Origin of the sequence: Vandammella animalimorsus, from assembly GCF_002288875.1 — a bacterium.
Classification (GTDB): Bacteria; Pseudomonadota; Gammaproteobacteria; order Burkholderiales; family Burkholderiaceae_C; genus Lampropedia; species Lampropedia animalimorsus.
Genome location: NZ_NTBH01000004.1, coordinates 112922 through 168765, shown reverse-complemented (window position 1 = coordinate 168765; position 55844 = coordinate 112922). Strand labels below are relative to the sequence as shown.

The following is a 55844-nucleotide window of genomic DNA, read 5'->3' as shown; positions in this document are numbered from 1 at the left end:
TTTGACCGCATCCATGCCGTCAATGCCCACACGCTGGAACACTGCGCCACCGGGGCCGTGGATTCGTTGCCCGCCTTGCTGGAGCTCGACGAGCGTGCGCGGCGCCTGGCCCAGGCCAGCGTGGCGCGCCTGGGTTAAAGCCATGGCGCACATCCGACAAGCGCTGCCATGCTGACCTTGTTGGCTTTTCTCGTCACCATCGGCCTGTTGGTGACCATCCACGAATATGGCCACTACCGCATGGCGCGCGCTTGCGGCGTGAAGGTGCTGCGCTTTTCCATCGGTATGGGGCGGCCGCTGCTGCGCTGGCAACGCCCGGGCAATGAGACCGAGTTCGTGCTCTCGGCCCTGCCGCTGGGCGGCTATGTACGCATGCTCGATGAGCGCGAAGGCCCTGTGCCGCCAGAGGAGCTGGCGCGCGCCTTCAACCGGCGCCCATTGTTGCAGCGCGTGGCCATCGTGCTGGCCGGGCCGCTGGCCAATCTGCTGCTGGCCGTGCTGTGCTTTTCGGCCGTCAACTGGTGGGGGGTGCAGGCCCCGCAGGCGCTGCTGGCCACGCCCGAGGCCGATTCGTTGGCGGCTCAGGCGGGCTTGCGGCAGGGCGATCGGGTTCTGCAGTTGCGCGTAGGGCAGGGCAGCCGACCCCAGATCATTCAGTCTTTCGACGAGTTGAGCTGGGCGCTGCAGCGCGCCGCCTTGTTGCAGCAGGACGTGTGGCTGCAGGTGCAGCGTGGCGACGATCAGCAGGAGCTGCGCCTGCCCCTGTCGGTTCTACAGCTGCAGGATTTGGATGCCCAGGCGCTGCGTCGCATTGGGCTGCTCGCGCCAATGGCGCCGCCGCAGCTCGGCAGCATCCAGCCAGGCAGCCCGGCGGCGCAGGCCGGGCTGCAACCGGGCGACATCGTGCAGGCCGTGGACGGCGTGCCCATGGGCGATGTGCAGCAGCTGATCGCCCTGCTGCATGCGCTGCCCAGCCGGGTGGCCGATGGCCCGCCCGGCGTGGCCGCGACCGCCATGCCCGTGCAGCGCTGGACGGTGCAGCGCAATGGCCAGCCGCTGCAGCTGCAGGTGCAGCCGCGCCTGCGGCAGGAGGGCGCGCGGCGCTGGGCGGAAGTGGGCGCTTACCTGGGTCCCGGCCCTGCAGCAGCCCTGGTGCGGGTGCGTTATGGCGCCTGGGATGGGCTGGTGCGTGGGGTGCAGCTCAGTGGCGAGATGGCTGCGCTCACACTGCGCATGTTTGGCCGCATGGTACTGGGGCAGGCATCGCTGCAAAACCTCAGCGGCCCTGTCAGCATTGCCCAATATGCCGGCCAATCGGCGCGCCTGGGCATGGTGCAATTCCTGCAATTTCTGGCCGTGGTCAGCCTCAGCCTGGGGGTGTTGAATTTGCTGCCGCTGCCGATACTCGATGGCGGGCACCTGATATATTATCTTTGGGAGGCGGTCACTGGCAGGCCAGTGTCCGTGCTCTGGTTGGAGCGGCTGCAAGCCTTGGGCATTGCAGCCCTTTTCATGTTGATGGCGTTGGCCCTGTTCAATGATTTGGCGCGGCTGCTGTCCTAGTTGGCTCGTCCGGCCCAGGCGCTGTGGCGCGCGATTGATGCAATCCATGAACCACTTGTTAAAACGTTTTTCCATGCGCGCGGCAGCGGCCGTGACCGCTTGCGCCTGCAGCCTGCCGCTTTGGGCCATCGAGCCCTTCACGGTGCGCGACATCCGCGTCGAGGGGCTGCAGCGCGTCGAGCCGGGCACAGTCTTTGCCTCGCTGCCGATCCGGGTGGGCGATCAGTACACGGACGACAAGGCCTCTGATTCAATCCGCGCGCTGTTTGCGCTGGGTCTGTTCAATGATGTGCGCATTGAGGCCGATGGCAATGTGCTGGTGGTCGTGGTGCAGGAGCGCCCGGTGATTGGCAGCGTGGAGTTTGCCGGCACGCGCGAATTTGACCGCGAGGCCCTGGTCAACGCCATGCGCGACGTGGGCCTGGCAGAAGGGCGGCCCTTTGATCGATCGCTGGCCGACCGCGCCGAGCAGGAGCTGGTGCGTCAATACCTCTCGCGCAGTTACTACGGCGCGCAGGTCGTGACCACCGTCACGCCGGTGGATCGCAACCGCGTCAACCTGGTGTTCACCGTCACCGAGGGCGGCGTGGCCAAGATCGGCGACATCCGTTTCACCGGCAACAAAGCCTTCAGCGAATCCACTCTCAAGGGTCTGATGGATCAGGACACCGGAGGCTGGCTGAGCTGGTATACCAAGTCCAACCGCTACTCGCGCGCCAAGCTCAATGCCGATCTGGAAAGTGTGCGCTCGCATTACCTGCAGCGCGGCTACCTGGATTTCCGCATCGACTCCACGCAGGTGGCGATCTCGCCCGACAAGCAAAGTATCTCCATCACCATCAACGTGCACGAGGGCGAGCGCTTTGCCGTCTCTGGCGTGCGCCTGGAGGGCGATTACCTGGGGCGTGACGACGAATTCAAGTCGCTGGTGCAGATCCGCCCCGGACAGCCCTTCAACGAGGAGGAGGTGACCAACACCCGCGAGGCCTTCACCGAGCACTTCGGCAACTATGGCTACGCCTTCGCCCGTGTGCAGGCTCAGCCCGAGGTGGACCGCGAGCGCAATACCGTGGCCATCGTGCTGCGCTCGGAGCCGCAGGCGCGCGTGTACGTGCGGCGCATCAACGTCACCGGCAATACACGCACGCGCGATGAGGTCATCCGCCGCGAGTTCCGCCAGTACGAGGCCTCCTGGTACGACGGCGAGAAGATTCGCCTCTCGCGCGACCGCGTCGACCGGCTGGGCTACTTCACCCAGGTCGAAGTCGAGACCCAGGAGGTGCCGGGCGTGCCCGATCAGGTTGATCTGCAGATCACCGTGGCGGAGAAGCCCACCGGCTCGGTGCAGATTGGCGCAGGCTTTTCCAGCGCCGACAAGCTCTCGTTCTCCTTCGCGCTCAAGCAGGAGAATTTCATGGGCTCAGGCCATTATCTGGGTGTGGACCTGAACACCAGCAAATACAACCGCACGTTGGTGTTCAGCACCACTAATCCCTACTTCACCCAGTCGGGCGTGTCGCGCACGCTCGATGCCTACTACCGCACCGACAAGCCTTACGACCGCATGGGCGGCAATTATTCGCTGGTCACCTACGGCGGCGCGCTGCGCTTTGGCGTGCCCTTCAGCGAGATCGACACCGTTTACTTCGGCCTGGGGGTGGAGCGCAACCGCATCAAGCCCGGCACCGCCATTCCTGCGGCCTATCTGCACTACGCCGACACCTTTGGCTACAGCAGCACCTCGGTGCCCTTTACCATCGGCTGGTCGCGTGACAGCCGTGACAGCGCCTTGGCGCCCAACGAAGGGCGTTACCAGCGCTTTAACAGCGAATGGTCCTTCGCGGGCGATACGCGCTACCTGAAGAGCAACTACCAGTACCAGCAATACCTGCCGTTGAGCAAGCGCTACACGCTGGCCTTCAATGGCGAGCTGGGCTGGGGCAAGGGCTTCAGCGGCCAGCCCTTCCCGGTGTTCAAGAATTTCTATTCGGGCGGCTTGGGGTCGGTGCGTGGCTTTGAGCAAGGCACCTTGGGCCCGCGCGACCTGATCGGGGCATCGCTGGGCGGCGCCAAGAAGGTCAACATGAACGTCGAGTTCATCACGCCCTTCCCAGGCGCTGGCAACGACCGCACGCTGCGCGTGTTTGCCTTCGTCGATGCCGGCAATGTGTTTGGCGAGCATGAGAAAGTCAGCTTCTCCGACCTGCGCGCCTCCACCGGCCTGGGCCTGAGCTGGATTTCTCCCGTGGGCCCGCTGCGCATTGCCTACGCCCATCCGATCCGCAAGAAAGCTGGCGATAGAATCGAAGAAATTCAGTTCCAGATCGGGACTTCCTTTTAACCCTTTGTCCTCAAAGCGTCTGTCATGAAAGCATTGACCTCCAAACTCTCTTCCGCTGTCGTTCTGGCTGCGGCTCTGGCCTGTGCGCCTGCCATGGCGCAAAGCTTCAAGGCCGGCTTCGTCAATACCGACCGCATCCTGCGCGACGCCAACATGGCCAAGAGCGCTCAGCAACGCCTGGAGCAGGAGTTCTCGCGCCGCGAGAAGGAAATCGTCAACCTGGGCAACAGCCTGCAGGCCGCATCCGAGCGTTTCGAACGTGAGGCCGCAACCCTCTCGGAAAGCCAGCGCACCCAGCGCCAGCGCCAGCTGATGGATCAGGATCGCGAATTCCAGCGCAAGCGCCGCGAATTCCAGGAAGATCTGGCCGCCCGCAAGACTGAGGAGCTGGCCAAGGTGCTTGAGCGCGCCAATGCTGTGGTGCAGCAAGTGGCCGAAAGCGAGAAGTACGACGTGATCCTGCAGGAGGCCGTCTGGGTCAGCCCGCAGCACGATATCACCGACAAGGTCATCCGCGCGCTCAACGGCAGCCGCTGAGATTGCGGCCAGCTCTGAGGCTAAGGTGGCTGCGCTGGACATGATTCAGCGTAGCCACCTGATATTTGAAGGGCTTTTCTGTGCGCTGATTGGGTGCGCAGCCCATGCCCACTGCCGAAGCTGAATGGGAAAAGTAGAGACACATTGCAAGGTTTCAGAACATTGCATTGATCAATTGCGGCTTTGGGCCTGACTCATCTTGGTCATAGCTGATTGGGCATGGTTGGCAAGGGGCTTGTCTCTACATCGCGATAAGCGCTCAGGTTGCTGGTGGCTTTAGAGCCTGTTCGAGGGTTCGGTGTGGGCGGGCAAAAAGTGGTGTGGAATGGGTCTGCAAGGCGCAAAGCGCAGCCATAGCCCAAGCTACAGCGAGGCCGCGCAACGCCCGCGCAGACCTCTCAAAATCCACTTTTTTGCCAGCCGTGCAGTGGCCTTAGCAGGGGCTTTGAGCAGGCTCTTAAAGCCATTGTCCCCGCGCCAGGCCAGTCCCGGCAGTGGCGTACCAAGTGTTTTCCCGTCTGCTGGTAGGGCACCGCAGGAATGCAGTTTTTTGAGCCTGTGCTTCCCCCAGCACAAGCCTGATTGGTGTGCTTGAAGGGTAGGGCGGGACTTTTTACAGGAACGACATGTGACAGCGGCAACGCTTGGAGAAATTTGCGCGGCACTGGGCGGACAGCTGCATGGCGATGCTGCGACTGCAGTCACGGCCATTGCGGCGCTGGAGTCTGCCGGCCCAACGCAGATCAGCTTTTTGAGCAATCCACGCATGCTCCCCCTGCTGCAGGCCAGCCAGGCAGCCTGCGTGATCGTGTCGGCAACCCATGCCGAGCAGGCCCAGGCGCGCGGCGCCTGCATCGTGGCCGATGACCCCTATCTGTATTTCGCACAGCTGACGCAGTGGTGGCGGCAGCGGCAGGGCGATCTGCCCTCGCCGGGCATCCACCCCAGCGCGGTGGTTGACCCCTCGGCGCAGATCGATGCCACAGCCAGTATTGGGCCATTGACGGTGATTGGCCCGGGCGTGCGCATCGGCGCGCACAGCCGCATTGGCGCGCGCGTGACGATCGAGCGCAACTGTGAGATCGGCGCACGGTGCATTGTGCAGTCCGGCGCGGTGATTGGCGGCGATGGCTTTGGCTTTGCACAAGCCCCTGCTCCTGGCGGCAAGGTCTGGGTCAAGATCGAGCAATTGGGCGCGGTGCGCATTGGCGATGACGTGGAAATCGGCGCCAATACCTGTATCGACCGTGGCGCTCTGGGCGACACCGTGATCGCCAACGGCGTCAAGCTCGACAACCTGATCCAGATCGCGCACAACGTGCAGGTTGGGGAAAACACGGCCATGGCCGCCTGCGTGGGCATTTCGGGCAGCACCAAGATTGGAGCCAATTGCACCCTGGCCGGTGGCGTGGGGGTAGTGGGCCATATCGAGCTGGCCGACAACACCCATGTCTCGGGGGCGACCGTCATTTCGCGCTCGCTGACTGAGCCGGGGCGCTATACAGGGGTTTATCCGTTCGAGCCTCACGCAAAATGGGAACAAAATGCAGCCCTGTTGCGCCAGCTCAAGAAAATGCGTGAACGCATCAAGGCGCTGGAAAAAGAATTGGCGGCTCTGCAAGGCGTGCAGCCGCCACACACATCGGCATGACGACCATCATGAACATTCACAAGATCTTCGAACTTCTGCCGCACCGCTATCCTTTTTTGCTGGTGGATCGGGTGACGGAAATTCACTTGGGCGAGCGCATCGTTGCTTACAAGAACGTGACCGTCAACGAGCCCTTCTTCAACGGGCACTTTCCGAAGAATCCCGTCATGCCCGGGGTGCTGGTGCTCGAAGCTCTGGCTCAGGCCGCTGGGCTGTTGTCCTTTGAGACCTATGGCGAGGCGCCGGGCGAAGACAAGGTGTTTTATTTTGTCGGCATTGACAATGCGCGGTTCAAGCGCCCTGTGGTGCCGGGCGATCAGCTCGTGCTGGAAGCCAGCATCGACCGCGTGCGTGGCGGCATCTACAAGTACAAGGGCGTGGCCAAGGTCGATGGTCAGGTTGTGGCCGAGGCCGACCTGATGTGTACCATGCGCCCGGTCGAGCGCGGCTGATTCATGGCCGATGGCAGAGCGCGGTGTAGCCTTGTGCTTGGCCCGGCGAGGCTTTTCGGCCTCGCATACTGCCCCGATCCGCGGATGATCCGACCCGGCACAAAGCGCGAACAGGTGGTTTTCAAGACACCCGCGCCGTGCATTTTGTCTGCCCGCAACGCGAATCCCCTATGGCTGATCCCTTGATCCATCCCAGCGCCATCGTGCATCCGGGCGCCCAGCTGCACCCCAGCGTGCGCATCGGCCCCTATGCCGTGGTCGGCGAGCATGTGTCGATCGGTGCCGACACGCACATTGGGGCGCACTGCGTCATCGACGGCCGCACCCGTATCGGTGCGCGCAACACCATCCATGTGCACGCCAGCATCGGCGGCCCCCCACAGGACAAAAAATACGCGGGCGAGCCTACTGAGCTGCACATTGGCGATGGCAACACCATTCGCGAGTTCACCACCATCAATACCGGCACGGTGCAGGGCGGCGGCGTCACCCGTTTGGGCGATGAGAATTGGATCATGGCCTATGCGCACATCGCGCACGACTGCCAGGTCGGCAGCCACACCGTCATGGCCAACAGCGTGGCGTTGGCTGGCCATGTGCATGTGGGCGACTGGGCCATTCTGGGCGGCCTGACGGGCGTGCACCAGTTCACGCGCATCGGGGCGCACGCCATGATTGGCTTTTCCAGCCATGTCTCGCAGGACGTGCCGCCTTACGTGCTTGCTGGCGGTAACCCTTTTGCCGTGCGTGGTCTGAACATCGAGGGTCTGCGCCGGCGCCAGTTCAATGCCAACCAGATTGCGACGCTCAAAACCGCTTATCGCATCGTCTTCCGCGAGGGCCGTACCCTGCAGGATGCCTGCGCGCAACTGCAGGACTTGCAAACCCGCGCCGTGCAAGGCGATGGCTGGGAAGAGCTGCTGGGCATGCTGATGTTCCTGCAGCAGGCCGAGCGAGGCATCGCGCGTTGAGCCCCAAACCTGCCGCAGCACCGCTGCGCCTGGCCATGGTGGCTGGCGAGGCTTCGGGCGACTTGCTGGCGTCTCTGCTGCTGAAAGGCATGCAGGAGCATGTGCCGGCGCTGTGGCCTGCCCTGCGCAGCTGGGGCATTGGCGGGCCGCACATGCAGGCGCAGGGCTTTGAAGCGCAATGGCCGGCCGAGCGGCTGGCCGTGCATGGCTACAGTTGGGAAGTGTTCAAGCGCGTGGCAGGCTTGTTGCGCATTCGCCGCCAACTGGGCGACAGCCTGCTGGCGCAGCGCCCGGATGTGTTCGTGGGCGTGGACGCGCCGGATTTCAATCTGGGCTTGGAGCAGCGCCTGCGCGCGGCAGGCGTCCCGACCGTGCATTTCGTCTGCCCGTCGATCTGGGCCTGGCGCCCCGAGCGCGTGCACGCCATCCGCCGCGCTGCCAGCCATGTGCTGTGCCTGTTCCCCTTCGAGCCTGCGCTGCTGCGCCAGCATGGCATCGCGGCCACCTTCGTCGGCCACCCGCTGGCCCAGGCCATTGCCCTGCAATCGCCGCAGCAGGCCGAGCAGGCCACCACAGCGGCGCGCCAGCAGCTGCAACTGGAGCCGGGCGACCCAGTGCTGGCGCTGCTGCCGGGCAGCCGCAGCAAGGAAATCGACTACCTGCTGCCGCGCTTTCTTGCCGCCGCGCAGCGCTTGCTGGCCGAGCAGCCCAGGCTACAGCTGATCCTGCCCTGTGTGCCGGCGCAGCTGGCGCGGGTGCAGGCCATCGTGCAAAGCCAGAGTCAGTTGCAGGGGCGGCTGCGGGTGCTCGGCGGCCAATCGCACCTGGCGCTGCAGGCCTGCGACGTGACGCTGATTGCCAGTGGCACGGCCACGCTGGAAGCCGCGCTGTTCAAAAAGCCCATGGTCATCAGCTATGCCATGCACCCGGTGAGCGCAATGCTGATGCGGCGCAAGCAACTGCAGCCTTGGGTCGGGCTGCCTAACATCTTGTGGCAGCAGCAGCTGGTGCCCGAGCTTTTGCAAGAAGCGGCCACCCCGGCCGCGTTGGCCCAGGCCTGCGCCCAATGGCTGCACGCCAGCCTGCAGCGCAGTGCCGATTGGCAGCAGTTGCAGCAGGCCTTGACGGCACTGCATCAGTCGCTGCAGGCCGACACCGCTACCCTGAGCGCCCATGTCCTCAAAAAACTGCTGCAAGCCTGAGGCTGCCCAGAGCCAGGCCGAGCTGCTGTTGCAGCCCGAAGGGCCTGCGCTGCAGGCCGGGGTGGACGAGGCCGGCCGCGGGCCGCTGGCCGGCCCTGTCTTTGCGGCGGCGGTGATCCTTGATGCGGCCCGGCCCATTGCCGGGTTGGCCGATTCCAAACGCTTGAGCGCGCGCCGGCGCGAGCAACTGGCCCAGGCCATCGAGGCCCAGGCCCTGGCGTGCTGCGTGGCCCAGGCCAGCGTGGAGGAAATCGAGCGCCTCAACATCCTGCAGGCCACCATGCTGGCCATGCAACGCGCCGTGGCTGGCCTGACCATCGCGCCGCAGCTGGTGCTGATCGATGGCAACCGCACGCCGGCCCTGCCAATGACTGCCGTGGCCGTGGTGGGGGGCGATGCCAAGGTGCAGGCCATCTCGGCCGCCTCCATCCTGGCCAAGGTTTATCGCGATGCCTGGTGCATGCAGGCGCACCGGCAGTGGCCGCAGTACGGCTTTGCGCAACACAAGGGCTATGGCACGGCCTTGCACCTGGCAGCTTTGCAGCAGCATGGCCCTTGCAGCGTGCATCGCATGGGCTTTGCCCCAGTGCGCAGGGCTGTGCTCAGCGCTGGCAGCGCAGGCAGTGATAGGTGCTGCGCTGACCCTGTGTGCTGAGCCGGATGGCCGCGCCGCAGCGCGGGCAGGGCTGGCCCTGGCGGCCGTACACGCGGGCGGTCAATTGGAAGTGGCCGTGGCTGCCGTCACTGGCTACGAAGTCGCGCAGGCTGCTGCCGCCGCGCTGCACGGCTTCGCTGAGCACCTGGACAATCGCGCCGTGCAGGCGCTCCAGCCGGGGGCGGCGCAGTTGCCCTGCAGGCGTGTGCGGGTCGATGCCGGCCAGAAACAAGGCCTCGCTGGCGTAGATGTTGCCCACGCCCACCACGGCCTGGCCAGCCAGCAGCGCCTGCTTGATGCTCACGCGCCGGCCGCGCAGTGCGGCTGCCAGATGCGCAGGAGTGAAGTCCTCCGAGAGTGGCTCCACCCCCAGGCGGCCCAGCAGCTTGCGCACGACAGGCGCATCCGCGCTGGGCGCATACACCAGCGCGCCAAAGCGGCGTGGATCGTGCAGCCGCAGCAGTACGTGCCCAAACACCAGATCGGCGTGGTCGTGCGGCCCCGCTGGAGTGTCCAGCGGCAAGATGCGCACGCTGCCAGACATGCCCAAGTGCAGCAACAACAGGTCGGGGCCGTCCAGCTCTATCAGCAGGTACTTGCCTCGGCGGCGCACGGCCTGCACGGTGCGGCCGACCAGCGCCGCAGGCGCGCAGCCCAGCGGCCAGCGCAATGGCTTGCCCAGCGCCAGCGCGGCAATGCGCTGGCCGGTGATGGCCGGGGCAATGCCCTGGCGGGTGACTTCGACTTCAGGGAGTTCTGGCATGGCGTGCAAAAGCCCGCGGAGCACTGGGGGGTGTTGAGATAGCGTGTTGCTGCGGTGTTTTCGGTCAAAACCCGCAACTGCCGCGTTTCGCCTTGTATCTGCGGCTTTTGCCTGGAAAAACCGCTTTGCACGCAAAATTTCAACAATCCTCTGGTGTGCTGTCCCGCAAATAGCTACACGTCAAACCGCGTCTGTCGCGCCAAGCTCGCGTCGCAAATTCGCGCGATACCGCCCGGTATCGCTATGCTTTGCACCTTGCCTTGACACGACAGGCATCGGTTTGATTCGTGCAGTGATCTGCGCGACAGCACGCAGGGCGCTGTGGGCAATTGAATTATTATCGTCTCATGCAAAGAGACGATCAAAGTTCAGAATCTGTTCGCTGCCTAGATGCGGGCCGCAGCGGCCCGCCCAAGACCGCGCCGCTTGCCCGCCGTGCGGAGGTGAGCAGATTCTCTGGCTTGCTGGCCAGCAGCGTGGCCGCAGCGGTGCTGACGGCTGGTTGTCAGGCCGCCACCATGCACGATGCGCCGGCACAGAGCCTGCACACCGCCGTGCAAGAAGAGCAACCTCAGCCATTGCTCAGCTCGCGGGCCATGGCGCAAAGCTTTTACGAAACCCTGGTGGGCGAGTTGCTGGGGCAGGCCGGTGATTGGCAGGCCAGCTACGAGTTGCTGCTGCATGCCGCGCAGACACGGCGCCAGGACGAGTTGTTTCAGCGCGCCATCCAGTCTGCCTTCCAACTTCGCGATGGCCGCCGGGCTTTGCGCGCGGCCGAGAGCTGGCACAAGACGTTGCCACATTCGCGCGAGGCCAACAAGGCTGTGCTGCAGGTGCTGGTGCTGCTCAACCAGGTGCCGCAAACCCAGTGGCACCTCAAGCAGGAGCTGCGGCTGTCGCAGGCCGATGAAATGGCCGAAAACCTGCAGGCCATCTCGTTGCTCTACCAGCGGGTGCCGGAGAAACGCCAGGCTCTGCAGGTAGTGCAGGCGGCGCTGGAAGATCAGCTCCAGCCTGACTCGCCTTGGCGGGCCGATGCCTTGGCAGCGCTCGGGCGCATGCATCTGCAGGCCGGGGACGTCCCAAAGGCCTTGCAGATTTTGAACCAGGCGCATGCGGTCAATCCCCAGGCCAGCGGCCTGGGTTTTTTGGCTCTGGAGCTGGCAGCCCACGGAGAAACAAGTGCGCATGCGCTGCTGAAGGATTACGCCAGCCAGGATGCGGCGGCAACCCCTTTTTTGTTGGCCTATGCGCGTCTGTTGGTGGCGCAGCAAGACAATGCCCAGGCACTGCAGGTGTTGGAGCGCCTGCTGGCCAAGCAGCCGCAGATGCCAGAGGCCTGGATCGCCAAGGCTGCATTGCAGGCCGCGCAGGGGGAGTTTGCCGCGGCCGAGCAATCGCTGGGCGTTTTTGTCACAACGCTGGATGCCGTGCCCAGGCCGGCACTGCGCCAGCGTGGCTTGGATGAGGCGCAAATCCTGCGGGCGCAGATGGCCGACCTGCAGGGCCGGCATGAGCAGGCGCAGCGCGCGCTGGAAAAGGTCGGCAACCCCCAGACGCTGCTGCGCGCGCAGCTCCAGCGCGCGCAGATCCTGGCCGAGGAAGGCCAGTTCGACCTGGCGCGCAAGGTTGTGCGCGCCATCGCCGCCCCGGACGAGCAGACCCAACAGCTCAAGTCGCGCGCCGAAGTGCAATTGCTGCGCGACGGCGGTCAATACCAGCAGGCCTACGCCTTGCTGCAGACCATGCTGCGCCAGCACCCGGATGACGACGAGCTGCTCTACGAATACGCGCTGATGGCCGAGCGCCTGGGCCGCGTTCAGGAGATGGAAAAGCGCCTGCGCAGCCTGCTGGCGCGCGCGCCCGAGCATGCCCATGCACTCAATGCCCTGGGTTACTCCTATGCCGACCGGGGCGTGCGCTTTGCCGAGGCGCGGCGTCTCATCACCAAGGCGCTGGAGCTGGAGCCGGGCAGCCCCTACATCACTGACAGCCTGGGCTGGCTGGAATACCGCCAGGGCAATCTGGTACAGGCCCTGGAGCTGCTGCAAAAAGCTTTTGCCATCGAGCCGGATGCGGAAATCGCAGCCCACCTGGGCGAGGTGCTCTGGCAACTCGGGCGGCAGGGCCAGGCCAATGAGGTCTGGGAGCGCGGCCTGCAAAGCAATGCCCGCAACGAAGTGCTGCGCAAGACCATTGCGCGCCTGGCCGGGGCGGCCCACCCCTTGCTGCAAACATATTCCGCTGCGCGGCCAAAGACCAGGCCTTCGCTGCTGGCGCCGGCGCTTGGCAACGAGAGCCTGGCCCCGGCAGAGGTTGAGGTCATGCCCAGTCCGGCAGAGCCGACGATGGCGCCATGATGAGAGACCATTACGACATGAGCACGGTCCCCCATTCAGTGGCTGCGCGCAGTAGTCGGCGCACATGGCTGGCGTCGTTGGCGTCGGCCTGCCTGCTGGCCGCCTGCGCTGCGCCGCGCCCCTATGTGCTGCGCCAGGGCATCTGGCGCGGGCGCATCGCCCTGAACACCGAAGAAGAGAGGCCCCAGTCCTTCAGTGCCGAATTCGCCTTGCGTGGCAGCCCGCAGCAAGGCGAGCTGGAGATTTACAATCCGTTGGGTAACATCATTGCGCGCCTGCGCTGGAGCCCGCACCAGGCCTTGCTGGACAAGGGGGCGGAGCAAATTGCAGGCGCGTCGCTCGATGCGTTGGTGGCGCAGGTGTTCGGCGCGCCCATCCCCATTGCGGCGCTGTTTGACTGGCTCTCAGGCCAGGCCAGGCAAGAGCCGGGCTGGCAGGTTGATCTGTCACGCTATGGGCAAGGGCGCATTCATGCGCTGCGCGAACAACCGCTGCCACGGGCGAGCCTGCGGGTGATTCTGCATGCCGATGACAGCCTGTGACGCGCCCGCGCCGTTGGCGGCTGCAGAGGAATTCCTGCGCGTGCCAGCGCCGGCCAAACTCAACCTGTTCTTGCACATTCTGGGCCGCCGCGAGGACGGCTACCACCTGCTGCAATCGGCTTTCGTGCTTATCGATTGGTGCGATTGGCTGGATTTTGCGCTGCGCCCCGAAGGCCCGCGCATCAGCCGTGAGGACCTGGGCCAGCCACTGCCAGAGCACGACTTGATCGTGCGCGCGGCCGTGGCCTTGCAGCAGGCCGCTGGCGAACGCCGCGGCGTGCACATCCGGGTGGAAAAGCACATCCCGGCCCAGGCCGGCATGGGCGGGGGCTCATCCGATGCGGCCAGCACCTTGCTGGCATTGAACCGTCTTTGGGGCCTGCACTGGCCTGTGCAGAAGTTGCAGGACATCGGTCTGCAGCTGGGCGCCGATGTGCCGTTCTTTCTGGGGGGCGGCAACGCCTGGGTCGAAGGCATTGGCGAGCGGCTCACGCCCCTGCAGGGTGAGCATGCCTTGCCGCCGGCGCGCTTCATCGTCATCAAACCTGCTGCGGGCGTGGCCACGGCAGCAATTTTCTCGCATCCAGCACTCCAGAGGGCCAGCGAGCGTGCTACAATCTCGCGCTTCAGTGCTGATCCTTTTGGATTTGGTTGCAATGCTCTGCAGCCCGTGGCGCAAATTCTCTGCCCCGAAATAAAAAAAGCCATAGATTGGCTTTCGGAGCAAGGATTTCAGGCTAGAATGACGGGCTCTGGTTCTGCAGTATTCGCAAGGGTGCCGCAGGGTTGCAGTCAAGAGCATTTGCTCAATGTGCTTGAAGGGGCGGAAGCCGTGTCTTCAGGCTGGGTGGTTAGACTTTGCAATGGATTGCCAAGTCATCCGTTGAGTAACTGGATTTGTGCTGCATAGTTTTTTGTCTTTGTGCTTTTGCACATGGGCATTGCAGGGGAGTCGCCAAGTTGGTTAAGGCACCGGATTTTGATTCCGGCATTCGAGGGTTCGAATCCTTCCTCCCCTGCCATGGTTTGATTGCTTGATCTGATGAATAACGCCGCATTTGCGGCGTTTTGTTTTAGATTGACGGGTTTTCGTATTGGCTGTGCGCAGTGTGCGCTGTGCCCCAATGCACTCATGGTTTGCTTCTGGTGGTTGCCGTAGGCCTGCTTGCGGCGTCCTGGCTGAAAAAAACTTCGTCTCTTTCCCAAGCTGAGTATTGCGGCGGCTTTATGAGCGTTTCCCACCACTCCGACTTCATGCTGTTTACCGGCAATGCCAATCCCTCGCTGGCGAAAGAGATTGCCGAGCACCTGGGCACATCGCTGGGCGCGGCGCACGTGGGGCGCTTCTCCGATGGGGAAGTGACGGTCGAGATCCGACAGAATGTGCGTGCACGAGACGTTTTCGTGGTGCAGCCCACCTGCGCGCCCACTAACGACAGCTTGATGGAGTTGCTGATCATGGTGGATGCGCTCAAGCGCGCATCGGCTGAGCGCATCAGCGCCGTCATCCCCTATTTCGGCTATGCCCGTCAGGATCGCCGGCCGCGATCGACGCGCGTGCCGATCTCGGCCAAAGTGGTGGCCAATTTGCTGCAGACCGTGGGCGTGGCGCGCGTGCTGACCATGGACTTGCACGCCGACCAGATTCAGGGTTTTTTCGATATCCCGGTGGATAACATCTACGCCTCGCCGGTGCTGCTCAACGATCTGAACAAGAAGCGCTATGAGGATTTGATCGTGGTTTCGCCCGATGTGGGTGGCGTGGTGCGCGCGCGCGCGCTGGCCAAGGAGTTGGGCTGCGATCTGGCCATTATCGACAAGCGCCGCCCCAAGGCCAACGTCAGCGAAGTCATGAACGTCATCGGCGACATCGAAGGCCGCAACTGTGTTGTGATGGACGACATGATCGACACCGCTGGCACGCTGGTCAAAGCCGCTGAAGTGCTCAAAGAGCGTGGCGCCAAGAGCGTGCATGCCTACTGCACGCATCCGATCTTCTCTGGCCCGGCCATTGAGCGCATTGCCGCTGGCTCTGCGCTTGATGAGGTGGTGGTCACCAACACCATTCCTTTGAGCGAGCAGGCGCGGGCTTGCAGCAAGATTCGTCAGCTCACGGTAGCGCCGCTGATCGCCGAAACCATTCAACGCATTGCCCGTGGCGACTCGGTGATGAGCCTGTTCAAGGAGCAAGGCGGTCTGTTTTGAGTATTGCAGTTTGAGCCCGGCAGCAGGGCTTGACTGAGGTTTTTCGTGCATGGCGATGGCCATGCGTTGTCTGAGGCTGTTGGCTGACACGCAGTGTCTGGTGGGCAGCCTCTCAAACTGGGGCAGAGTTGGTCGCGACCTGCTCTTATCAGGAGAAAACATGCAAGTAGTTGCATTTACACGTGAAAAGCAGGGCACGGGTGCGAGCCGCCGCCTGCGCCATTCGGGCCGTACGCCCGGCATCATCTATGGCGGCGATCAAGAGCCGACAATGATCGAACTGGATCACAACCCGCTGTGGTTTGCACTGCAGAAAGAGGCTTTCCACTCCAGCGTGCTGGATCTGGAGCTGGACGGCAAGACGGAGAAAGTTCTGCTGCGCGACGTGCAATACCATCCCTACAAGCAGCTCGTGCTGCACGTGGATTTCCAGCGCGTCAACGCACGCACCCGCCTGCACATGAAAGTGCCCGTGCATTACGAGGGCGCTGAAGAGTCTCCTGCCGTCAAGGTTGAAGGTCAGGTGGTGAGCACGGTCACAACGGAAATCGACGTGACCTGCATGCCTTCCGATCTGCCGGAATTCATTCTGGTGAACCTGAGCAAGCTGGGCAAGAACGGCGTGCTGCGCCTGCGCGACATCAAGCTGCCCCGTGGCGTCAGCGCCGTCAAGCGCTTGGCCGCCATCAACCCCGTGCTGGCCACGGCCACGGCCGCCCCGGCTGCGGAAGAAGACGCACCCGCTGCAGAAGGCGGTGCAGACGCTGCGGCCTGATTGCAGGCCTTGCGCAAACAATAAGCTTCCGCCCGCAGGCAGATGCGGGCGGATTCTTGTCAGAAAGCCTGCTGTGCCAGTGATGCCAGCAGGCTTTTTGTTGCGCCAATGAGCGCTCAGGAGGGCAGGCCGGTTGGCATGGCGCTGCCCGTCTGCAGCATACGTGCCACGTAGCGGGCGATGAGATCCACTTCCAGGTTCACGGCGCTGCCTGGGCGAAGGTGCTTGAGGGTGGTGTGGGCCATGGTGTGGGCAATCAAATTGATGCTGAACTCGCAGCCCTCCTGAAGGTCGCGCACGCTGTTGAGCGTGAGGCTGACGCCTTGCACGGTGATGGAGCCCTTGACGGCCATGTAAGGCATCAGCTGCTTGGGGGCGAGGATGCGCAGCTCATGGCTTTCGCCCACAGGGTTGATGGCGCTGACGGTGCCGATCCCGTCCACATGGCCGCTGACGATGTGGCCGCCCAGTCGATCGGCTGCGCGCAAGGCTTTTTCGAGATTGACCTCGCCGACTTGATCCAGTCCAGTGGTCAGGCGCAGCGATTCTGCCGAGACTTCAACCATGAATGTTTGTGCATCCAGCGCCAGCGCTGTCACCGTCATGCAGGCGCCATTCAGGGCAATGCTGTCGCCCAGCACGACGTCGTCCAGATAGCCCGGCGGGCAGGAGACGTTCAAACGCTTGCCATGGGCTTGGCTGCTGCCCAGGTCCTCGACATGTTGAATTTGGCCAATGGCGGTGATGATGCCGGTGAACATGAAACTCCTTGGGTGATGGGGCGCTGCCACGGGCCGTGCAGACCCTCCCGCGCCGAAAAGCCGGCACTATAGCGGGCGGCGTGGACTGGTCAGGCAAAGCCTGTGAAACAATGCCGCGCACAGAAAAGAAACGGAGGAATGGCGGGTTTATGCGCAAGAAGATGGCGGGTGTGGCGGTGTTGCTGTTGGCGCTGCTCGGGGTGGGGTACAGCGCCGCAGCCTGGTATGTGGGCGTGCAGACGCAGCGGCATGTGCAACAAGCCCACGCAGCGCTCAGCGCTGCGCTGGGGGTGGCGGCGCAGCTCACCCAGTACGAGCGAGGGCTGTTCCATTCCAGTGCGCGCAGCGTTGTGCACATAGCGTCATCGGAGCAGGACGCAGCCGCAAAGGCATCTGCCCCACAGCGACGGGTCAGCCGAGGCCTGGGTGGCCAAACCATCGTGCTGGAACACCGCATACGTCACCTGCCATTGCTTGCTGCGCCTCAGCGGGGATGGGTGGCCCTGCGCAGCACGCCAGTGCTCAGCCCAGCGGTGCAGGCTGCATTGCGCCCCAGCCTGGGCGATGCGCCGCCCTACGTGCTGGATGCCGTGCTGGGTTACCGTGGCAGTGTGCATTGGCGGTTGGCAGGCCCATCCTGGCAACGCCCCTGGGAGGACGCCCAGGGCGCAGCGCAAACGCTGCACATGCGGCCCCTGCACTGGGAGGGCGAACTCGGCCCCGACGGGCGCAGCTTGCGCAGCGCCCTGCAATGGGGCGGCATGACGCTGCAAAATGCCCAAGGCGTGCAGCTGTTGCACATTGAGCAGTTACAGGGGCGTGACGATTACCACCGGCCTGCTGGCTTACAGCACAGCTACCTGGGCCAAAGCCGCTACAGCCTGGGGCAATGGCAGCAGTCCGGTGTGCAAGGTGCGCAGGCGGGCGGCTGGCAATTGCAGGGCTTGGCGCTGGCGTTTGACATTCAGGCCCAGGACGGGCAATGGCTGCGACTGCCGCTGCATCTGCAATTGCAGCAGCTGCGCATGGCCGGTGATGGGGCGCAAGCGCAGGCCAGCCAGGCATCCAGCCAGAGCACATTGAGCACGCTGGAATTCAAGGCTGCTGTAGAACAATTGCACCAGCCGAGCTATGAGGCTTTAGGCCCTTGGGGCTGGCGCTGGCTACTGGCGCAAATGGGGGCCTCGACGGCCTGGGAGCAATTGCCCCTGGCCGAGCAAGGTCAGGTGCGCGAGCGCTTGGCCGCCCTGTTGGCGCAGGGCCTGCGTTTGAAGGTCGAGCGCCTTGCGGGGCAGCTTCCCGAAGGGCAGTGGGCGCTGAGCGGCCAGGCCAGCGCTCCCCAGCTGCATGCCATCGACCTGGGCTTCTTGCCGCACAGCCTGATGGCCAAGCTCCATGCCAGCGTGCAGCTGGAGATTTCCCAGCCCCTGGCCCTGCACTGGCAAGGTCAGGAGAACCTGGCGCTGCTCGTGCAGCAAGGCCTGGTGCGGCAGGAGGAGGGACAAATCCGCACGGTCTTGCAGTACCAGGGCGGCTACTCCAGCATCAACGGCCACCCGTTCGACTTGCGGGGCATCGATCAGTTGCTGCAATAAGGCCTGTGCACACGGCACCTGTGCCGTTGGCAAAAGATGTGCGATCAGCCCATGGTTGCGGCAAGGCCAGGGCACCCGGAAAAAAAACACCAAGGGCCGATGGGGCCTCTTGGTGTTTTTTGCCTGCAGTCCATGCCCTCACGCCAGGGCGCTGCACTGCGGGGACTGTTTAGCGTTGCCTTAGTTCGGCATGCAGGACTTGTGCAGGATTTTGTTGCCTGGGGCCGTGACCATGATGGGCAGCGATGTGAAGTTGTCGCGCGTCATGGCGTCGGTGGCCAGGCGATAGCCTTGGGCCGTAAAAAAGGTTTCCACGTCGGTGGAGTTGTTCTGGTCGTAATTCAGGGTGCGGCGCTTGCCTTGCAGCTGGGCCGTAGCACTGACGGGAATGCCGGCTGAATTGAACTGATATGCCACCGAGAGGCGGCCGTTGTTGCAGGAGTAGGCCACTTGCTGGGTGTTTTTCGCAGCGCCCGCACTGCGCCCGGACGAGGCCGCTGCGCCCGACTGGGCCTGGCAGCTCTTGAAGAGGATTTCATCATTGGGCGCCGTGATCATGATGCTGCTCTTGCGGAAGTTCTTGGAGTCCATGTAGTCCGAAGACAGGCGATAGCCGGACTTGTTGGCAAAGAAGGTGTCCACATCGTCCGAGCGGTTCATGTCATAGGCCATGACGCGCTTGGCACCGCGGATGTGGGCCTCGGCGCGGGTGGGGATGCCGGCCTTGTTGAACTGGTAGCGCACTTGCACTTGCTTGCCGCCCTCGCAGGCGTAGGTGACGGAGTGGCTGCTGGCCATGGCCGACAGCGACAGGCAGGCCAGCGAAGCGGCAATGGCGGTTTGGATGAGTTTCATGCTGCGACTCCTCTGATTGGATGGGAATAGGACAGATCCCAAGACGAGCAGCAGTCTACAGACCCGGCAAAGTCCTTGTGCCCAGGGCAGGGCTTTTCAGATTGGGCGTGCGGCTGAGCGCCTGCCCCCCCAAGTGCCTGGGGATGGCGTGCCAATCCAGCAGCATTGCGCTGGTGGTTTCCAGCAAGTGGTCGTCAAAATGGGCGCTACAGCGATCAAATGTCGGCAAGAGGCGGTTTTGTCACAGGGAGGGCTCTGTCTGCTGGGGGTGAGGCGGCGTGGTGCCGAAGATGGTTTTTGATACCAACTTCATGGGGCGTTCAAACTTGGCAAGGCCCTGCGCCCGCCCCATGGTTGGGCTTTGGGCGCGGCGCAGGCGCGCGGGCCGGCTCTCACACCGGCATGCGCGCAAACTCTTGCACGCGCTGCTGGTAATTGGCCGGCGTCACGGCCCAGCGCTGGGCGTTGTCGTATTCGAACTCCACGCCAAAGCGCCCGTCGCTGCCCAGCCGAATCAGGCAGGCCTGCCAGGCGCGGCCTGTGGGGTGTTCGGCCTGCATGGCCTGCTGCAAATGCCGCAAGGCGTCTTGCGCGTGCCCGTCGTCGGGGGAGACGGCCTCGTCTTCGCCTTGGGCGTCAAAGCGGTAGCCGTACATGCGGCTGTGGCCCTTGCCCTGCACGCCGATCACGATCAGCTTGTGCCAGGCCACGCCCGGCGCGATCAGGCCCGGGTCTTGCCGCAGGGCCTGACAAAGCGCCAGCAGCAATTGTTGGCTTTCAGGTGAGGAATGCTCCATGGTGGCGACTCTCCTTAAGTTAGAGCGTGTTCACGGCTGCGATAGCGGCGCTGCGCGCCAGCGCTGGATCAGCAAGGCGGCGGCGCCGGCCACGACCCCCCAGAAGGCCGAGCCGATGCCGGCGATGCTCACGCCCGAGAGCGTGACCAGAAAGGAAATCAACGCCGCTTCGCGCTGGCTTTCGTCGGCCATGGCCTGGGCCAGGCCGCTGCCGATGCTGCCCAGCAGGGCGATGCCGGCAATGGCCAGCACCAGCTCTTGCGGAAAGGCCAGCAGCAAGCCGGTGATGATGCCGGCAAAGCAGCCCACCAGCAAATACAGCAGGCCGCAGACCACGGCGCCGCTGTAGCGCCGGGCCGGGTCTTCGTGTGCGCCCGGCCCCATGCAGATGGCGGCGGTGATGGAGGAGAGGTTGACCGAAAAGCAGCCAAAGGGTGAGAGCACCAGCGTCACCAGGCCGGTGAGCGTGATCAGGCGCGAGACGGGCATGAAGTATCCGGTGGCGCGCATGACGGCCACGCCCGGCAGGTTTTGCGAGGCCATGGTGACGATGAACAGTGGCAAGGCCATGCTCATGAAGGCGCTGAGGCTGAACTCGGGCCAGACGAAGATGGGCCGCGCCAGCTCCAGCGGGCCAATGGCCGACCACTGCATCTGCCCGGCCAGCGTGGCCTGGGCCATGCCCACCAGCAAGGTGACGATGACGGCGTAGCGCGGCAGCCAGCGGCGCGCGGCCAGGTAGGCCAGCAGCATCAGCGTCAGCAGCAGCGGCGCGGTGCGGGCCGCGCCAAAGCCGTCGAGCGCAAAACGCCCCAGCACGCCCGCCAGCAGGGCGTTGGCCAGGGCCAGCGGGATGCGGTCCATCATGCGCTCGAACCAGCCCGTGGCGCCCACCAGCACGATGAGCGCCGCGCTCATCATGAACGCGCCCACGCCCTGGGCCAGCGTGAAGCCGCCCGAGGCCGCAGTGGTGGCGATGACCACCGCCCCCGGCACGGACCAGCCGGGCATTACCGGCTTTCTCAGCAGCAGCGAGGGCAGCAGCGCCACCGTGGCGCAGCCCAGGCTGATGGCCCAGATCCACGAGGTGACGTGCCCAGGCGCGCCGCCCAGCGCCTGCGCGGCCTGATAGATCACGGCCGTGGAGCTGGTGAAGGCCACCAGCACGGCCACAAAGCCGGCGGTGGCGGTCGAGGCGCTCAGGTCGTGCCAGAGTTGTCGCATGGCGGGTCAATCGGTGAGAGGGCAAACACAGTGCGTCAGGCGCTGTCCTGCCGCGCCGGGCCGCTGGTCTGAGCTTGATGGGGCGCAGCGCGCGCGTCGAGGCGGGCGATCCAGGCAATCAGCAGCAGCACGGGCAGGCCCAGGCAGGCCGTCAGCGTGAAGAACTGGGCGTAGCCATTGGCATCGACGAACTGGCCCGAGAAGCCGCCCAGCCACTTGGGCAGTAGCGTCATCATGGAGCTGAACAGCGCGTACTGGGTGGCCGAGTAGCGCACATTGGTCAGGCTGGAGAGATAGGCGATGAAGGCCGAGGAGGCCAGGCCCGCGGCCAGGTTGTCGGCCGAGACCACCAGCACCAGGCCGATGAAGTGCGGGCCTTGCTGCTGGGCCAGCCAGGCAAACAGCAAATTGGTGGCCGAGGACAGCAGCGCCCCGAGCATCAGCACGCGCAGCACGCCGATGCGCATGGCGACCCAGCCGCCAGCGAAGGCGCCCAGCAGCGTCATGAGCACGCCGTAGATTTTGGTGACGGCGGCGATCTGGTCCTTGGTGTAGCCCATGTCCACGTAGAACGTGCTGGCCATCACGCCCATGACGATGTCGCTGATGCGGTAGACGGAGATCAGCGCCAGGATCAGCAGCGCCTGGCGGCCGTAGCGGCCGATGAAGTCGGCAAAGGGCGCCACCACGGCCTGCGCCAGCCATTGGCGCAGATCGCGCATGGGCGCTGCCGGCGGGCGTTGCGGCTCAGGCGCCAGCAACGTGGCGATCATGCCCACCAGCATGGTGGCGGCCATGACGATGTAGGAAAAGGCCCAGGCCGCCTGTTGGTAGCCTGTCTGGCCGGCGCTTTCGCCGCGCGCGGCCAGCCAGAGCGCGCCTGCGCCAGCCCAGATCAGGGCGACGCGGTAGCCGCCCTGGTACATCGCCGCCATGGCGGCCTGGCGCTGGGTATCGCCGGTTTCGATGCGGTAGGCGTCCAGCGCAATGTCCTGCGTGGCCGAGGCAAAGGCCACCGCCACAGCGCACAGCGTCAGCGCGCCCAGCTGCTGGCGCGGATCGAGCAGCGCCATGCCCAGCAGCGCCAGCATGATGCAGCACTGCGACAACAGCAGCCAGCTGCGCCGCTGCCCCAGGCGGCGCGTCAGCCAGGGGATGGACAGGTGATCGACCAGCGGCGACCAGGCCCATTTGAAGCCGTAGGCCAGCGTCACCCAGCTGATGAAGCCGATGGTGCTGCGGTCGATGCAGGCCTCGCGCAGCCTGAAGCCCAGCGTGTTGAACACCAGCAGCATGGGCAGCCCGGCGGAGAAGCCCAGCAGCAGCATGCGCAGGCTGGCCGGCTCAAGATAGACGCGCGCCGCCTGCAGCCAGTGCATGGCGGGCGCGGCCTGGGCGGCCGTGGCAGGCGCGGCAGGCGCAGCAGCGGGCGGCGGCGGTGTGGGGCTGGGCATGCGGAGATGCGAGGCAATTCGTCTGCAGTGGAGCGCAAGGGGCGTGGGCGGGCGCACCGCCCGGGCAGGGCAGGGGGGCTGTGGCCGCCGGGGCTCAGGTGCCGCCGACGAAGGGGTTGCTGGCGCGCTCGCGGGCGAAGCTGCTCTCAGGCCCATGGCCGGGCACAAAGCGCGTCTCGTCGCCCAGCGGCCAGAGCTTGTGCACGATGCTGTCGATGAGTTGCTGGTGGTTGCCGCGCGGAAAATCCGTGCGCCCGATGCTGCCGGCAAACAGCACGTCGCCGACGAAGGCCAGGCGGCTTTCCGGGGCGTGGAAGATCACGTGCCCAGGGGTGTGGCCGGGGGTGTGGTGGACGTCGAGCACCTGCTGGCCGATCTGCACCTGATCGCCATCGCCCAGCCAGCGCGCGGGCATGAAGGTCTGCGCCGGCGCAAAGCCATAGGCCTGGCTTTGTGCGGGCAGGCTGTCGATGAGGAACTGGTCCTCCGGGTGCGGGCCAATGATGGGCAGGCCCAGCGCCTGCGCCAGCTCGCCCGCGCCGCCAGCGTGGTCGATGTGGGCGTGGGTCAGCCAGATGGCCTTGGGCGTCAGGCCCAGCTGCTCGATGGCGGCGCGGATCTGCGGCAGATCGCCGCCCGGATCGATGATGGCGGCCTCGCGGGTTTCATCGCACCACACGATGCTGCAATTTTGCGCAAAGGCGGTGACGGGGAGGGTGTGGTATTGGAGCATGGCGGGCATTCTACGTGGGCTGCTGCGCACCGGTGGCGGCCCAGGCGCGCAGCTGTGTGGCCAGGTCCTGCTGGGCCTGCAGGCGGCTGCAGGCGGTGCGTGCGCAGTCTTGCCAGTGCGCCCAGCTTGCCTGTTGTGTGCCTTGAAGGGCGCTGCTGGGCGAGGGCTGCGGCGGCGCGTTGGCGCTGGCCATGCCGTTGAGTTGCAGCAAGGCGGCGCGCCAGTGCTCAGGCGGTTGCAGCCAGTCCATGAAGGCCTGCAGTTTGCCGTGATGGGCGTTGTCGTGCTGGGGGTAGATGTGCCACAAGAAGGGGCGCGCGGCCCACAGCGCGCGCACCAGCGAATCCTCGCCGCGCACGATGTTCAGGTCGCAGGCCCAGAGCAGTTCGTCGAATTGCGCCTGCGGCATGAAGGGCAGCCAGTGCACCGTCAACGCGCCTTGCGTGCTGGGCGTACTGGCCGTGGCCTGCTGCGAGTCGGCCCAGCCCAGCTGCTGCCAGCACTGGCGCAGCCAGGCTTGCGAGCGCCCGGCCGCAGCCAGCAGCTGCACGGGCTGCGCGGCCTGGGCCCAGGCGCGCAGCCACTGCGGCAGGCAGGCAGGCTCGTAGGCAAACAGACTGATCCAGCTGGCCTGGGTGGCGTGGTCGATCGAGTGTGCGGTCTGTGCCGCGGCGGGCTGCGCCTGCAGGAAGGCGCGGCGCCAGGCCGTGGCATCGAATTGCGCCTGGCGCTGCGCCAGTGCCGGCTCGCGCAGCAGGCCGCCGGTGCGCGGCGTCAACCCAGGGTAGAAAAAGGTTTTGCTCTGCCCTGCGGCCGGGCCGAACATCACTGGCGAGGGCAGCCGGTGCATGCGCTCCACGTAAGGCTCGGCCGAGAGGTATTCGAGGTTCAGCCACAGCGGCCAGGGGTGCGGCCCAATGGCGTTGGCAGGGCCGGCTTGGCCGCTGGCGAGCTGGGCCAGGGCGTTGAGGTAGGCATCGGGGATCTCGCAGCCAAAGGCTTCGATCAGCACTTGGCGCGGCGCTGGTCGGGCCGGTGGGGCTGGCGCCAGGTCTGCCAGCGTCGCCAGTTGCCCAGGGGCCAGGCTTTCGGCCAGCGCCCAGGGCAGGATGCGCACGCCTTGGTGCTGCCAGGGCGGCGGCGCATCCCAGAGCGAGGCCGGCGCGTCGCTGAGCCAGCGCAGCGCACTGTGCTCGTCGATCCATAGCCGCACGCTGTCGCCGCGCCCGGCCAGGTCGCAGGCCAGGCGCCAGCAGACGCCGACATCGCCGTAGTTGTCGATGACGCGGCAAAAGAGGTCCCAGGCCAGGGGCGGCGCGGCTGTGTCGGTGGCGGGCATGGCGGTGCGTGGCAGCGTCTCAGGCCGAACGGCCCTGCGAGCCCGCTGCAGCAGGGGTGAAGACGAACTGCTTGTCCAGATGGTATTTGCTGATGTAGCCCAGCACCAGCCCGATGACGCCGCCCAGGTAGCGCATGGATGCGCTCTGGAAGATCAGCCAGAAGCCGTATTCGAAGCCCCAGAAGATCAGCGTGGTGGCCAGCCCCATCAGGGTGTAGCGCACAAAGGTCTTGCCGTCGTGCGCGGCGCTTTGGGGCTGGAAGCGGAAGATGTAGCGCTTGTCCAGCAGGTATTTGACGACCAGCCCGGTGCCCGTGCCCGCGGCGATGGACAGCAGGATCAGGCCCGGCAGCGGCGTGGCCATGTCCAGCTGCTGCTGCAGCCAGTGGCCCAGGCGCACCACGGCCTCCTGCGTGCCGATGTTGACGGCAATGGCCAGGGCGCAAAACAGGCTGTAGAGCAGGGTCAGGCGCATCTCAAATATCGAGCTTGTGAAACACCCAGCGCGGCAGACTGCGGATGACCAGCATGATCAGCGCCCATTTGGCCGGGGCATAGACCACGGGGCGGCCAGCCTCGATGGCGCGCACGATGCGCTGGGCCACGGCCTGGGCGCTGGCCAGGCGCGCGCCGCCTTGCTTGAGGTGGGCCGTCATCGGCGTATCGGTCGGGCCGGGCTTGGCCAGCGTCACGCGCACGGCCGTGCCGGCCAGGCGGTGCTGCAGGCCCTGGGCGTAGCGTTCGAGCAGGCCCTTGGCCGCGCCATAAACGTAGTTGCTCTTGCGCCCGCGATCCCCGGCCACGGAGCCGATGATGCATATGCGGCCATGGTTGGCCTGCTGCATGGGGCCGGCAAAGGCCTCGGCCAGCAGCGCTGGCGACAGGCCGTTGATCTGCAGCGCCTGCTGCGCGGCGCGCAGCTCGCTCTGGCATTGGGCCTGATCGGGCAGCGCGCCGTGGGCGATGAGCGCGATGTCCACGCGGCGCCGGGCCTGCGCGCTGCGCGCCAGGGCTGCTGCGGCGTCCGGGTCGTCGAAATCCAGCGTTTGCACCTGGGCGCTGACGGCCGCGCCGCGCGCGCGCAGGTCGGCTGCGACTTGCTCGATGCGCTGCGCATCGCGGCCCACCAGCAGGAACTCACAAGGGCCTTGTTCGGCCCAGATGCGGCAGCATTGCTGTGCAATGTGGGAGGTGGCGCCGATGACGACGATGTGTTGGCTTGTGCTCATGGTGTGGTGTGGGTGGTGCGGGGGGATGCGGGCGTTGCAGGGGCTGCGGGCCGCCTGGCTCATGAGCCCAGCAGGCGGCGCGACATGGCCGAGCTGATGCCCGGGTCGCGGTAGGGCAGGAACTGCGCCAGCTGTGGGTAGCTGGCCTGAAAGAGTTCGGCGGGCATGCGCGCGTCCTTGGCCGGGTAAAGACGCCCGCCGGCGGCGCGCACGATGGCGTCCAGCGCCTCGAACAGCCGCAGCGTGGCCTGGCCCCGGTTGGGAAAGTCCAGCGCCAGCGTAATGCCCGGTTGCACGAAGCTGAGCATGCCGGGCGCCGGGCGCTGGCCAAAGGTCTTGAGCACGGCCAGGAAGGAGCCCTGGCCGCTGCGCGCAATCTGCTCCAGCAGCGCGGCAATGGCATCGGCCCCGGCCGGCCCGGCCGCGCCCGGCGCGGGCGCGAACGGGATCACGCATTGGTACTGGTAAAAGCCCCGTGGCCCGTACATGCGGTTCCAGTGCGCCAGCCCATCGAGCGGGTAGAAAAATGGCCGGTAATGGCTGACGGCGCCACCGGCCTGGCCCGCCGCAGTGGCCTGCGCGCTGCGGCGCTGCAGGTGGTAGTAGGCCCAGTTGAAGGCGCGCAGGCTCAGCGGGTTGACCAGCGACAGCGGCGGCGTGACGGGCATGCTGCGCTGGGGCTGTCGGGGCGCGTGCGCGGGCGTGGCCTCGTGCGCCTGGCAGTGGTTGGCGCGCATGAAGATGCCGCGCCCCTGCGGGTGCAGGCAGTCGATCCAGGCCACGGTGTATTCCCAGTCGGCTTCGGACTGCTCGGCCAGCGGATAGAAATCGGCCAGGCGCTCGAAGGCGATGCTTTGCGCCTTCAGCCAGGGGCCTGCCACGCGGCGCAGTTGCAGCGTGGCTTCGGTGATCAGCCCGGTCAGGCCCAGGCCGCCGATGGTGGCGCGCAGCCAGTCCTCGTGTTGGCCGGGGGCGCAGGCGATGCGACGCCCGTCGCTGCGCAGCAGCGTCAGCGCGCGCACGTGCTCGCCAAAGCTGCCCATGACGTGGTGGTTCTTGCCATGGACATCGTTGGCGATGGCCCCGCCGACGGTGACGAACTGCGTGCCGGGGGTGACGGGCAGCATCCAGCCGCGCGGCGCCAGCAGGCGTTGGATCTCGCCCAGCTGCACCCCAGCCTGGCAGCGCAGCAGGCCTTGCTGGGCGTCGAACTCAAGCCACTGATCCAGTGCGCGGCCCAGCCACAGCGCCCCGCCAGGGTTGAGGCAGACATCGCCATAGCTGCGCCCCATGCCATGCGGCAGCACGCTGGCGCCCTGCGCCGCCTGCGGCCAGGGCTGCTCTGGGGCCAGTGCATCGGGCGCCAGCAGCTGGTGCTCGGCCGCCTGCAGCCGCCCCCAGGCGCTGACGGGCACGGTGGCAGGCATGGTGGCCTGGCGCTGGCTGGTGCTCATGCCCATGGCAGGCCCAGCATGCCCAGCGCCAGCGTGGCGGCAAAGGCCAGGCCGCACAGCAGGCTGGTGCGGTCCTTGATGGCGAAGAACACCGGGTCGTCGTGCATCTGGCCGCGGTGCGCCTGCAGCCACAGCCAGCTGATCCAATAGACCAGCACGGCAATGGCCAGGAAGATGGCCTCGGGCAGGCGGTACATCGTGCGCGCGGTATTGCTGTCCAGGTACAGGGCCAACAGCACAGCGGCGGCGTAGCCCGCGCCCACGCCCAGCGCCTGCACCAGCGGCGCATCCTGGGACAGATAGCCGCGCCCGTGGGCGCTGGCCTGGCCGCTGCCGCGCTGCGCCAGCATGTGCAGCTCGGTGTAGCGTTTCAGAAAGGACAGCGAGAGGAACATGAAGCCCGAGACGCCGAACAGCCAGTGCGACAGCACCAGGCCCACGGCCGCCGCGCCAGCGACGATGCGCAGCGTGTACAGCCCGGCCAGCGTCAGGCAATCGAGCAGCACCAGGCGCTTGAGGCTCAGCGAATACCAGCAGGTCAGCGCAAAGTACACCGCCAGCCAGGCCAGAAAGGCCGGGCCAACCAGCAGCCCCAGCCCCAGGCTGGCGGCCAGCAGCAGCGGCGCCAGCGCCACGCCCCAGGCTACGGGGATGCGGCCGCTGGCGAAGGGGCGCTGGCATTTGCGAGGGTGTTGGCGATCGCTTTGCAGGTCGAGCAAATCATTGCCGATGTAAACCGCCGAGGCGCACAGGCTGAAGGACAAAAAGGCCAGCAGCAGCTGCCCCCAGGCCGCGCCGTTGCCGAACTGCTGCGCGGCCAGCAGGGGCACGAACAGCAGCAGGTTCTTGAGCCATTGGTGCGGGCGCAGCATGCGCAGCAGGCTGCGCGCATCGCGCGCGGGCGCGGGGAAGCTGCGCGCCACATTGCCTTGCTGCTGCGCGGCCTGCTGCACGGCAGGGGCCGCGTTGGCGACGATGGCCTGGCGCGCCTGCTGCCAGACGGGCAGGTCATCGCGCGAATTGCCCACGTAGTCAAAGCCCTGCGCGCCGTAGCGCTGCACCAGGGCCTGGGCCTTGCGGGCGGCAGTGAGGTTGTGCTGCCCATCGCTGGCGATGACGGCGCTGAACAGGCCCAGATGTTCGGCCACCGCCTGGGCCACGCGCTGGTCGGCCCCGGTGCACAGCACCAGCGTGCGGCCCTGGGCCTGCTCGGCGCGCAGCCATTGCAGCAGCTCCTGGTGGTAGGGCAGGCTGGCGGCATCCAGCGGGTTGCGCTCGGCCAGGGCCTGCTTGAGCTGGGCCTTGCCCTGCTGCAGCCAGACGGGAATGCGCAGCGCCTGCCACAGGCTGTTCTTGCATTGCGCCAGGGCCAGCTCTTGCAACGAGTCGGTCAGGATCAGCGTGCCGTCCAGATCGACGACCAGCGGGGGCGAGGTGGTGGTTGGCATGGGTTTGATGACGGCCTTGGTGGGGGTGGTAGCGACCTGGCGTCAGGCCAGGTTCAGGCGGCCTGCTGCAGCCAGCTCTGCACCAACGGCGGCACCAGCTCGGTGGCGCGGCCAGGGCGGAACTGGTAGTGTGGCGGCACCTGCTGCACATCCAGCGCGATGAGGATTTTCTCGGCATGGGGCGGGGCCTCTTGCACGAGAGCGGCGACGGGGAAGACCGACAGCGAGGTGCCTACGACCAGCACCTTGTCGGCGCTGGCCATGGCCTGCAGCGCCTCGTCCAGGCACAGCACGGCCTCGCCGAACCAGACCACGTGCGGGCGCAGCTGGCTGCCGTCGGGCGCCAGCTCGCCCAGGGCGATGTCGGGCTTGCTCAGTGGCACGATCAACTGGCTGTCGCGGCTGCTCTGGCCTTTGGTGATCTCGCCGTGTACGTGGATGACGCGCGCCGAGCCCGCGCGCTCGTGCAGGTCGTCGATGTTCTGCGTGATGACCGTGACCTCGTAGTGCTGCTGCAGCTGCGCCAGCGCCAGGTGCGCGGCATTGGGCTGGGCGGCGCGCACTTCGCGGCGGCGCAGGTTGTAAAACTCCAGCACCAGCGCGGGGTTGGCGGCATAGCCTTCGGGGGTGGCCACTTCGTCGATGTGGTACTCGTGCCAATAGCCGTCGAAATCGCGGAAGGTACGCAGCCCGCTCTCGGCGCTGATGCCCGCGCCGCTGAAGACGACGATGTGCTGTTTCATGCATGCCTCCTGAGGGTGCGCCAGCGCAGCCTGTGCTTGTGCGCGGGGATGCGGCAGGCGTAAAAAAACCTCCTGATCAGGAGGTCGTCGCAGCCTTGCATATGGCCCTGGCCCATACTGCTGTTGCAGCATTGGTAGGCGCGATTGGATTCGAACCAACGACCCCCACCATGTCAAGGTGGTGCTCTAACCAACTGAGCTACGCGCCTGTTTGCCGAAGCCCGCGATTATAGGGGTGTTTTTGGCCGTTGCTGGAAAACTGGTGCAATTTTTTGTTTGCCCTGTTGGCGCGTGCATGGCAGGCGCTGGCTTGGCCGGGGATAATCGCGGCCTTGGCTGCGGCCTTCCCCACGAGAATCTCTCACCGCCCATGTGCCGCTGCCTGCCTGTATGGGATGCACCATGACCACCACATTCAGCCCTGAATTGCTGCTGCCGGCCGGTTCGCTGGAAAAAATGCGCGCCGCCTACGATTTTGGCGCCGATGCCGTGTACGCCGGGCAGCCGCGCTACAGCCTGCGCGCGCGCAACAACGAGTTCCGCCTGGAGCAGCTGAAGCAAGGCATCGAGGAAGCCCACGCGCGTGGCAAAAAATTCTTCGTCACCAGCAATTTGCTGGCGCACAACGACAAGGTGCGCACGTATCTGCGCGACATCGAGCCGGTCATTGCGCTCAAGCCCGACGCGCTCATCATGGCCGATCCGGGCCTGATCATGCTGGTGCACGAGAAGTGGCCGCACGTGCCCATCCACCTCTCGGTGCAGGCCAACACCACCAATTCCACCTCGGTGAAGTTCTGGCAGAAGGTGGGCGTCTCGCGCATCATCCTCTCGCGCGAATTGAGCCTCAAAGAGATCGAGCAAATCCGCCAGGACTGCCCCGACATGGAGATCGAGGTCTTCGTGCATGGTGCGCTGTGCATTGCCTACTCGGGCCGCTGCCTGCTCTCGGGCTATTTCAATCACCGCGACCCCAACCAGGGCACCTGCACCAATGCCTGCCGCTGGGACTACAAGACCCACGCCGCCGCCGTCGACCCGAACACGGGCGAGGCGCTGGCCATTGACCAATTGGGCCGGGACTTCAGCTTCCAGGGCCTGCAGGAAGAAGCCGACAAGGCCTTTTCCGCTTGCGGCGACGGCATTCGCCACCCCAAGGCCGATCAGGTCTATCTGATCGAGGAGGTGGGCCGCCCCGGCGAGCTGATGCCCATCATGGAAGATGAGCACGGCACCTACATCATGAACAGCAAGGACTTGCGCGCCGTGGAGCACGTCGAGCGCCTCACGCGCATCGGCGTCGATTCGCTCAAGATCGAGGGCCGCACCAAAAGCCTGTACTACGTGGCGCGCACTGCCCAGGTGTATCGCCGCGCCATCGACGATGCCGTGGCCGGTCGCCCCTTCAACCCTGAGCTGATCACCGAGCTGGAGGGCCTGGCCAACCGGGGCTACACCGGCGGCCTGCTGGAGCGTCGCCCGGCGCACAGCTATCAGAACTACGAGACCGGCCACTCCGTGGCCCAGCGCAGCCAGTTCGTGGGCGAAGTGCGCGGCGTGCGCGCCGATGGCTGGGTGGAGGTGGAAACCAAAAACCGTTTCGCCGTGGGCGACACGCTGGAAATCATCCACCCCAGCGGCAACCGCCTCATCAAGCTGGAAACCATGCAAAACGCCGATGGCGCGTCGATTGAAGTGGCCGCTGGCAACCCGCTGCGCGTGTGGTTCCCGCTCGAAGGGCCGGCCCAGGGGGCGCTGGTGGCGCGCCTGCTGCCGGCTGCGGCGCAGCAGGCCGGCGCGGCCTGAACAGGGAAGGCGCAGGCATGGCATTGCACATCGCGCTGATTGGCATGCCGGCCATCGGCAAGACCACCATCGGGCGCAAGCTGGCGCGCCACTACGGGCGGCCCTTCGTCGATCTGGATCACGTCATCGAGCAGCACATCGGCTGCCGCATCGCCGAATACTTCGAGCGCATGGGCGAGGCGGCCTTCCGCGACATCGAAAGCCGCGTATTGGCCGAGCAATTGCAGGGCAGCGAACCACTGGTCATCTCCACCGGCGGTGGCATCGTGCTGCGGCCCGAGAACCGCGCTGCGCTGCGCCAGCACAGCCAGGCCATTTACCTCAGCGCGCCGCCAGAGATGCTGCTGCAGCGCGTGCGCCAGGACCGCACGCGCCCGCTGTTGCAGGTGGCCGACCCGCTGCAGCGGCTGCGCGAGCTGCACGCCCAGCGCCAGCCGCTTTACCAGGACACGGCCGATTGCACCGTGCAGGTTGAGGGCCTGGGCATGCGCGGCACTCTGCAAGCCATCGAGCGCCATCTGCGCCCGCTGGGCATTTGCCCGCAGCCAGCCAGCCACGCGCCCGCCAGCGGCCCTGGTTGAAGGGCCGCGCCGCTGCTTGTTTTTTCGTCTCTTGTTTTTCAGCCCGCCCCTGGGCGGCACGCCAAGCACATGAACCCATCCACCCCCCAGACCAGTGCAGCGGACGCAGCCATCGACCTTGTGCCGATCGCGCTGGGCGAGCGTTCCTACCCCATTCTGATCGGCCAGGGTCAGGCGCTGTGGCAACAGGCCCAGGCGCACTTCCCGGCTGGCAGCAGCGCCTACATCGTCAGCAATGAGCGCGTCGCGCCGCTGCTGGCCCAGGCCCTGCGCCAGCGCCTGCAGCCGCACTACGCCAAGGTCGAAACCATCGTGCTGCCCGACGGCGAGGCGCACAAGAACTGGCAGGTGCTCAACCAAATCTTCGACGTGCTGCTGGCGCAGAGCGCTGACCGCAAGACGGTGCTGTATGCGCTGGGCGGCGGCGTGATCGGCGACATGACCGGCTTTGCCGCCGCCTGCTACATGCGCGGCGTGCCCTTCGTGCAAGTGCCCACGACGCTGCTGGCGCAGGTCGATTCCTCGGTGGGCGGCAAAACCGCCATCAACCACCCACAGGGCAAGAACATGATCGGCGCCTTCTACCAGCCGCGCCTGGTGGTCTGCGACCTGGACACGCTGCAGACCCTGCCGGCGGCCGAATACAGCGCCGGCCTGGCCGAAGTCATCAAATACGGCCCGATCTACGACATGGCGTTCTTCGACTGGCTACAAGAGCACATGCCCGAGCTGATGGCACGCCAGACCGAGGCGCTGCGCCACGCCATCCGGCGCAGCTGCGAGATCAAGGCCGCCGTGGTCAGCGCCGATGAAACCGAGGCCGGGCTGCGCGAAATCCTCAACTTCGGCCACACCTTCGGCCATGCCATCGAGGCCGGCATGGGCTACGGCCAATGGCTGCACGGCCACGCCGTGGCCGCCGGTATGGTGCTGGCCACGGCGCTGTCGCAGCGGCTGGGCCTGGCCGTGCAAGACGACTTCGCCACCCGCCTGCAGACCCTGCTGCAACAGGCCCAACTGCCTGTGCAGGCGCCGCCGCTGGCCGCCAATGCCGCCGCCAGCGCCCAGCGCTACCTGGATTTGATGCGCGTGGACAAGAAAACCCAGGCCGGGGCGCTGCGCTTCGTGGTGTTGCAGCAGCCGGGCAAGGCCATCACGCAAAAGGTGGACGACGCCACCGTACAGGCCCTGCTGCTGCAGGCAATGGCATAAGCACAGTGCAGCCATGGCGGGCTGCTGCCCCATGGTGTGGCTTTGCGCCCTGCAGGCCGCCCCAAAAGAAAAGATGTGTGCGGCGCTGCAGCCCGTGAGGTGGTTTTCAAGCCAGCGGGCGCAAGCCTTGCGTCAATTGCGCCATCAGCTCGGCCGCTGGCAGGGCCTGGGCCAGTGGAGCGCCTTGCCCAGCCCAGTGGGGGGCCGCCTGCCGTGCCGCTTCGTACAAGGTGGCACAGCCGCCTTGCCCATCTGCAGGCAAGTGGGCCAGGGCAGCGAGCAATTGCTTGGTTGCGTCATAGGCCACTGGGTAATCGGGCGGTGGCGGTGCATCGGGTGCTTGGCCATAGGCCATGAAGGCGCTGGCAATGCCGCGCGCCGGGCGGCCCGAGAGCACCGCTGTCATCCGCGTTTGTGCAGCGCGCGGCGATTGCAGGTCGGCGCGGTAACGCGCATTGGCGGCCGACTCTGAGCACAGGATGAAGGCCGTGCCCAGCTGCACGGCGGCGGCGCCCAGCGCCAGCGCCGCCTGCACGCCCTCAGCATCCATGATGCCGCCGGCGGCCACCACCGGCAGCCGGCAGCGGCGCACCAGTTGCCGCAGCAGCACAGCCGTGCTCAGGCCTTCATCGGGTGCTTGCGGATCGAACATGCCCCGGTGACCGCCAGCTTCGATGCCCTGAGCCACGATGCCGTCAAGCCCGGCCTGCTCGATGGCCTGGGCCTCCTGCACGCTGGTGGCCGTGGCCAGCAAGCGGATGCCTGCCTGGCGCAAGGCTTGGATGCAGTCGGCCGGCGGCAGTCCAAAGTGAAAGCTGACCACTGCCGGGCGCTGCGCCAGCAGCATTTGCAGCATGTCCTGATCCTCCACAAAACTGCGGTAGATCTCGCTCAAGCCCTGCGGCGCGGCCGCGCCAGCCTGTGCGAACAGAGGCGCTAAATGGGCCAGCCAGCGCGCTTCGCGCGCCGCATCGCGCCGCGCCGGGGCATGGCAAAACACGTTGACGTTGAAAGGCCGCGAGGTCAAGGCGCGCGTCTGCTCGATCATCTGCTGCGCCTGCGCCGCAGTGCTGGCGCCCAGGCCCAGCGAGCCCAGCCCGCCAGCATTGGACACCGCCGCCGCCAGCTGCGGCGTGGCCACCCCGGCCATGGGTGCCTGGATGATGGGCCAGGCCATGCCCAGCTGGGCCAGGAACGGTGCTGAACCTTGCATGACAATGTGCTCCTTCAGTAGGGCGAACAGACCCTAGAGCGTGTTATGCACTTTGCGCCCCCCGCGAGAGCGCCAAGTGCATAACACGCTCTAGATGTGTGAAATACCTGCATTGAGAGCCTGCTCAAGGCCTCAAAACGGCAGAGATTCTATTCCCAATCAAAGAATTAATTTTCTATTTCATTCTTTAAATGAGAATTTCATGGACACCGAATCGCTGAAGATCTTCTGCACTGTGGCCGCCGAGCTCAGCATCACCCAGGCGGCGCTGCGCCTGGGCCGTGCGCCGTCCAATGTGAGTACCCGCATCCAGCAGCTGGAGGCCGAGCTCGATGCCACTTTGCTGGTGCGCAGTGGCCGGCGCATCACTCTATCGCCAGCGGGCGAGCGCCTGCTGGACTACGCGCAGCGCCTGCTGGCCCTGCACGAGCAGGCCCGCCAGGCCGTCAATGCCAGCCAGGCGGGCGCCGTGCTGCGCCTGGGCAGCATGGAAAGCTGCGCCGCCAGCCGCCTGCCAGCACTGCTGGCGCGCTATCACGCGCTGTATCCCGACACGCAGCTGCAATTGCGCACCGGGCCATCGCGCCAACTGCTCGAACAGCTCTGCCGCGGCCAGCTCGACGCGGCCTTCGTCGCCCTGCCCCCGGGCGATGCGCACACACTGGCGGATCTGGGGTTGTCAGGCCGGCGCATGTGGCGAGAGGCACTGCGCCTGCTGCTGCCTGCCAGTCTGGCGCAAGTACGCCGCGCCGCCGACGTGCCGCTGCGCTCGCTGGCTGCCTTTGCGCCGGGCTGTACCTACCGCAGCATGGCCGAGGCATTGTTGGGTGTGGCCGGCTCCAGCGACTGGCAGGTACACGAGATCGGCTCCTACCATGCCATGCTGGCCTGCGTCTGCGCAGGCAGCAGCGTGGCCTTGATGCCCGCCAGCGTGCTGGCGCTGACGCAAGCCCCTGCAGAACTCAAGAGCCTGCCCGCAGGCCATGCCGACACGCTGCTGGTCTGGCGCACGCACGAGCAATCCCTGGCGCTGCAAGAATGGCTCACGCTGCTCAAACGGCGCGGCGCAGCAGCCCACTGAGCCACGCACCCTGCCTGAAAACCTGGTTTGCAATGGCCAGATGCCTCACGGCGCTTCAATCTGAGAATCGTTGCACGCCACACATCCACACCAAGGCCTTGCCCGGCAAGTCCCCAGGCCGCAGGTATAGTGCGCCTTGCTTTGCCCGGCACCGCACGCCCGGCCCACCATGCCTGCCCATGCCCGCCCTGACCCTCTCGCAACTGCCCCAGCACCTCACGCAGCGCCTGGCGCCGCTGTATGTCCTGCACGGCGACGAGCCGCTGCTGGAGCAGGAGGCGCTGGACGCGCTGCGCACGGCAGCGCGCGCCCAGGGCTTTACCGAGCGCAGCGCCTTCGTTGGCTCGGCCACCCAGTTCGACTGGTCGCAGGTGCTGGCCGCCAGCGCCAGCCAAAGCCTGTTTGCCCAGCGGCAGATCGTTGAAATCCGCCTGCCCACCGGCAAGCCCGGCAAGGAAGGCGCTCAGGTGCTGCAGCAGCTGGCCGAGCAGGCCGCCGCCAGTGGCCCCAGCGCCGATGCCACCTTGCTGATCGTGCTGCTGCCGCGCGCCGATCGCAGCATGCAGCAAACGCCCTGGTTTGCCGCCATGGAGCAGGCCGGCGTGGTGCTGCGCATTGACCCTGTGGCGCGGCGCGACATGCCAGCCTGGCTGGCGCAGCGCCTCAAGGCCCAGGGCCAGAGCGTGGCCAGCGGCGAGGAGGGCCTGCAGACGCTGGCTTTCTTCACCGAATGCGTGGAAGGCAATCTGATGGCCGCGCACCAGGAGGTGCAAAAGCTGGGCCTGCTCTACCCGCCAGGCGTGCTGTCGCGCGAGCAGATCGAGGCCAGCGTGCTCAACGTGGCGCGCTACAGTCTGCAGGATTTGTCCGAGGCGATCCTCTCGGGCCAAACCTTGCGCAGCCAGCGCGTGTTGGCCGCCTTGCTGGCCGAGGGCGAGGCCGCCGTGCGCCTGCACAGCGTGCTGGCTGGCGACATCCTCAGCCTGTACCGGGCGCGCCAGGCGCTGGACGACGGCGCGCCCATGCCGCAAGCGCTGCGCCTGGCGCGCGCCTGGGGGCCGAAGGAAAAACTGCTCGAACGCCTATTGCCCAGGCTGCGCCTGCCCGCGCTGGCGCGGCTGCTGCAATCGGCCCATGTGGTCGATGGCATTTGCAAGGGCCTGAAGCACCCGGCCTGGCCGCAGGATGCGCCCGCTGCGCTGCAGCGCCTGGGCATGCAGATGTGCCGTCTGGCGCACAGTGCCCGTTGAGCGTTGGGCATTGGCGGTTGGCGCTACAGGGTCAGCGCGCCCCGTGCCAGCAGCACGGCCGCCAGCGGGATGGGGGCCATGAGATGGGCTTGCAGCATCAGCCAACGGCGCGTGCGTCGCAGTTCATCGGCGCTGGGCAGGGCGCCTGTTTGCTGCAGGCTGGCGTGCCAGGCGGTGATGCGCCGGTGTGCTTGCCAGCCGCACCAGCCCATCAGCGCAAACAAGGCCAGCTTGGCGTGCAGCAGCGGCTGGCTCCAGAGCCAGGCGGCGTCCTTGATGCCCAGGTGGATGCGCGCCAGGCCGGTGAGCAGCACGGCCAGGGTGCAGGCCAGCACCCAGCGATCGAGGGCGCGCAGGCGCCGCAGGGCGGCGGCGTTGGCCCATTGCGGGCGGCACAGCACGGCCATGGCGGTGATGAAGGCGGTCAGGCCGAGGATGGCCGAGAGGTGTGCGAAGGCCAGCAGGGATTCGAGCAGCATGGCGGTATTGGGCAAAGGTATGGCAGCCCCAGCTGTGCATGACGCGCCCCCGAGCAGCCTGGGCTGCGCGGGGGCCGAGAGCCTGTTTGAAGATGCTCAGCCTGCGCTGCCCAGCGCTTGCAGCAGCAAGTCGTGGATGCCGCCAAAGCTGCCGTTGCTCATGCAGACGATGTGGTCGCCGGGCTGTGCGGCGCTGGCGATGGCCTGCACCAAGGGTTGGAGCTGTTCGTGAACCTGGGCCTTGAGGCCCAGTGGCGCCAGTGTGCTGGCCACATCCCAGCCCAGCTGCGGGTTGTAGGCGAAGACCAGGTCGGCCACCTGCAGCGCTGCGGGCAGTTGCGCGGCCATGGTGCCCAGCTTCATGGTGTTGCTGCGCGGCTCGAACACGGCCAGCACGCGCTGGCCGGCTGGCAGTTTGCGGCGCAGACCGTCCAGCGTGGTGGCGATGGCTGTGGGGTGATGGGCGAAGTCGTCATAGACCTGCACGCCGCGTGCGCTGCCGCGCAGCTCCATGCGGCGGCGCACGCTCTCGAAGCGCGCCAATGCGTGCGCCGCATCGGCCACGGGCACGCCCACGTGTTCGGCGGCGGCGATGGCGGCCAGGGCGTTGAGCTGGTTGTGTCGGCCGCTGAGCGCCCATTGCACCTGGCCGAGCACCTGCCCATCGCGGCAGACGCTGAAGTGCTGGTCGCTGCCCTGGGCGGTGAGGCTGTGCTGCGCCAGCGCGGCTGGGGCGTGCGCGCCGGGCTGGCCGAAGCCGCGCAGCTCGCTCCACAGGCCTTGCTGCAGCACGCGGGCGAGGTTGGCGTCCTCGGCGTTGCAGAGGATGCGGCCCTGGCCGGGCACGGTGCGGATCAGGTGGTGGAACTGGCGCTCGATGGCGGCCAGGTCGTCGAAGATGTCGGCGTGGTCGAACTCCAGGTTGCCCAGCACCAGGGTGCGCGGGCGGTAGTGCAGGAACTTGCTGCGTTTGTCGAAGAAGGCGGTGTCGTACTCGTCGGCCTCGATGACGAAGCAACTGCGCTGGCCGGGCGGCGCGGCGCGCCCAGGCCGGGCGGAGATGCCGAAGTTCTGCGCGATGCCGCCGATCAGAAAGCCCGGCTCCAGGCCATTGGCCTGCAGGATCCAGGCGAGCATGGAGGCCGTGCTGGTCTTGCCGTGCGTGCCGGCCACGGCCAGCACGTGGCGCCCGGGCAGGATGTGCTCGGCCAGCCACTGCGGGCCGCTGGTGTAGGGCAGGCCTTGGTCGAGGATGGCTTCCATCAGCGGGTAGCGCGGCTTGCCATCGGCCAGGCGCGCGCGGCTGACGACGTTGCCGATGACGTAGCAATCGGGCGCCAGGGCGGTTTGCGCGGGGTCGTAGCCTTCGATGAGCTCGATGTCCAGCGCACGCAGCTGATCGCTCATCGGCGGATAGACCTGGGCATCGCAGCCGGTGACGGTGTGGCCGCAGGCTTTGGCCAGAGCGGCCACGCCGGCCATGAAGGTGCCGCAGATGCCGAGGATGTGGATGTGCATGGTGCTGCTCAGGCGCCGGTGACGAAGCTGTCGACGTCCAGGCCGTCGAGCTGGTAGTTTTGCGGCCCGCGCGTGGCGATCTTGCGCGCGGCCACTTCATTGCCCAGGCGGGCGCATTGCGTCAGCGACCAGCCGCGCTCCAGCCCGTACAGCAGTGCTGCGCGCCAGGCATCGCCGCAGCCGGTTGGATCCAGCGGGTGTTGCACTTCCAGCGCGGGGATGCGGGTTTTCTCGCCCTGCACCCAGATGTCGCAGCCCTGCGCGCCCAGGGTGACGATCAGGCCTTGAACCTGGTGCGAGATGTCCTTGAATGACAGGCCGGTGCGCTCGACCAGCAGTTGGCCTTCGTAATCGTTGACGGTGACCCAGCTGGCCTGGCTGGTGAGCTGACGCAGCTCGGCGCCGTTGAACATGGGCAGGCCCTGGCCGGGGTCGAAAACCCAGGGCAGGCCCAGCGCGCTGAGCTGCTGGGCATGGCTGAGCGTGGCCTCGCGCCCATCGGGCGAGAGGATGGCCAGCTTGATCTGCTCGGGCAGCTGCCCGATTTCGTTTTTGTGCGCTTGGGCCATGGCGCCGGGGTGGAAGGCGGTGATCTGGTTGTTGTCCAGATCGGTCATGATCATGGCCTGGGCGGTGTAGGCATCGGGCAGCTGCATCAGGTAGCGGCAGTCGATGCCCAGCTCGCGCAGGCGCTGCTGGTAGTCGTTGCCATCCTGGCCGATGGTGGCCATGGGCAGGGGCTGGCCGCCCAGCAATTGCAGGCCGTAGGCGATGTTGCCGGCGCAGCCGCCGTAGTCGCGACGCAGGGTGTTGACCAGGAAGGACAGGTTCAGGATGTGCAGCTGGTCGGGCATGATCTGCTGCGCGAAGCTGCCTTCGAAATTCATGATGGTGTCGAATGCCATCGAACCACATACCAGGACGGCCATCGTCGATTCCTTTCTAGCGAAGAGGTGGTGGGGTGGGGCCGGCGCGGGGCGGCCAGCGGCGCTGCCGGGTCAGGGCGAGGCCGGATAGAAAATCTGCAGCTGATAGTCGGTCACGGCCTGCGCATACTGGCTCAGGCGCAAGGTCTGGCGGCCTTGCCAGCTTTGGCCGGGGGCAATTTCCATGGGGGCATCGGCCATGTCAGCGGGCGAGAGCGGGCGGCGAATCAGTGTGTTGCCGCCATGGTCGCGCAGGCTCAGCCACAGGTGCGGCGTTTGCAGCCAGAGCTGGCTGGGGTTGCGCACCGTCCATGACAGGGTGAAGACGTCATCGCCTTCGGCCTGGAAGGTGGAGCCATCGAGCACCAGTTGCTCGATGGCGCGCAGCGGGGCAACGGTGCAGCCCAGCAGCTCGCACAGCGATTGCATGCGCGATTTCATGGCTGGGCTGGTGGCGGCGATGCGGTCGCGCTGCTGCAGCACGACCTGTAGCGCCAAGAGCAGCGCCAAAACGGCGGCGAGTACGCCCAGACCGGCCTTGACCCCAGGGTGTGACCAGAATGCTTGGCGCGCGGCCTGGCGCACGAAGTTCAGCTCCTGGGTTTCGCTGAAGGCGGTGCGGTAGACCTCGCGCAACGATTCATCGGCGTCTGCGCGCAGCGCGTCGTCCAGATCGGTCAGGCGCTTTTCCCGTCGGGCAGAGCCTTTCTTGGGGGCAGGGTCTGTGCTGCCTGGCAGGCTGCTGGGCTGGCCAGAGGCTGGCTGGCTGGCGGGGGCGGCAGCGCTGTCGGCAGGCTCCTGGCTTTTCTTGCGCAAAGTGGCAGGCGGCGGGCTGACGGCCTTGGTCTTGCTCGGCTGCTTGCGCGATGCGCTTTTACCGGTCGTGGCCGGCGGCCGGGAGGCGCGGGCGCCTGCTGCTGCGCTTGGCGATGCTGCGGGCTCGGGCTCGGGCGTTTTGTCCACCAGCACGGCCGGGGCCAGCACGATGGCGTCAGCGGGCACATCATTGGCCGCAGCAGCACTGGGCGCATCGTCGGCTGGCTCGGGCGTGGCTGGGCTGCCTGGGGCATCCTGGGACTGGGCTGCGGCCTGCATGGCCTGCCAACGCTCCAGCTCTTTCTGGAAAGCGTCGATGTGGCTGTTGTCATCGTCGGTGGCAGCAGGCGCAGGCGCAGGCGCAGGCGCGTTGGCGTTCTGCGGAGCCGGTTGTTCTGCAGACAGTGGGCTGTTGTCGAATGCGGCGTCCGGCAGATCGGCCAGGGCAACGGCTTCGATCAGCTCGACATCGGCGGCGTCCAGTTGCTGCTCGGCAAAGGGCTGTTCGGCGGGGGGCTCGGCAAGCGGTTCGGCCAAGGCGGAGGGCGTGGCCGCTTCGCTGGCCGGCGCCTGGGGCGCTGGCTTTTCGGCATCCGCACCGGCCTCCACATCGGCAGCGGGCGGCGTGTCGACCGGGCTGGAGGGGGAGAAGGTTTCCGACAGCTCCTTGAGCCAGCGCTCGGTGGGGCGCTCCTCAATGGGGCGCTCGGTGGAGTGCGCGGTGAAATGGCCGGATTCAGCCAGCGGGGGCTTGTCCGTCAGGGCTGGGGTGGCCAGGTCGTCTGCAGGCGGATTATTGGAGAAGCTCGCCTTGGCTTCGTCATGCTGCTCGTCTGGCACCGTAGCAGGCGCTTGTGCTGTAGAGGCTGGCAGCGCGGCGTTGGCCTGATTTGCTGCGGGGCCGGTAAGCTCGCTCTCGCTGCCAAGCAGCAATTGGGATGAGCCTTGAGGCTGCTGGGATTGGCTGGTGGGTGTCAGGTCTGACGGGCCTGGCGAGGCTTGAGCGCCATCTTGTTCTGCCACCAGGTGCTGGGTGGCATCGAAGATGTGGTGGCAGCGCCCGCAGCGTACCCAGCCTTGCGAGGCGTGCAACTGGTCTGCCGAGACCTTGAAGCGGGTCTCGCAGCTTGGGCAGCGGGTGACGGATGGCATGCGGGCGGTGGGGATGGCAAAGGCCCGTATTGTGCCCGAGAGTGGCGCGTGCAAAGGGCTGGCGCCGCCGCGCACCAGGGCAGGGCGGGGGCGCAGCAGACGGTCTGCGCCCGCGCAGATACGGGCTCTCAGGCAGGCCGCTGTGCGGTCATCAGAATCCAGCCGTCCTGCGTGTCGGCCACTTGCAGCGCCAGCCAGGGGGCGTAGGCCTGTTGCAGCAGCTCGGCCTGGCGCTCGAGGATACCGGCCAGCACCAAGTGCCCGCCTGGGGCGACGTGGCTGCACAGCAATGGCGCCAGTACCTGCAGCGGGTTGGCCAGGATGTTGGCGAGCACGACGTGGTAGCGCTGGTCGCTGATGATGTCGGGCAGGCCACAGCGCAGTGCAACCTGGTTTTTTTCGGCATTGCTGGCGGTGACGGCGATGGCGGCCTCGTCGATGTCCACGGCGTCCACCGGGGTGGCGCCGAACTTGGCTGCGGCAATGGCCAGGATGCCTGAGCCGCAGCCGTAATCCAGCACGCTGCGCTGGGCCAGGGCCTGGCCGGCTTCGTGCTGGGCGGCCAGCCAGCGCAGGCACATGCGGGTAGTGGGGTGTGTGCCGGTGCCAAAGGCCATGCCCGGATCAAGCGCGATGCTGGTGCGCGCCTGGCTGGGCACTTCATGCCAGCTGGGCACGATCCAGAAATCGGGTGTGATGTCCACGGCGCTGAATTGCGCCTGGGTGAGGCTGACCCAGTCCAGGTCAGGCACTTCCTCCAGACCTTGCAGCTGGCAGCCGGCGTAGAAGTCCTGCAGCGCCAGCAGTTGCTGCGCCTCGTGGGCCTGTTGCCGTTGGCTGAACAGCGCGCTGACGGTGCTGCGCAGCCAGGCCTGGCGTTCGGGCTCCATGCCTGGTTCGCCAAACAGCGCTTGCTCGGCCTCGGTCTGGGCGTCGGCGTCCTCGACGGAGACGCTCAGTGCGCCCAGGGCGTCGAGCGCTTCACTGATGGTTTCGACCCGCTCTTGCGGGCACAGCAGGGTCAGGGCGTACATACAGGTACGGGCAAGTGGAGGGCTGTGGGTGCGGGCGCGGCCAAGGCCGAGCCCGGCGTTCAGGGGCGTGTGGCGTGCTGTTCGAGCCACTTTTCCAGGTAGTGGATGTTGGTGCCGCCAGCGATGAAGTTGGCGTCCAGCAGCAACTCGCGGTGCAGCGGGATGTTGGTTTTGATGCCTTCGACGATGGTTTCCAGCAGGGCGCTGCGCATGCGCGCCAGGGCTTGGTCGCGGCTGTCGCCATAGACGATGAGCTTGCCGATCATCGAGTCGTAATTGGCCGGCACGGTGTAGCCGGAGTACATGTGCGAATCCACGCGCACGCCTGGCCCGCCCGGGGCGTGCCAGGTGCTGACCTTGCCTGGCGAGGGGGTGAATTTGTATGGGTCCTCGGCGTTGATGCGGCATTCGATGGCATGGCCGCGCAGCTGGATGTCCTTTTGTGTGAAAGGCAGCTTCTCTCCTGCGGCCACGAGGATTTGCGTCTTGACGATGTCAATGCCGGTGATCATCTCGGTGACCGGGTGCTCGACCTGCACGCGCGTGTTCATCTCGATGAAATAGAACTCGCCGTTTTCATACAGGAACTCGAAGGTGCCTGCGCCCCGGTAGCCCAGGCGTTTGCAGGCTGCAGCGCAGCGCTCGCCGATTTTTTCGATCAGGCGGCGCGGAATGCCGAAGGCCGGGGCCTCTTCAATGACTTTCTGGTGACGGCGTTGCATGGAGCAATCGCGCTCGCCCAGGTGCACGGCGTTCTTGTGGGTGTCGGCCAGCACCTGGATTTCGATGTGGCGCGGGTTCTCCAAGAACTTCTCCATGTACACGGCCGGGTTGCCGAAGGCGGCCTGAGCCTCGCTCTTGGTCATTTGCACCGCGCCCAGCAGGGCTGCCTCGGTGTGCACCACGCGCATGCCGCGCCCGCCGCCACCGCCTGCGGCCTTGATGATGACCGGATAGCCGATCTTGCGGGCGATGGCTCGGATCTCGGCCGGGTCGCTGGGCAGCTCACCCTCGGAGCCGGGCACGCAGGGCACGCCGGCCTTGATCATGGCTTGCTTGGCCGAGACCTTGTCGCCCATGATGCGGATGGATTCGGCCGTCGGCCCAATGAAGGCAAAGCCGCTTTTTTCCACGCGCTCGGCAAAGTCGGCGTTCTCGCTCAGAAAACCGTAGCCGGGGTGGATGGCCTGGGCATCGCTGACCTCTGCGGCCGAGATGATGGCGGGCATTTGCAGGTAGCTCTGGCTGGCGGGCGCAGGGCCGATGCAAATGGCCTCGTCGGCCAGGCGCACGTACTTGGCATCGCGGTCGGCCTCGGAGTACACCATGACCGATTTGATGCCCAGCTCGCGGCAGGCGCGCTGGATGCGCAGGGCAATTTCGCCGCGGTTGGCGATCAGGATTTTCTTGAACATGCGGGAAGTCTCGTGTGCATGGGGCCGGCTTGGCTGCGCCGTGCTGCGTCAGTTGCCGCAGCCTCGGCGGTGGCTGCGGCCTGGGTTCAAGCGTGCCCCGGCGCAGCCTTGGGCGGATCGGCAGATCCATAGTGTGGCCGGCATGGCCACGCCGAAACGAAGGCAGTGCGACTGGCGTGGGCGCCGTGCAACGGTGCCTTCTGGTAAACGGGTTATTCGATGATGAACAGCGGTTGACCGTATTCGACAGCCTGGCCGTTCTCCACCAGGATTTGCTTGATGGTGCCGGAGCGATCGGCCTCGATCTCGTTGAGGATTTTCATCGCCTCGATGATGCAGACGATCTGGCCTTCCTTGACCTGTGTGCCGACTTCGACAAAGGCATCGGCCGAGGGGTTGGGGGCGCGGTAGAAGGTACCGACCATCGGCGCTGTGATGCTGGCTCCGGCAGCGGCTGGGGCTGCTGCGGTGGCGGGGGAGGCGGCCTCTTGCTGCGGGGCGCTGGCTGCGGGGGCGATGGCGGTCAGCGCCGGTGCAGCCGCTACGGGCGCAGGCACCAACACCGGGGCGCCGCCCTTGACGATGCGCACCTTGCCTTCGGCTTCGGTGATTTCCAGTTCCGTCACATTCGACTCGGACACCAGGTCGATCAGAGTCTTCAGTTTCCTCAGATCCATAAAGTTTCAGGCTCCAGAAAAAAACACGATGCCGCGGAAACCTTGAAGTTGATTTCTCGTGGCGGATGGCGCGAAATTGCTATTTCGTGCCAAATTTCGTTTGAGAGTTAAAGATTGCGGGATTGGCGCGCTGGGTTGGCGTTTGCCTCGCACCTGGGAGTGGCGATGCGCGAGCTCACTTTTGAGAGGGGCAGGCACGGCCGGCTATGTCGTATCGTGCGTGCGATCAAACCCGGCATTCTACGGCCATTGCTCTAAGGGCCTTGCCGAGGGCGCTTTGGTGCCTGCGGCTCATGCCAGCAAGCCCTGCCACTGCTGCAGGTCGGCCGGTTCGATCTGCCCCAGCTTTCGCGCTCGGATCTGGCCCTGGGCATCGGCCAGGACCGTCAAGGGAAGGCCGCCTGTTCCCCCCAGGGCGCGGGCCAGCTCCATGCCTTGGCCGCCGCCAGCAATGGCGATGGGAAAGTCCAGCGCCATGCGCTGGGCGAAGCGTTGCACGTTCGGCAACGTATCAACGGCAATGCCAACGACGGCCCAATCAGGCCGCTGGCGCTGGAATTGGTTCAGCAGCGGCAGCTCCTGTATGCAGGGGGCGCACCAGGTGGCCCAGAAATTCAGCAGCAGCGGGCGGCCCTGGTAATCGCGCAGCGCCAATTGGCGGCCGTCGAGCCGTGGCAGGGCGATGGACCACAGCGCGGCCTCGGCGGCCGAGTGCTGCCGCCGCAGCCAGCCCCAATAGCCGCCAGCGCCAGCGGCGGCCAGCGCCAGGCCGCCGCCCCAGAGCAGCCATTGGCGGCGCCCCGGCCTGAGGGGCGCGCCATGGCCCTCGTGATTGGGCAAAGGGGGGGGCACAGGGCTTGGGGCAGGAGCAGCGGTCTTCATGGCTTGGGCGATTGTGGCATGGCACCAGTCTCGGTCATGCGGGCCTGCAAGCCCTGCAACGTGCCGCGCGGCGCTTGACCGTCGGCATCGGCCTGCAGCGCGCCACGCAATGCCTGGCTGGGGTTGTTCCACAGGCACAGCAGCACCTGCGGTTGCAGTGCAGGATGCTGCGTGGTTACGTGCACGCCCAGTACTTCTGTGGGCTGGCCGCCCAGGCCTTTGGCCTCTTGGGTATCGAAGTCCAGCCCATGGTTGAGCAGCCAGATTGGCAAGGCCTTGCTGTCGTCGCAGAACAGCTGCAGGTGAATCGGGCTCCAATGCGTGGCTGTGCCGTTCCAGACGGCGCCGCCCAGCAGCGGCTCGAACTCGGCCAGTTGCTGCATCCAGTGCGCGGCGATGTCACGCAGGGCCTGCAGCACTTGGGGCTGGGTGTCGGCGTGAAACAGTGCGATGTGCTCGCGCACGGCGTCTTCGACGCTGCGATTGTCGGGCAGAGCGGTGTTGGGGCGCAGGCCCAGCTGCTTGAGCGCGCGCTGCTTGGCGGGCCCGATCTCCAGGCCTTCGTCCACGATCAGGGCGGCTGCGGCCTGGGCGATTTCCTGTTGCAAGGAGGTGTGCATGGCGATGGGGGCGTGTGAGTGTGTGAGGTGCAAAGTCTTGGCGGGGCTGTCAATGCAGGTGCGCATTGGGCCAGTGGATGGCTCATCCCTGGCTGTGGCAGGCAGGGCTGTGAAATTCGCGTATCCTCTTGGCCCGCGTGAGGCAGGCCCTGGCATGCTGGCACGGATTGTGCGCCAGGATGAGTGCCATGGCTGGGCTCTGGCATTGCCGCGTGGTTTTGTGCAGCAGCGTGGCGCGCCATGATCAACAGAATTGATATTCAGAGATGACTTCCACCCCAGTTGTTGCACCATTCAAACCCGTTTGGAAATCCCGCTTTGCGGCGCTCAAAGCGGCCATTGACGATTTGCCCCAGGCTTTCGAGGCTCTGCAAGCTTGTGCGCTGGTGGAGGTCACCACGGGCATGGTGTTGCACAGCACAGGTGCGCTGATGGAGGATGGCGCACTGGCTGAAGCCGCAAGCAATTACTGGCGTATCTACCAGCGCCACGGCAGTTTCTTTGAAACCCTCGGGCCACTGCGCTATTGCGTGCTGATGCACCAACAAATGCGCATGACCATCGTGCCCTGTACTGCAGACATGGTGCTGGTGCTGCTCAGCCAAGATGGCGTGGCGCTGAACTGGCAGGCCGTGCTGGCCCAGGCGGCGCAGATTGGCCGGCTGGCGCGCCAGCTGTGACGAACAAACAGGCGCTTTTCTTTCTTTTATGGCAACGATCAAACAAACCCTGGATGAGCTGATGACGCTCGAAGGCGCGCTGTGCTGCGCCGTGGTGGACAGCAGCAGCGGCATGATGCTGGCCTCAGCCGGCGCCGGTATCGATTTGGAAGTGGCTGCCGCCGGCAATACCGAGGTGATGCGCGCCAAGATCAACACCATGCGCGCATTGGGCCTGCACGATGTGATCGAGGACATTCTCATCACGCTGGGCAAGCAGTACCACATCATGCGTCCGGCCTCGCGCAAGGACGGCGTGTTTCTCTACCTGGTGCTCGATCGCCAGCGCTCCAACCTGGCGCTGGCGCGCCGCAAGGTGTTCGATGCCGATCAGACGCTGATGTTTTGAGCCTTCCTATGAACCTGCTGTTCGTGGCCGATGCACTGGCCAGCTTCAAGATCCACAAGGACACTACCTACGCCATGATGCGCGAGGCGCAGCGGCGTGGCCACGGCATCGCCGTGTGCGAGCCGCGTGCGCTGTACTGGCAGCGCGGCGCGCGTGTGAGCGCCCAGGTGCAGCACATTGAGCTGCTGGCCCAGCCCCCGGCCGATGGCCCTTGGTGGCAGCTGCTGCGCCAGGGCGAGCAGGCTTTGGCCGATTTCGATGCCGTGCTGATGCGCAAGGATCCGCCATTTGACAGCGAGTTCTTCTACTGCACGCACCTGTTGAGCCAGGCCGAGCGCGAGGGCGCCAAGGTTTTCAATCGCCCGGCGGCGTTGCGCGAACACCCGGAGAAGCTCGACATTCTGGAGTTCCCGGAGCTGATCGGCCCGACCCTGGTCACGCGCGAGCCCGAGCGCATCCGCGCCTTCCACGCCGAGCATGGCGACATCATCCTCAAGCCGCTCGATGGCATGGGGGGCATGGGCATCTTCCGCGTCGGCCCCGATGGCCTGAACCTGGGCAGCATCATCGAAACCCTCAATGCCCATGGCAGAACCTCCGTCATGGTGCAGCGTTACCTGCCCGAGATCCGCCAGGGTGACAAGCGCCTGCTGCTCATTGACGGCCAGCCCGTGCCTCATGCGCTGGCGCGCATTCCACAGGGCAGCGAGATCCGCGGCAACATGGCCGTGGGTGGCAAGGCTGTAGCCCAGCCGCTGAGCGCGCGTGATGCCGAAATCGCCGCGCGTCTAGGGCCGGTGCTGGCCGCGCGCGGTCTGTTGCTGGTGGGCGTGGACGTGATCGGCGACTGTGTGACCGAAATCAACGTCACCAGCCCAACGGGTTTTCAGGAGGTCACCGCGCAGACTGGCTTTGACGTGGCCGCGATGTTCCTGGATGCGCTGCAACGCCACCAGCCTGGCTGGTGAATGTGCGCTATCCTCTGGCGCTTTTGCATACGCTCGCGCCCTGCATGGGCGCGGCAGCCTGCCCACGCGATGAATGCCAGCGGTTGGCGGCGGCCTCCTGGTAGCCGCCCTGCTGTCTGGCAGCAATCCCCCAATAGATAGACCCCTGAGAGGGCCCCCGTGCCAGCCAGGCATTGCCCTAGCCCATGCGCTATGCGCCCCGTGCGCCCGGCCTGGCGGTTTTCTTGCGGGCAGCAGGCCCGTGTAGCTACATCGACAACGCAAGATGAGTGCCTTTAACGAAGAACGCGTTCTCTCCATCCATCATTGGAACGACACCCTGTTCAGCTTCACCACCACGCGCGATGCCTCGCTGCGCTTTTCCAATGGCCACTTCACCATGATTGGCCTGCGCGTGGATGGCAAACCGCTGCTGCGCGCCTACAGCATCGCCAGCGCCAACTATGAAGAGCATTTGGAGTTCTTCAGCATCAAGGTGCCCAATGGGCCATTGACCTCGCGCCTGCAGCACATTCAGCCCGGCGACACCATTCTGGTCGGCAAAAAGCCTACTGGCACTTTGCTGCTGGACTATCTGCTGCCGGGCAAGCGCCTCTACCTGCTGGCCACCGGCACCGGGCTGGCGCCGTTTCTGTCCACCATCCGCGACCCGGAAACCTACGAGCGCTTCGAGCAGGTCGTGCTTGTGCACGGCACGCGCTTCGTCAACGAGCTGGCCTATCAGGAGCTCATCACCCGCACGCTGCCCGAGCACGAAATCCTGGGCGAATACGTCAAGGGCAAGCTGCTGTACTACCCGACGGTGACGCGCGAGGACTACCACCACCAGGGCCGCATCACCACGCTGATCGAGAACGGCAAGCTCTTTGCCGACCTGGGCCTGCCGCCAATCAACCGCGCCGAGGACCGCATCATGATCTGCGGCAGCCCGGCCATGCTGTTTGACCTCAAGACCTTGTTTGAGCAGCGCGGCTTCATTGAAGGCAATACCTCCACGCCGGGCGAGTTCGTCGTCGAGCGCGCTTTTGCCGAGAAGTGAGCGGCAAAGGCGCTTATTCAAAGCCTCTGCACGAATCGCGGCACGCACCTGGCCGCTGAATTCGTGCAGACATTCTCAGAGCCTGTTCAAAATCTTTGCGCGGCGGTCAAGAGAGCGGATTTGGGCGCTCTGCTGCGTTGCAAAGCCTCGCCATAGCCCCAGCTATGGCTGCGTTTTGCGCCTTGCAGCCCATCCCAAACCGCTTCTTGCCTACTCGCGCCGAGATTTTGAACAGGCTCTCAAGGGGCCGGGCGCGCTGCCCGTGCGCCCCGCGCACAGAGGCTCTCAGGCCGCCGCAGCCTGCCGGGGCGCAATCTGCTGCAGCGCATCGCGCAGCTGCGCGACGCTGCGTTCGATGTGCTGCAGTTTCTCCAGCCCGAACAAGCCCAGGCGGAAGCTGCGGAACTCCTCGCCCTCGCCGCACATCAGCGGCACGCCGGCAGCGGCCTGGATGCCGACCTGCAGGAATTTGCGTGTGTTCTGGATGTCAGGGTCGCTGGTGTAGCTGACCACTACGCCAGGCGATTGAAAGCCAGGCGCGGCCACGCTGGCAAAGCCATGCGCTTGCAACAGTGCGCGCACCTGCGTGCCCAGCTCGATCTGCTGCTCGCGCAGGAAATCCCAGCCCAGGGCCTGGGTCTCCAGCATGGTGTCGCGCAGTTGCAGCAGGGCATCGGTGGGCATGGTCGTGTGGTAGGCGTGCTGGCCGCGCAAATAGCCTTCGGCAATGTGCAGCCATTTCTTCAGATCGCAGGCAAAGCTGCTGCTGCTCGTGGCCTCGATGGCTTGGCGCGCGCGCTCGGAGAACATGACCATGGCGCAGCAGGGCGTGCTGCTCCAGCCCTTTTGCGGTGCCGAAATCAGCAAATCCACGCCGCAACGCTGCATGTCCACCCAGATCGCGCCCGAGGCAATGCAGTCCAGCACCAGCAGCGCGCCCACCTCATGCGCGGCATCGGCCAGTGTGCGGATGTAGTCATCGGGCAGCAGGATGCCGCTGGCGGTCTCGCAATGCGGGGCGAAGACCAGCTCCGGGCGTTGCTGGCGAATCTGCTCGGCCACCTTTTGCGCAGGCATGGGCGCCCAAGGTGACTGCGCGTCATCGCCCAACTGCCGGGCCTGGCAGATGGTGGCCGTGCCGCCGAAGTGGCCGGCCTCGAAGATTTGCGACCAGCGGTAGCTGAACCAGCCATTGCGTACCACCAGCACCTTCTTGCCGTGGGCGAACTGGCGCGCCACCGCCTCCATGCCAAAAGTGCCGCTGCCCGGCACCAGCGCCGCGCTGTGGGCGTTGTAGACGCTGTGCAGCGTGCGCAGAATGTCCTGCATCACGCCGACGAAGCGTTGCGACATGTGGTTGAGGGCGCGGTCGGTATAGACCACGGAGAATTCGAGCAAACCGTCGGGATCGACGTGGGGCAGCAGGCCGGGCATGGATGTCTTGCAGGCAGTGGATTGGGTGTGAGGGCAGCGCGCGCTGTGTGGGCTATGGCCGATGAATGTATGAAGGCGGCGCCACCAAGGCGCGGCAAGCATACCGTAGAACCAGCCCGGCCCAGCCCGCCGACGCCGCGCCGCTTGCGACCAATGTGCGTTGCAGATCAGGCGGGAAAGCAAGACGCGCGTCACCGCAGTGGCCCCAGCCGTTGCGGTGGCGCCGTAACGCAGCAAATGGCCCGATCTTGCGGATGAGTGCGGCACGAGGGTTTTTGAGGACAGGCTCTAAAATACCGCGCCGCTTGCCGACGCCTGTGGCGCGCGGCTTTTTTGTTTTGGAGCCTCTGCCACCCTTATGGTCGCCGCAGAGCTTTCTTTTTTTCTGATCGCTGTTTCTTTTCTCTGGAGCCTCTCCCCCATGGCCAACACCACTGCGATGGCCAATGCAATCCGTGCATTGGCGATGGATGCCGTTCAACAAGCCAACTCCGGCCATCCCGGCGCGCCCATGGGCATGGCGGAGATGGCCGTGGCACTGTGGAGCCGCCACCTGCGCCACAACCCGGCCGACCCGCGCTGGGCCGACCGCGACCGTTTCGTGCTCTCCAACGGCCATGCCTCGATGCTGCTGTATGCGCTGCTGCACCTGAGCGGCTACGACCTGCCGATGCAGGAGCTGAAGAACTTCCGCCAGCTGCACAGCAAGACCGCCGGCCACCCGGAGGTGGATGTGACCCCCGGCGTGGAAACCACCACTGGCCCGCTGGGCCAGGGCGTGACCAATGCCGTGGGCTTTGCGCTGGCTGAAAAGCTGCTGGCCGCCGAGTTCAACCGTCCCGGCCATGCCATCGTTGACCACCACACCTATGTCTTCCTGGGCGATGGCTGCCTGATGGAAGGCATCAGCCACGAGGCCTGTGCGCTGGCCGGGGCCTGGAAGCTGGGCAAGCTCATCGCGCTGTACGACGACAACGGCATCTCCATCGACGGCCAGGTCGCGCCCTGGTTCGTCGACGACACAGCGCAGCGCTTTGCCGCCTACCAGTGGGATGTCATCGGCCCCATCGACGGGCACGACGTGCAGGCCCTGGATGCCGCCATCGCCCAGGCCAAGGCCGTGCAGGACAAGCCCAGCCTGATCATCTGCAAGACCCACATCGGCAAGGGCAGCCCGAACCGCCAGGACAGCGCCAAGGCCCACGGCGAGCCGCTGGGCCAAGAGGAAATCGCCCTGGTGCGCCAAAACCTGCCCTGGCCGCACGCGCCGTTCGAGATCCCGGATGACGTCTATGCCGACTGGGACGCCAAGGCCGCCGGTGCGCGCGCCCAGCAAGACTGGCAGCAGCGCTTCGAGGCCTATGCCGCCGCCCACCCCGAGCTGGCCGCCCAGTTCACGCGCCGCATGGCCGGCGCCCTGCCCAAGGACTTCCACCAGACCGTGGTGGACATGGTGGTCGATGCGCACACCAAGCAAGAGAAAGTGGCCACGCGCAAGGCCAGCCAGATCGCGCTGGAAGCGCTCACCCGCAGCCTGCCTGAGCTGCTGGGCGGCTCGGCCGACCTGACCGGCTCGAACCTGACGCAAACGGCCAGCACGCCCGCGCTGCGCCTGGATGCGCAAGGCGCGGTGCAGCGCGACGAAGCCGGCCAGATTGGCCGCCACATCAACTACGGCGTGCGTGAGTTCGGCATGGCCGCCATCATGAACGGCCTCGCGCTGCACGGTGGCTTCATCCCCTACGGCGGCACCTTCCTGACTTTCAGCGATTACAGCCGCAACGCCATCCGCATGTCCGCGCTGATGAAGCGCCGCGTCGTGCACGTCTTCACGCACGACTCCATCGGCCTGGGCGAGGACGGCCCCACCCACCAATCCATCGAGCACGCCGCCAGCCTGCGGCTGATCCCGAACCTGGACGTCTGGCGCCCGGCCGATACCGCCGAAACCGCCATCGCCTGGGCCGAGGCGCTGCTGCAGCACGATCGCCCCACGGCCCTGCTGCTCTCGCGCCAGGCCGTGCCCTATGCAGCCAAGAAGGACGTGGCCGACATCAAGCGCGGCGCCTACGTGCTCAGCGAGCCGGCCGATGTGGGCCTGAAGAAAGCCGCGCAGGCCGTGCTGCTGGCCACCGGCACCGAAGTGGCGCTGGCGCTGCAGGCGCAGCAACTGCTGGCGCAGCGCAAGATCGCCGTGCGCGTGGTCTCCATGCCCAGCACCACGATGTTTGACCGCCAGGACGTCAAGTACCAGACCAAGGTGCTGCCGGAAAAGCTGCCGCGCATCGCCGTCGAAGCCGGTGTGACGCAGTTCTGGTGGAAATACGGCTGCGCCGCCGTGGTGGGCATCGACTGCTATGGTGAATCGGCCCCGGCGGCCGATCTGTTCCAGCACTTTGGCTTCACCGCTGAGAACGTGGCCGACACCGTACAAGCAGCCCTGCAGCGCCGCAAGCGCTGACATTGCTTGTCCCCATGTACGGGATGGCACCTGTTGTGCCTCGTACATGGGCTTTGTCTTGTCAATGCCGCAGACGGTGGAGGGCTATCAATTGCCCATGAGCTGTTGACCAGATTCGAATAGAGCCAGCAACAGAATCCAGGCAGCTTTTGATTGGCGTCGTCAACTCGGTGTCGTTCAGGCCAGCTCGGCCTTGGCCAGCGGCAGCGCGTGGGCGTCCTTTTCCGATAGCTGCGGCTGCTCGATGCCGTGCTCGGCCAGTGGCCAGGCGATGTCGATGTCCGGATCGTTCCAGGCAATGCTGCGCTCGTGCTCGGGTGCGTAGTAGTCCGTGGTCTTGTAGAGGAAGTCGGCGCTGTCGCTGAGTACGACGAAGCCATGCGCCAGACCCGGTGGCACCCATAGCTGACGCTGGTTGTCCTCGCTCAGCTCCACGCCGACCCAGCGGCCAAAGGTGGGCGAGCCGCGGCGGATGTCCACAGCCACGTCGAACACGGCGCCGCGCACCACGCGCACCAGCTTGCCTTGGGGTTGTTGCAGCTGGTAGTGCAGGCCGCGCAAGACGCCTTTGCGGCTGCGGCTGTGGTTGTCCTGTACGAAGTCGAGCCGCAGGCCGGTGGCCTGGGCAAAGGTGCGAGCGTTGAAGCTCTCCAGAAAAAAGCCGCGTGCGTCGCCGAAGACTTTGGGCTCCAGGATCAGCACGTCGGGAATGGCGGTGGCGCAGGTGTGCATGGGCGATGGGCGAGGTGTGGTGGGTCAGTCGCGAATCATGCGCAGCAGGTACTGGCCGTATCCGCTTTTGGCCAGCGGCTGGGCCAAGCGTTCGAGTTGGGCGCTGTCGATGAAGCCCTTGCGCCAGGCGATCTCCTCAGGGCAGGCGATCTTCAGGCCCTGACGGCGCTCCAGCGTGGCAATGAATTGGCCAGCATCCATCAGGCTGTCGTGGGTGCCGGTGTCCAGCCAGGCGTAGCCGCGCTTCATGATTTGCACGTTCAACTGGCCCTGCCGCAGGTAGGCTTCGTTGACTGAGGTGATCTCCAACTCGCCGCGGGCGCTGGGGCGCACGGCCTTGGCGATTTCCACCACCTGAGCATCGTAGAAGTACAGCCCGGTGACGGCGTACGCGCTTTTGGGTTGCTGCGGCTTTTCCTCGATGGAGACGGCCTTGCCCTGGGCATCGAAGGCCACCACGCCATAGCGCTCGGGGTCGTGCACGTGGTAGGCAAACACCGTCGCGCCTGCGCTGCGGCCATCGGCCTGGGTCAGCAGGGCTTCAAAGTCGTGCCCGTAGAAGATGTTGTCGCCCAGCACCAGGGCGCTGGGCGCACCGGCCAGGAACGATTCGCCGATGAGAAAGGCCTGGGCCAGCCCATCGGGGCTGGGCTGCACGGCGTACTGCAGGTTCAGCCCCCAGTCGCTGCCATCGCCCAGCAGTTGCGTAAAGCGCGGCGTGTCTTGCGGCGTGCTGATGATGAGAATGTCCCGGATCCCGGCCAGCATCAGCGTCGAGAGCGGGTAATAAATCATCGGCTTGTCGTAGACCGGCAGCAGCTGCTTGCTGATGGCCAGTGTGGCCGGGTGCAGGCGCGTGCCGGAGCCGCCAGCGAGAATGATGCCTTTGCGGGCTGTGGTTTGAGCGGGCATGGTCAAGGCGTGGGGCAAGCTCACAAAGTGCTGCGTTTGCTCGCGATGGGAAGCTGTAGACAGAGGATCAGCCAAATTCACGCGCCATTTCCCGAGCGCGGTCGTGACTGGCGCGCATGGCGGCGATGAAGTGCTGCTGCATGTGCTGGGCGTCCATGGCCTGGGTGGCGGCAAAGGTGGTGCCGCCCTTGGAGGTCACGCGCTGGCGCAGCACTTCGGGCGACTCAGGCGATTGTGCTGCCAAGGCAGAGGCGCCGGCGAAGGTGGCCACGGCCAACTGGTAGGCCTGCTCGGGTGTGAGGCCCAGTTGCGTGCCGGCTTCGCGCATGGCTTCCAGGAAATAGAACACATAGGCCGGGCCGGAGCCCGACAGTGCGGTCACGGCGTCCAGCAGCGACTCTTGCTCGACCCACAGCGTCTGGCCCACAGCCGTGGCAATAGTTTGCGCCTTGCTGCGATCGGCTTGGTTGGCGCTGGCGGTGGCGAACAGGCCGGTCATGCCCTGGCCCAGCAGGGCAGGGGTGTTGGGCATGGCGCGCACGATGCGCACATCATCGCCCAGCCAAGCCTGCATGGAGGCGGTGGTCACGCCGGCGGCGATGCTCAGGTGCAGGCATTGCTGGCTGCTCAGCAGCGGGCGCGCCGCGAGCATGGCGTCCTTGAGCACCTGGGGCTTGACGGCCCAGACGATGGTGGCCGCCAGTGGCGCAGCAGCGCTGGCGCCCAGCGCCTGCAGCGTGCCGGCAGTGCGGATGCCAAAGTCTTGGGTCAGGGCCTCGCGTGCAGCGGCATTGGGCTCAATGGCGGCCAGGGCGGGGGCGGGCTGGCCGTGTTGGCGCAGGCCGCCGATGATGGCGCGGGCCATGTTGCCGCCACCGATGAAGACGATGTCTGGTTGCATGGTCAGAACCTGTTCAAA

Annotated in this window: 52 protein-coding genes and 2 tRNA genes (1 of these 54 cut by a window edge); 26 read left to right on the top strand and 28 right to left on the bottom strand. The window is 66.0% G+C overall.

The window, feature by feature from the left end:
- The 9 genes from ispC to rnhB form a co-directional block, all read left to right on the top strand.
- Positions 1 to 138: the 3' portion of a 1-deoxy-D-xylulose-5-phosphate reductoisomerase gene (ispC, locus tag CLI93_RS07750; protein WP_095541640.1), read on the top strand. The gene continues 1083 nt to the left of window position 1, outside the view; only the last 138 of its 1221 coding nucleotides appear in the window; the start codon falls outside the window, past its left edge; it ends in the stop codon at positions 136 to 138.
- Between the two features lie 30 nt (positions 139 to 168).
- On the top strand, positions 169 to 1563 hold the full coding sequence (gene rseP / locus CLI93_RS07745) for an RIP metalloprotease RseP (protein ID WP_095541545.1): 1395 nt from the start codon (positions 169 to 171) through the stop codon (positions 1561 to 1563).
- A gap of 46 nt (positions 1564 to 1609) precedes the next feature.
- Entirely contained in the window at positions 1610 to 3904 is a 2295-nt protein-coding gene (gene bamA / locus CLI93_RS07740) for an outer membrane protein assembly factor BamA (protein WP_095541639.1), read from the top strand.
- Between the two features lie 24 nt (positions 3905 to 3928).
- Positions 3929 to 4441 (top strand): OmpH/Skp family outer membrane protein, encoded by a 513-nt coding sequence (locus CLI93_RS07735; RefSeq protein ID WP_095541544.1) that lies wholly within the window; start codon positions 3929 to 3931, stop codon positions 4439 to 4441.
- Between the two features lie 628 nt (positions 4442 to 5069).
- Positions 5070 to 6092: a UDP-3-O-(3-hydroxymyristoyl)glucosamine N-acyltransferase gene (gene lpxD, locus CLI93_RS07730; protein ID WP_095541543.1), complete on the top strand. Its 1023-nt coding sequence runs from the start codon at positions 5070 to 5072 to the stop codon at positions 6090 to 6092.
- A gap of 5 nt (positions 6093 to 6097) precedes the next feature.
- Complete coding sequence (gene fabZ, locus CLI93_RS07725; protein WP_095539697.1) at positions 6098 to 6544, top strand: 3-hydroxyacyl-ACP dehydratase FabZ; 447 nt, start codon at positions 6098 to 6100, stop codon at positions 6542 to 6544.
- 170 nt (positions 6545 to 6714) lie between these two features.
- Positions 6715 to 7515, top strand: a complete 801-nt coding sequence (lpxA, locus tag CLI93_RS07720) for an acyl-ACP--UDP-N-acetylglucosamine O-acyltransferase (RefSeq protein WP_095541542.1) — start codon at positions 6715 to 6717, stop codon at positions 7513 to 7515.
- Complete coding sequence (gene lpxB, locus CLI93_RS07715) at positions 7512 to 8717, top strand: lipid-A-disaccharide synthase (RefSeq protein WP_275249170.1); 1206 nt, start codon at positions 7512 to 7514, stop codon at positions 8715 to 8717. Before lpxA ends, lpxB begins: the two co-directional genes overlap by 4 nt.
- Positions 8689 to 9372: a ribonuclease HII gene (rnhB, locus tag CLI93_RS07710; protein ID WP_095541541.1), complete on the top strand. Its 684-nt coding sequence runs from the start codon at positions 8689 to 8691 to the stop codon at positions 9370 to 9372. Before lpxB ends, rnhB begins: the two co-directional genes overlap by 29 nt.
- Here the strand turns inward: rnhB and mutM are convergent.
- On the bottom strand, positions 9320 to 10135 hold the full coding sequence (gene mutM, locus CLI93_RS07705) for a bifunctional DNA-formamidopyrimidine glycosylase/DNA-(apurinic or apyrimidinic site) lyase (RefSeq protein WP_095541540.1): 816 nt from the start codon (positions 10133 to 10135) through the stop codon (positions 9320 to 9322). The genes rnhB and mutM overlap by 53 nt on opposite strands.
- 443 nt (positions 10136 to 10578) lie before the next feature.
- Here mutM and CLI93_RS07700 point away from each other — a divergent pair, with 443 nt between their 5' ends.
- From CLI93_RS07700 to CLI93_RS07675, 6 genes are all read left to right on the top strand, one after another.
- Entirely contained in the window at positions 10579 to 12495 is a 1917-nt protein-coding gene (locus tag CLI93_RS07700) for a tetratricopeptide repeat protein (protein WP_172424214.1), read from the top strand.
- A gap of 17 nt (positions 12496 to 12512) precedes the next feature.
- Complete coding sequence (locus tag CLI93_RS07695) at positions 12513 to 13037, top strand: lipoprotein insertase outer membrane protein LolB (protein ID WP_095541637.1); 525 nt, start codon at positions 12513 to 12515, stop codon at positions 13035 to 13037.
- On the top strand, positions 13024 to 13947 hold the full coding sequence (gene ispE, locus CLI93_RS07690) for a 4-(cytidine 5'-diphospho)-2-C-methyl-D-erythritol kinase (protein WP_095541538.1): 924 nt from the start codon (positions 13024 to 13026) through the stop codon (positions 13945 to 13947). The genes CLI93_RS07695 and ispE overlap by 14 nt, the downstream gene beginning before the upstream one ends.
- Positions 13948 to 13982: 35 nt before the next feature.
- Positions 13983 to 14059 (top strand) — tRNA-Gln (locus CLI93_RS07685).
- A gap of 205 nt (positions 14060 to 14264) precedes the next feature.
- Entirely contained in the window at positions 14265 to 15242 is a 978-nt protein-coding gene (locus CLI93_RS07680; protein ID WP_095541537.1) for a ribose-phosphate pyrophosphokinase, read from the top strand.
- A gap of 160 nt (positions 15243 to 15402) precedes the next feature.
- A complete protein-coding gene (locus CLI93_RS07675; RefSeq protein ID WP_095541536.1) occupies positions 15403 to 16017 on the top strand; it encodes a 50S ribosomal protein L25/general stress protein Ctc in 615 nt (204 codons plus the stop codon).
- A gap of 116 nt (positions 16018 to 16133) precedes the next feature.
- Here the strand turns inward: CLI93_RS07675 and CLI93_RS07670 are convergent, their stop codons facing one another.
- Positions 16134 to 16778 carry a riboflavin synthase gene (locus CLI93_RS07670; protein ID WP_095541535.1) on the bottom strand — a complete coding sequence of 215 codons (645 nt, stop codon included), beginning with the start codon at positions 16776 to 16778 and terminating at the stop codon, positions 16134 to 16136.
- A gap of 149 nt (positions 16779 to 16927) precedes the next feature.
- Here CLI93_RS07670 and CLI93_RS07665 point away from each other — a divergent pair, with 149 nt between their 5' ends.
- Entirely contained in the window at positions 16928 to 18373 is a 1446-nt protein-coding gene (locus CLI93_RS07665; protein WP_172424213.1) for a DUF945 family protein, read from the top strand.
- Between the two features lie 180 nt (positions 18374 to 18553).
- Here the strand turns inward: CLI93_RS07665 and CLI93_RS07660 are convergent, their stop codons facing one another.
- The 12 genes from CLI93_RS07660 to CLI93_RS07605 all read right to left on the bottom strand — a co-directional run bounded on the left by CLI93_RS07660 (position 18554) and on the right by CLI93_RS07605 (position 29858).
- On the bottom strand, positions 18554 to 19228 hold the full coding sequence (locus tag CLI93_RS07660; protein ID WP_095541533.1) for an ACP-like domain-containing protein: 675 nt from the start codon (positions 19226 to 19228) through the stop codon (positions 18554 to 18556).
- 392 nt (positions 19229 to 19620) lie between these two features.
- Positions 19621 to 20025 (bottom strand): hypothetical protein, encoded by a 405-nt coding sequence (locus CLI93_RS07655; RefSeq protein WP_143326330.1) that lies wholly within the window; start codon positions 20023 to 20025, stop codon positions 19621 to 19623.
- A gap of 30 nt (positions 20026 to 20055) precedes the next feature.
- The gene (locus tag CLI93_RS07650; RefSeq protein WP_095541531.1) at positions 20056 to 21249 is read right to left on the bottom strand and encodes a benzoate/H(+) symporter BenE family transporter; all 1194 of its coding nucleotides are present in this window, start codon (positions 21247 to 21249) and stop codon (positions 20056 to 20058) included.
- Between the two features lie 35 nt (positions 21250 to 21284).
- Complete coding sequence (locus tag CLI93_RS07645) at positions 21285 to 22703, bottom strand: AmpG family muropeptide MFS transporter (protein ID WP_095995736.1); 1419 nt, start codon at positions 22701 to 22703, stop codon at positions 21285 to 21287.
- Between the two features lie 94 nt (positions 22704 to 22797).
- Entirely contained in the window at positions 22798 to 23436 is a 639-nt protein-coding gene (locus CLI93_RS07640) for an MBL fold metallo-hydrolase (RefSeq protein WP_095541529.1), read from the bottom strand.
- A gap of 10 nt (positions 23437 to 23446) precedes the next feature.
- Positions 23447 to 24775: an elongation factor P maturation arginine rhamnosyltransferase EarP gene (gene earP, locus CLI93_RS07635; protein WP_095541528.1), complete on the bottom strand. Its 1329-nt coding sequence runs from the start codon at positions 24773 to 24775 to the stop codon at positions 23447 to 23449.
- Positions 24776 to 24794: 19 nt separating this feature from the next.
- A complete protein-coding gene (locus CLI93_RS07630; protein ID WP_095541527.1) occupies positions 24795 to 25250 on the bottom strand; it encodes a GtrA family protein in 456 nt (151 codons plus the stop codon).
- Position 25251: 1 nt separating this feature from the next.
- On the bottom strand, positions 25252 to 26004 hold the full coding sequence (locus CLI93_RS07625; RefSeq protein WP_095541636.1) for an SDR family NAD(P)-dependent oxidoreductase: 753 nt from the start codon (positions 26002 to 26004) through the stop codon (positions 25252 to 25254).
- 59 nt (positions 26005 to 26063) lie between these two features.
- Entirely contained in the window at positions 26064 to 27458 is a 1395-nt protein-coding gene (locus CLI93_RS07620; RefSeq protein ID WP_238945721.1) for an FAD-binding oxidoreductase, read from the bottom strand.
- Complete coding sequence (locus tag CLI93_RS07615; protein WP_095541526.1) at positions 27455 to 28906, bottom strand: UbiA family prenyltransferase; 1452 nt, start codon at positions 28904 to 28906, stop codon at positions 27455 to 27457. Before CLI93_RS07615 ends, CLI93_RS07620 begins: the two co-directional genes overlap by 4 nt.
- 53 nt (positions 28907 to 28959) lie before the next feature.
- Positions 28960 to 29649, bottom strand: coding sequence for an SIR2 family NAD-dependent protein deacylase (locus CLI93_RS07610; RefSeq protein WP_095541525.1), 690 nt, complete (start codon positions 29647 to 29649; stop codon positions 28960 to 28962).
- A gap of 132 nt (positions 29650 to 29781) precedes the next feature.
- Positions 29782 to 29858 (bottom strand) — tRNA-Val (locus CLI93_RS07605).
- Between the two features lie 193 nt (positions 29859 to 30051).
- Between CLI93_RS07605 and trhP the strand changes: the two genes are divergently transcribed.
- From trhP to aroB, 3 genes are all read left to right on the top strand, one after another.
- Positions 30052 to 31455 (top strand): prephenate-dependent tRNA uridine(34) hydroxylase TrhP, encoded by a 1404-nt coding sequence (gene trhP, locus CLI93_RS07600; RefSeq protein WP_095541524.1) that lies wholly within the window; start codon positions 30052 to 30054, stop codon positions 31453 to 31455.
- Between the two features lie 17 nt (positions 31456 to 31472).
- On the top strand, positions 31473 to 32036 hold the full coding sequence (locus CLI93_RS07595) for a shikimate kinase (protein ID WP_095541523.1): 564 nt from the start codon (positions 31473 to 31475) through the stop codon (positions 32034 to 32036).
- Between the two features lie 69 nt (positions 32037 to 32105).
- Positions 32106 to 33248 carry a 3-dehydroquinate synthase gene (gene aroB, locus CLI93_RS07590; protein ID WP_095541522.1) on the top strand — a complete coding sequence of 381 codons (1143 nt, stop codon included), beginning with the start codon at positions 32106 to 32108 and terminating at the stop codon, positions 33246 to 33248.
- A gap of 106 nt (positions 33249 to 33354) precedes the next feature.
- Here the strand turns inward: aroB and CLI93_RS07585 are convergent, their stop codons facing one another.
- The gene (locus CLI93_RS07585) at positions 33355 to 34461 is read right to left on the bottom strand and encodes an NAD(P)H-dependent flavin oxidoreductase (protein ID WP_095541521.1); all 1107 of its coding nucleotides are present in this window, start codon (positions 34459 to 34461) and stop codon (positions 33355 to 33357) included.
- Positions 34462 to 34663: 202 nt separating this feature from the next.
- On the opposite strand from CLI93_RS07585, the gene CLI93_RS07580 reads away from it, so the two are divergent.
- Together CLI93_RS07580 and holA are read left to right on the top strand one after the other, a co-directional pair.
- Positions 34664 to 35542: a LysR substrate-binding domain-containing protein gene (locus CLI93_RS07580; RefSeq protein WP_095541520.1), complete on the top strand. Its 879-nt coding sequence runs from the start codon at positions 34664 to 34666 to the stop codon at positions 35540 to 35542.
- A 179-nt stretch (positions 35543 to 35721) separates the two neighbouring features.
- Positions 35722 to 36792 carry a DNA polymerase III subunit delta gene (gene holA, locus CLI93_RS07575; RefSeq protein ID WP_095541519.1) on the top strand — a complete coding sequence of 357 codons (1071 nt, stop codon included), beginning with the start codon at positions 35722 to 35724 and terminating at the stop codon, positions 36790 to 36792.
- 23 nt (positions 36793 to 36815) lie between these two features.
- Here holA and CLI93_RS07570 read toward each other — a convergent pair whose 3' ends face one another.
- The 9 genes from CLI93_RS07570 to CLI93_RS07530 form a co-directional block, all read right to left on the bottom strand.
- Positions 36816 to 37271, bottom strand: a complete 456-nt coding sequence (locus CLI93_RS07570; RefSeq protein ID WP_095541518.1) for a DUF2214 family protein — start codon at positions 37269 to 37271, stop codon at positions 36816 to 36818.
- A gap of 96 nt (positions 37272 to 37367) precedes the next feature.
- Positions 37368 to 38789, bottom strand: a complete 1422-nt coding sequence (mpl, locus tag CLI93_RS07565) for a UDP-N-acetylmuramate:L-alanyl-gamma-D-glutamyl-meso-diaminopimelate ligase (protein ID WP_095541517.1) — start codon at positions 38787 to 38789, stop codon at positions 37368 to 37370.
- An 8-nt stretch (positions 38790 to 38797) separates the two neighbouring features.
- Positions 38798 to 39718, bottom strand: a complete 921-nt coding sequence (locus CLI93_RS07560) for a carbohydrate kinase family protein (protein ID WP_095541516.1) — start codon at positions 39716 to 39718, stop codon at positions 38798 to 38800.
- A gap of 69 nt (positions 39719 to 39787) precedes the next feature.
- On the bottom strand, positions 39788 to 41683 hold the full coding sequence (locus tag CLI93_RS07555) for a zinc-ribbon and DUF3426 domain-containing protein (protein ID WP_095541515.1): 1896 nt from the start codon (positions 41681 to 41683) through the stop codon (positions 39788 to 39790).
- Between the two features lie 128 nt (positions 41684 to 41811).
- Positions 41812 to 42717: a 50S ribosomal protein L11 methyltransferase gene (gene prmA / locus CLI93_RS07550; protein WP_095541514.1), complete on the bottom strand. Its 906-nt coding sequence runs from the start codon at positions 42715 to 42717 to the stop codon at positions 41812 to 41814.
- A gap of 59 nt (positions 42718 to 42776) precedes the next feature.
- Positions 42777 to 44132: an acetyl-CoA carboxylase biotin carboxylase subunit gene (gene accC, locus CLI93_RS07545; protein WP_095541513.1), complete on the bottom strand. Its 1356-nt coding sequence runs from the start codon at positions 44130 to 44132 to the stop codon at positions 42777 to 42779.
- Between the two features lie 212 nt (positions 44133 to 44344).
- The gene (gene accB, locus CLI93_RS07540) at positions 44345 to 44809 is read right to left on the bottom strand and encodes an acetyl-CoA carboxylase biotin carboxyl carrier protein (RefSeq protein WP_095541512.1); all 465 of its coding nucleotides are present in this window, start codon (positions 44807 to 44809) and stop codon (positions 44345 to 44347) included.
- Positions 44810 to 45100: 291 nt separating this feature from the next.
- On the bottom strand, positions 45101 to 45649 hold the full coding sequence (locus CLI93_RS07535) for a TlpA family protein disulfide reductase (RefSeq protein ID WP_238945720.1): 549 nt from the start codon (positions 45647 to 45649) through the stop codon (positions 45101 to 45103).
- A 38-nt stretch (positions 45650 to 45687) separates the two neighbouring features.
- Positions 45688 to 46311 carry a hypothetical protein gene (locus tag CLI93_RS07530; protein ID WP_095541510.1) on the bottom strand — a complete coding sequence of 208 codons (624 nt, stop codon included), beginning with the start codon at positions 46309 to 46311 and terminating at the stop codon, positions 45688 to 45690.
- Between the two features lie 266 nt (positions 46312 to 46577).
- Between CLI93_RS07530 and CLI93_RS07525 the strand changes: the two genes are divergently transcribed.
- From CLI93_RS07525 to CLI93_RS07510, 4 genes are all read left to right on the top strand, one after another.
- The gene (locus CLI93_RS07525) at positions 46578 to 46991 is read left to right on the top strand and encodes a hypothetical protein (RefSeq protein WP_124855863.1); all 414 of its coding nucleotides are present in this window, start codon (positions 46578 to 46580) and stop codon (positions 46989 to 46991) included.
- 28 nt (positions 46992 to 47019) lie between these two features.
- Positions 47020 to 47379, top strand: a complete 360-nt coding sequence (locus CLI93_RS07520; protein WP_095541508.1) for a hypothetical protein — start codon at positions 47020 to 47022, stop codon at positions 47377 to 47379.
- An 8-nt stretch (positions 47380 to 47387) separates the two neighbouring features.
- Entirely contained in the window at positions 47388 to 48347 is a 960-nt protein-coding gene (gene gshB / locus CLI93_RS07515) for a glutathione synthase (RefSeq protein ID WP_095541507.1), read from the top strand.
- 265 nt (positions 48348 to 48612) lie between these two features.
- Positions 48613 to 49386, top strand: coding sequence for a ferredoxin--NADP reductase (locus tag CLI93_RS07510; RefSeq protein ID WP_095541506.1), 774 nt, complete (start codon positions 48613 to 48615; stop codon positions 49384 to 49386).
- A 285-nt stretch (positions 49387 to 49671) separates the two neighbouring features.
- Here the strand turns inward: CLI93_RS07510 and CLI93_RS07505 are convergent, their stop codons facing one another.
- Positions 49672 to 50820 (bottom strand): aminotransferase class V-fold PLP-dependent enzyme, encoded by a 1149-nt coding sequence (locus CLI93_RS07505; protein WP_095541505.1) that lies wholly within the window; start codon positions 50818 to 50820, stop codon positions 49672 to 49674.
- 421 nt (positions 50821 to 51241) lie between these two features.
- Here CLI93_RS07505 and tkt point away from each other — a divergent pair, with 421 nt between their 5' ends.
- On the top strand, positions 51242 to 53281 hold the full coding sequence (gene tkt / locus CLI93_RS07500) for a transketolase (protein WP_095541504.1): 2040 nt from the start codon (positions 51242 to 51244) through the stop codon (positions 53279 to 53281).
- Positions 53282 to 53458: 177 nt separating this feature from the next.
- Here the strand turns inward: tkt and rfbC are convergent, their stop codons facing one another.
- From rfbC to proC, 3 genes are all read right to left on the bottom strand, one after another.
- Complete coding sequence (gene rfbC, locus CLI93_RS07495) at positions 53459 to 54013, bottom strand: dTDP-4-dehydrorhamnose 3,5-epimerase (protein WP_095541503.1); 555 nt, start codon at positions 54011 to 54013, stop codon at positions 53459 to 53461.
- Between the two features lie 24 nt (positions 54014 to 54037).
- Positions 54038 to 54925, bottom strand: a complete 888-nt coding sequence (gene rfbA / locus CLI93_RS07490; protein ID WP_095541634.1) for a glucose-1-phosphate thymidylyltransferase RfbA — start codon at positions 54923 to 54925, stop codon at positions 54038 to 54040.
- A 67-nt stretch (positions 54926 to 54992) separates the two neighbouring features.
- Complete coding sequence (gene proC / locus CLI93_RS07485) at positions 54993 to 55826, bottom strand: pyrroline-5-carboxylate reductase (RefSeq protein ID WP_095541502.1); 834 nt, start codon at positions 55824 to 55826, stop codon at positions 54993 to 54995.
- Positions 55827 to 55844 lie beyond the last annotated feature (18 nt).

Coding starts and splice junctions, on each gene's coding strand:
- proC (WP_095541502.1), bottom strand. CDS start 55,826: ATGCAACCAGACATCGTCTTCATCGGTGGCGGCAACATGGCCCGCGCC.
- earP (WP_095541528.1), bottom strand. CDS start 24,775: ATGCCCGCCACCGACACAGCCGCGCCGCCCCTGGCCTGGGACCTCTTT.
- prmA (WP_095541514.1), bottom strand. CDS start 42,717: ATGTACGCCCTGACCCTGCTGTGCCCGCAAGAGCGGGTCGAAACCATC.
- lpxA (WP_095541542.1), top strand. CDS start 6,715: ATGGCTGATCCCTTGATCCATCCCAGCGCCATCGTGCATCCGGGCGCC.
- mutM (WP_095541540.1), bottom strand. CDS start 10,135: ATGCCAGAACTCCCTGAAGTCGAAGTCACCCGCCAGGGCATTGCCCCG.
- CLI93_RS07680 (WP_095541537.1), top strand. CDS start 14,265: ATGAGCGTTTCCCACCACTCCGACTTCATGCTGTTTACCGGCAATGCC.
- CLI93_RS07585 (WP_095541521.1), bottom strand. CDS start 34,461: ATGCAAGGTTCAGCACCGTTCCTGGCCCAGCTGGGCATGGCCTGGCCC.
- tkt (WP_095541504.1), top strand. CDS start 51,242: ATGGCCAACACCACTGCGATGGCCAATGCAATCCGTGCATTGGCGATG.
- CLI93_RS07640 (WP_095541529.1), bottom strand. CDS start 23,436: ATGCTCCAATACCACACCCTCCCCGTCACCGCCTTTGCGCAAAATTGC.
- CLI93_RS07650 (WP_095541531.1), bottom strand. CDS start 21,249: ATGCGACAACTCTGGCACGACCTGAGCGCCTCGACCGCCACCGCCGGC.
- accB (WP_095541512.1), bottom strand. CDS start 44,809: ATGGATCTGAGGAAACTGAAGACTCTGATCGACCTGGTGTCCGAGTCG.
- ispE (WP_095541538.1), top strand. CDS start 13,024: ATGACAGCCTGTGACGCGCCCGCGCCGTTGGCGGCTGCAGAGGAATTC.
- mpl (WP_095541517.1), bottom strand. CDS start 38,789: ATGCACATCCACATCCTCGGCATCTGCGGCACCTTCATGGCCGGCGTG.
- CLI93_RS07625 (WP_095541636.1), bottom strand. CDS start 26,004: ATGAGCACAAGCCAACACATCGTCGTCATCGGCGCCACCTCCCACATT.
- rfbC (WP_095541503.1), bottom strand. CDS start 54,013: ATGCACACCTGCGCCACCGCCATTCCCGACGTGCTGATCCTGGAGCCC.
- CLI93_RS07610 (WP_095541525.1), bottom strand. CDS start 29,649: ATGAAACAGCACATCGTCGTCTTCAGCGGCGCGGGCATCAGCGCCGAG.
- CLI93_RS07520 (WP_095541508.1), top strand. CDS start 47,020: ATGGCAACGATCAAACAAACCCTGGATGAGCTGATGACGCTCGAAGGC.
- gshB (WP_095541507.1), top strand. CDS start 47,388: ATGAACCTGCTGTTCGTGGCCGATGCACTGGCCAGCTTCAAGATCCAC.
- CLI93_RS07655 (WP_143326330.1), bottom strand. CDS start 20,025: ATGGAGCATTCCTCACCTGAAAGCCAACAATTGCTGCTGGCGCTTTGT.
- CLI93_RS07660 (WP_095541533.1), bottom strand. CDS start 19,228: ATGAAACTCATCCAAACCGCCATTGCCGCTTCGCTGGCCTGCCTGTCG.
- CLI93_RS07505 (WP_095541505.1), bottom strand. CDS start 50,820: ATGCCCGGCCTGCTGCCCCACGTCGATCCCGACGGTTTGCTCGAATTC.
- CLI93_RS07665 (WP_172424213.1), top strand. CDS start 16,928: ATGCGCAAGAAGATGGCGGGTGTGGCGGTGTTGCTGTTGGCGCTGCTC.
- CLI93_RS07670 (WP_095541535.1), bottom strand. CDS start 16,778: ATGTTCACCGGCATCATCACCGCCATTGGCCAAATTCAACATGTCGAG.
- rnhB (WP_095541541.1), top strand. CDS start 8,689: ATGTCCTCAAAAAACTGCTGCAAGCCTGAGGCTGCCCAGAGCCAGGCC.
- CLI93_RS07555 (WP_095541515.1), bottom strand. CDS start 41,683: ATGCCATCCGTCACCCGCTGCCCAAGCTGCGAGACCCGCTTCAAGGTC.
- CLI93_RS07510 (WP_095541506.1), top strand. CDS start 48,613: ATGAGTGCCTTTAACGAAGAACGCGTTCTCTCCATCCATCATTGGAAC.
- bamA (WP_095541639.1), top strand. CDS start 1,610: ATGAACCACTTGTTAAAACGTTTTTCCATGCGCGCGGCAGCGGCCGTG.
- CLI93_RS07615 (WP_095541526.1), bottom strand. CDS start 28,906: ATGCCAACCACCACCTCGCCCCCGCTGGTCGTCGATCTGGACGGCACG.
- rfbA (WP_095541634.1), bottom strand. CDS start 54,925: ATGCCCGCTCAAACCACAGCCCGCAAAGGCATCATTCTCGCTGGCGGC.
- CLI93_RS07570 (WP_095541518.1), bottom strand. CDS start 37,271: ATGCTGCTCGAATCCCTGCTGGCCTTCGCACACCTCTCGGCCATCCTC.
- CLI93_RS07735 (WP_095541544.1), top strand. CDS start 3,929: ATGAAAGCATTGACCTCCAAACTCTCTTCCGCTGTCGTTCTGGCTGCG.
- trhP (WP_095541524.1), top strand. CDS start 30,052: ATGACCACCACATTCAGCCCTGAATTGCTGCTGCCGGCCGGTTCGCTG.
- CLI93_RS07645 (WP_095995736.1), bottom strand. CDS start 22,703: ATGCCCAGCCCCACACCGCCGCCGCCCGCTGCTGCGCCTGCCGCGCCT.
- holA (WP_095541519.1), top strand. CDS start 35,722: ATGCCCGCCCTGACCCTCTCGCAACTGCCCCAGCACCTCACGCAGCGC.
- CLI93_RS07620 (WP_238945721.1), bottom strand. CDS start 27,458: ATGAGCACCAGCCAGCGCCAGGCCACCATGCCTGCCACCGTGCCCGTC.
- CLI93_RS07580 (WP_095541520.1), top strand. CDS start 34,664: ATGGACACCGAATCGCTGAAGATCTTCTGCACTGTGGCCGCCGAGCTC.
- CLI93_RS07630 (WP_095541527.1), bottom strand. CDS start 25,250: ATGCGCCTGACCCTGCTCTACAGCCTGTTTTGCGCCCTGGCCATTGCC.
- CLI93_RS07675 (WP_095541536.1), top strand. CDS start 15,403: ATGCAAGTAGTTGCATTTACACGTGAAAAGCAGGGCACGGGTGCGAGC.
- CLI93_RS07525 (WP_124855863.1), top strand. CDS start 46,578: ATGACTTCCACCCCAGTTGTTGCACCATTCAAACCCGTTTGGAAATCC.
- CLI93_RS07560 (WP_095541516.1), bottom strand. CDS start 39,718: ATGGCCGTCCTGGTATGTGGTTCGATGGCATTCGACACCATCATGAAT.
- rseP (WP_095541545.1), top strand. CDS start 169: ATGCTGACCTTGTTGGCTTTTCTCGTCACCATCGGCCTGTTGGTGACC.
- aroB (WP_095541522.1), top strand. CDS start 32,106: ATGAACCCATCCACCCCCCAGACCAGTGCAGCGGACGCAGCCATCGAC.
- CLI93_RS07695 (WP_095541637.1), top strand. CDS start 12,513: ATGAGCACGGTCCCCCATTCAGTGGCTGCGCGCAGTAGTCGGCGCACA.
- accC (WP_095541513.1), bottom strand. CDS start 44,132: ATGTTCAAGAAAATCCTGATCGCCAACCGCGGCGAAATTGCCCTGCGC.
- CLI93_RS07595 (WP_095541523.1), top strand. CDS start 31,473: ATGGCATTGCACATCGCGCTGATTGGCATGCCGGCCATCGGCAAGACC.
- CLI93_RS07530 (WP_095541510.1), bottom strand. CDS start 46,311: ATGCACACCTCCTTGCAACAGGAAATCGCCCAGGCCGCAGCCGCCCTG.